At 38.7% G+C, this 57,671-nt stretch carries 60 protein-coding genes (2 of these 60 running past the window's edge); 59 read left to right on the top strand and 1 reads right to left on the bottom strand.

Annotated elements, in window-relative coordinates; translation table 11 throughout:
* The 52 genes from OC538_RS03150 to arsC all read left to right on the top strand — a co-directional run.
* Positions 1-95, top strand: partial view of a metal-dependent hydrolase gene (locus tag OC538_RS03150; protein ID WP_262173274.1) — the final stretch only. The gene continues 367 nt to the left of window position 1, outside the view; the window shows 95 of its 462 coding nt (coding positions 368-462); its start codon lies beyond the left edge, outside the window; its stop codon occupies positions 93-95.
* Positions 96-107: 12 nt separating this feature from the next.
* A complete protein-coding gene (locus OC538_RS03145) occupies positions 108-1,172 on the top strand; it encodes a ParM/StbA family protein (RefSeq protein ID WP_262173272.1) in 1,065 nt (354 codons plus the stop codon).
* Position 1,173: 1 nt separating this feature from the next.
* The gene (locus OC538_RS03140; RefSeq protein WP_262173270.1) at positions 1,174-1,542 is read left to right on the top strand and encodes a hypothetical protein; all 369 of its coding nucleotides are present in this window, start codon (positions 1,174-1,176) and stop codon (positions 1,540-1,542) included.
* A gap of 23 nt (positions 1,543-1,565) precedes the next feature.
* Positions 1,566-1,955 carry a hypothetical protein gene (locus tag OC538_RS03135; RefSeq protein ID WP_262173269.1) on the top strand — a complete coding sequence of 130 codons (390 nt, stop codon included), beginning with the start codon at positions 1,566-1,568 and terminating at the stop codon, positions 1,953-1,955.
* Positions 1,952-2,386, top strand: coding sequence for a DUF5348 domain-containing protein (locus OC538_RS03130; RefSeq protein ID WP_262173268.1), 435 nt, complete (start codon positions 1,952-1,954; stop codon positions 2,384-2,386). Before OC538_RS03135 ends, OC538_RS03130 begins: the two co-directional genes overlap by 4 nt.
* 28 nt (positions 2,387-2,414) lie before the next feature.
* Positions 2,415-3,095 (top strand): hypothetical protein, encoded by a 681-nt coding sequence (locus OC538_RS03125; protein WP_262173267.1) that lies wholly within the window; start codon positions 2,415-2,417, stop codon positions 3,093-3,095.
* A gap of 29 nt (positions 3,096-3,124) precedes the next feature.
* On the top strand, positions 3,125-3,346 hold the full coding sequence (locus OC538_RS03120; protein WP_262173266.1) for a hypothetical protein: 222 nt from the start codon (positions 3,125-3,127) through the stop codon (positions 3,344-3,346).
* A 39-nt stretch (positions 3,347-3,385) separates the two neighbouring features.
* Positions 3,386-4,531, top strand: a complete 1,146-nt coding sequence (locus OC538_RS03115) for a conjugal transfer protein (RefSeq protein WP_262173265.1) — start codon at positions 3,386-3,388, stop codon at positions 4,529-4,531.
* A 69-nt stretch (positions 4,532-4,600) separates the two neighbouring features.
* A complete protein-coding gene (locus OC538_RS03110) occupies positions 4,601-4,822 on the top strand; it encodes a hypothetical protein (RefSeq protein WP_251695176.1) in 222 nt (73 codons plus the stop codon).
* A gap of 99 nt (positions 4,823-4,921) precedes the next feature.
* Positions 4,922-5,452 carry a conjugal transfer protein gene (locus OC538_RS03105; RefSeq protein ID WP_262173264.1) on the top strand — a complete coding sequence of 177 codons (531 nt, stop codon included), beginning with the start codon at positions 4,922-4,924 and terminating at the stop codon, positions 5,450-5,452.
* 90 nt (positions 5,453-5,542) lie between these two features.
* Positions 5,543-8,131 (top strand): ATP-binding protein, encoded by a 2,589-nt coding sequence (locus OC538_RS03100; protein ID WP_262173263.1) that lies wholly within the window; start codon positions 5,543-5,545, stop codon positions 8,129-8,131.
* 32 nt (positions 8,132-8,163) lie between these two features.
* On the top strand, positions 8,164-8,697 hold the full coding sequence (locus tag OC538_RS03095; RefSeq protein ID WP_262173262.1) for a hypothetical protein: 534 nt from the start codon (positions 8,164-8,166) through the stop codon (positions 8,695-8,697).
* Between the two features lie 47 nt (positions 8,698-8,744).
* Positions 8,745-11,267, top strand: a complete 2,523-nt coding sequence (locus tag OC538_RS03090) for a glycine zipper family protein (protein ID WP_410055845.1) — start codon at positions 8,745-8,747, stop codon at positions 11,265-11,267.
* A 46-nt stretch (positions 11,268-11,313) separates the two neighbouring features.
* Complete coding sequence (locus tag OC538_RS03085) at positions 11,314-12,039, top strand: hypothetical protein (RefSeq protein WP_262173259.1); 726 nt, start codon at positions 11,314-11,316, stop codon at positions 12,037-12,039.
* Positions 12,040-12,055: 16 nt separating this feature from the next.
* Positions 12,056-13,084 carry a peptidoglycan DD-metalloendopeptidase family protein gene (locus tag OC538_RS03080; RefSeq protein ID WP_262173258.1) on the top strand — a complete coding sequence of 343 codons (1,029 nt, stop codon included), beginning with the start codon at positions 12,056-12,058 and terminating at the stop codon, positions 13,082-13,084.
* Positions 13,085-13,351: 267 nt separating this feature from the next.
* Complete coding sequence (locus tag OC538_RS03075) at positions 13,352-14,053, top strand: hypothetical protein (protein WP_262173257.1); 702 nt, start codon at positions 13,352-13,354, stop codon at positions 14,051-14,053.
* 270 nt (positions 14,054-14,323) lie between these two features.
* Positions 14,324-15,391, top strand: a complete 1,068-nt coding sequence (locus OC538_RS03070; RefSeq protein WP_262173255.1) for a replication-relaxation family protein — start codon at positions 14,324-14,326, stop codon at positions 15,389-15,391.
* A gap of 55 nt (positions 15,392-15,446) precedes the next feature.
* Entirely contained in the window at positions 15,447-15,653 is a 207-nt protein-coding gene (locus OC538_RS03065; protein ID WP_262173254.1) for a hypothetical protein, read from the top strand.
* 5 nt (positions 15,654-15,658) lie between these two features.
* The gene (locus OC538_RS03060; RefSeq protein ID WP_262173253.1) at positions 15,659-16,153 is read left to right on the top strand and encodes a hypothetical protein; all 495 of its coding nucleotides are present in this window, start codon (positions 15,659-15,661) and stop codon (positions 16,151-16,153) included.
* A gap of 175 nt (positions 16,154-16,328) precedes the next feature.
* Positions 16,329-16,952, top strand: coding sequence for a DJ-1/PfpI family protein (locus tag OC538_RS03055; RefSeq protein ID WP_262173252.1), 624 nt, complete (start codon positions 16,329-16,331; stop codon positions 16,950-16,952).
* Between the two features lie 162 nt (positions 16,953-17,114).
* The gene (gene merR, locus OC538_RS03050; RefSeq protein ID WP_262173251.1) at positions 17,115-17,513 is read left to right on the top strand and encodes an Hg(II)-responsive transcriptional regulator; all 399 of its coding nucleotides are present in this window, start codon (positions 17,115-17,117) and stop codon (positions 17,511-17,513) included.
* A gap of 40 nt (positions 17,514-17,553) precedes the next feature.
* Positions 17,554-19,200, top strand: a complete 1,647-nt coding sequence (gene merA, locus OC538_RS03045) for a mercury(II) reductase (RefSeq protein WP_262173250.1) — start codon at positions 17,554-17,556, stop codon at positions 19,198-19,200.
* A 49-nt stretch (positions 19,201-19,249) separates the two neighbouring features.
* On the top strand, positions 19,250-19,720 hold the full coding sequence (locus tag OC538_RS03040; protein ID WP_262173249.1) for an NUDIX domain-containing protein: 471 nt from the start codon (positions 19,250-19,252) through the stop codon (positions 19,718-19,720).
* 590 nt (positions 19,721-20,310) lie between these two features.
* On the top strand, positions 20,311-20,940 hold the full coding sequence (locus OC538_RS03035; RefSeq protein ID WP_262173246.1) for a GntR family transcriptional regulator: 630 nt from the start codon (positions 20,311-20,313) through the stop codon (positions 20,938-20,940).
* 331 nt (positions 20,941-21,271) lie between these two features.
* Positions 21,272-22,117 carry an SDR family NAD(P)-dependent oxidoreductase gene (locus OC538_RS03030; RefSeq protein ID WP_262173245.1) on the top strand — a complete coding sequence of 282 codons (846 nt, stop codon included), beginning with the start codon at positions 21,272-21,274 and terminating at the stop codon, positions 22,115-22,117.
* A 262-nt stretch (positions 22,118-22,379) separates the two neighbouring features.
* Entirely contained in the window at positions 22,380-22,793 is a 414-nt protein-coding gene (locus OC538_RS03025; RefSeq protein WP_262173244.1) for a hypothetical protein, read from the top strand.
* A 21-nt stretch (positions 22,794-22,814) separates the two neighbouring features.
* Complete coding sequence (locus OC538_RS03020; protein WP_262173243.1) at positions 22,815-24,485, top strand: type IV secretory system conjugative DNA transfer family protein; 1,671 nt, start codon at positions 22,815-22,817, stop codon at positions 24,483-24,485.
* Between the two features lie 56 nt (positions 24,486-24,541).
* The gene (locus OC538_RS03015) at positions 24,542-25,363 is read left to right on the top strand and encodes a S1 RNA-binding domain-containing protein (RefSeq protein ID WP_262173242.1); all 822 of its coding nucleotides are present in this window, start codon (positions 24,542-24,544) and stop codon (positions 25,361-25,363) included.
* 63 nt (positions 25,364-25,426) lie between these two features.
* Positions 25,427-26,155 carry a hypothetical protein gene (locus OC538_RS03010; protein ID WP_262173241.1) on the top strand — a complete coding sequence of 243 codons (729 nt, stop codon included), beginning with the start codon at positions 25,427-25,429 and terminating at the stop codon, positions 26,153-26,155.
* Between the two features lie 225 nt (positions 26,156-26,380).
* Complete coding sequence (locus tag OC538_RS03005; protein ID WP_262173239.1) at positions 26,381-29,626, top strand: metallophosphoesterase; 3,246 nt, start codon at positions 26,381-26,383, stop codon at positions 29,624-29,626.
* 513 nt (positions 29,627-30,139) lie between these two features.
* Positions 30,140-31,441: a RecT family recombinase gene (locus OC538_RS03000; protein ID WP_262173238.1), complete on the top strand. Its 1,302-nt coding sequence runs from the start codon at positions 30,140-30,142 to the stop codon at positions 31,439-31,441.
* Positions 31,442-31,443: 2 nt separating this feature from the next.
* Positions 31,444-32,286, top strand: coding sequence for a hypothetical protein (locus OC538_RS02995; protein WP_262173237.1), 843 nt, complete (start codon positions 31,444-31,446; stop codon positions 32,284-32,286).
* Positions 32,283-32,771 carry a single-stranded DNA-binding protein gene (locus OC538_RS02990; RefSeq protein WP_262173236.1) on the top strand — a complete coding sequence of 163 codons (489 nt, stop codon included), beginning with the start codon at positions 32,283-32,285 and terminating at the stop codon, positions 32,769-32,771. Before OC538_RS02995 ends, OC538_RS02990 begins: the two co-directional genes overlap by 4 nt.
* Before the next feature lie 73 nt (positions 32,772-32,844).
* Entirely contained in the window at positions 32,845-33,549 is a 705-nt protein-coding gene (locus OC538_RS02985) for a RecB family exonuclease (RefSeq protein ID WP_262173235.1), read from the top strand.
* Between the two features lie 319 nt (positions 33,550-33,868).
* Positions 33,869-34,192, top strand: a complete 324-nt coding sequence (locus OC538_RS02980; protein WP_262173234.1) for a hypothetical protein — start codon at positions 33,869-33,871, stop codon at positions 34,190-34,192.
* A gap of 166 nt (positions 34,193-34,358) precedes the next feature.
* The gene (locus OC538_RS02975; protein WP_262173233.1) at positions 34,359-34,742 is read left to right on the top strand and encodes a hypothetical protein; all 384 of its coding nucleotides are present in this window, start codon (positions 34,359-34,361) and stop codon (positions 34,740-34,742) included.
* Positions 34,729-35,946, top strand: a complete 1,218-nt coding sequence (locus OC538_RS02970; protein WP_262173232.1) for a hypothetical protein — start codon at positions 34,729-34,731, stop codon at positions 35,944-35,946. The genes OC538_RS02975 and OC538_RS02970 overlap by 14 nt, the downstream gene beginning before the upstream one ends.
* Before the next feature lie 294 nt (positions 35,947-36,240).
* Positions 36,241-36,585 carry a YolD-like family protein gene (locus tag OC538_RS02965; RefSeq protein WP_262173231.1) on the top strand — a complete coding sequence of 115 codons (345 nt, stop codon included), beginning with the start codon at positions 36,241-36,243 and terminating at the stop codon, positions 36,583-36,585.
* A 97-nt stretch (positions 36,586-36,682) separates the two neighbouring features.
* Positions 36,683-37,018 carry a hypothetical protein gene (locus tag OC538_RS02960; RefSeq protein ID WP_262173229.1) on the top strand — a complete coding sequence of 112 codons (336 nt, stop codon included), beginning with the start codon at positions 36,683-36,685 and terminating at the stop codon, positions 37,016-37,018.
* Between the two features lie 585 nt (positions 37,019-37,603).
* A complete protein-coding gene (locus tag OC538_RS02955; protein WP_262173228.1) occupies positions 37,604-37,852 on the top strand; it encodes a hypothetical protein in 249 nt (82 codons plus the stop codon).
* A 15-nt stretch (positions 37,853-37,867) separates the two neighbouring features.
* The gene (locus OC538_RS02950) at positions 37,868-38,230 is read left to right on the top strand and encodes a hypothetical protein (RefSeq protein ID WP_262173227.1); all 363 of its coding nucleotides are present in this window, start codon (positions 37,868-37,870) and stop codon (positions 38,228-38,230) included.
* A 116-nt stretch (positions 38,231-38,346) separates the two neighbouring features.
* Complete coding sequence (gene radC, locus OC538_RS02945; protein WP_262173226.1) at positions 38,347-39,009, top strand: RadC family protein; 663 nt, start codon at positions 38,347-38,349, stop codon at positions 39,007-39,009.
* 219 nt (positions 39,010-39,228) lie between these two features.
* Positions 39,229-41,976 (top strand): type I restriction endonuclease subunit R, encoded by a 2,748-nt coding sequence (locus OC538_RS02940; RefSeq protein ID WP_262173225.1) that lies wholly within the window; start codon positions 39,229-39,231, stop codon positions 41,974-41,976.
* A gap of 108 nt (positions 41,977-42,084) precedes the next feature.
* Entirely contained in the window at positions 42,085-42,687 is a 603-nt protein-coding gene (locus OC538_RS02935) for a restriction endonuclease subunit S (protein ID WP_262173223.1), read from the top strand.
* Positions 42,684-44,237, top strand: a complete 1,554-nt coding sequence (locus OC538_RS02930) for a type I restriction-modification system subunit M (protein ID WP_262173221.1) — start codon at positions 42,684-42,686, stop codon at positions 44,235-44,237. The genes OC538_RS02935 and OC538_RS02930 overlap by 4 nt, the downstream gene beginning before the upstream one ends.
* 8 nt (positions 44,238-44,245) lie before the next feature.
* Positions 44,246-45,436 (top strand): restriction endonuclease subunit S, encoded by a 1,191-nt coding sequence (locus tag OC538_RS02925; protein WP_262173220.1) that lies wholly within the window; start codon positions 44,246-44,248, stop codon positions 45,434-45,436.
* Positions 45,437-45,762: 326 nt separating this feature from the next.
* Positions 45,763-46,617, top strand: coding sequence for a tyrosine-type recombinase/integrase (locus tag OC538_RS02920; RefSeq protein WP_262173219.1), 855 nt, complete (start codon positions 45,763-45,765; stop codon positions 46,615-46,617).
* Between the two features lie 46 nt (positions 46,618-46,663).
* Positions 46,664-46,969 (top strand): hypothetical protein, encoded by a 306-nt coding sequence (locus OC538_RS02915; protein ID WP_262173218.1) that lies wholly within the window; start codon positions 46,664-46,666, stop codon positions 46,967-46,969.
* Between the two features lie 123 nt (positions 46,970-47,092).
* Positions 47,093-47,455 (top strand): abortive infection family protein, encoded by a 363-nt coding sequence (locus OC538_RS02910; protein WP_316044295.1) that lies wholly within the window; start codon positions 47,093-47,095, stop codon positions 47,453-47,455.
* Positions 47,456-48,213: 758 nt separating this feature from the next.
* On the top strand, positions 48,214-48,561 hold the full coding sequence (locus tag OC538_RS02905; RefSeq protein WP_262173217.1) for an ArsR/SmtB family transcription factor: 348 nt from the start codon (positions 48,214-48,216) through the stop codon (positions 48,559-48,561).
* Between the two features lie 15 nt (positions 48,562-48,576).
* Positions 48,577-49,875, top strand: coding sequence for an arsenic transporter (locus OC538_RS02900; RefSeq protein ID WP_262173215.1), 1,299 nt, complete (start codon positions 48,577-48,579; stop codon positions 49,873-49,875).
* Positions 49,876-49,900: 25 nt separating this feature from the next.
* A complete protein-coding gene (gene arsC / locus OC538_RS02895) occupies positions 49,901-50,320 on the top strand; it encodes an arsenate reductase (thioredoxin) (RefSeq protein ID WP_262173213.1) in 420 nt (139 codons plus the stop codon).
* A 214-nt stretch (positions 50,321-50,534) separates the two neighbouring features.
* Here arsC and resA read toward each other — a convergent pair whose 3' ends face one another.
* The gene (resA, locus tag OC538_RS02890; protein WP_262173212.1) at positions 50,535-51,071 is read right to left on the bottom strand and encodes a thiol-disulfide oxidoreductase ResA; all 537 of its coding nucleotides are present in this window, start codon (positions 51,069-51,071) and stop codon (positions 50,535-50,537) included.
* A 209-nt stretch (positions 51,072-51,280) separates the two neighbouring features.
* Here resA and OC538_RS02885 point away from each other — a divergent pair, with 209 nt between their 5' ends.
* The 7 genes in view from OC538_RS02885 to ccsB are tightly spaced (at most 50 nt apart) and all read left to right on the top strand, a layout consistent with a single transcriptional unit that may run on beyond the window.
* Entirely contained in the window at positions 51,281-52,642 is a 1,362-nt protein-coding gene (locus OC538_RS02885) for an ATP-binding protein (RefSeq protein WP_262173210.1), read from the top strand.
* Between the two features lie 20 nt (positions 52,643-52,662).
* Positions 52,663-53,340 carry a response regulator transcription factor gene (locus OC538_RS02880; RefSeq protein WP_262173209.1) on the top strand — a complete coding sequence of 226 codons (678 nt, stop codon included), beginning with the start codon at positions 52,663-52,665 and terminating at the stop codon, positions 53,338-53,340.
* A gap of 14 nt (positions 53,341-53,354) precedes the next feature.
* Complete coding sequence (locus tag OC538_RS02875) at positions 53,355-54,272, top strand: F510_1955 family glycosylhydrolase (protein WP_262173208.1); 918 nt, start codon at positions 53,355-53,357, stop codon at positions 54,270-54,272.
* 20 nt (positions 54,273-54,292) lie between these two features.
* The gene (locus tag OC538_RS02870) at positions 54,293-55,027 is read left to right on the top strand and encodes a sulfite exporter TauE/SafE family protein (protein WP_262173207.1); all 735 of its coding nucleotides are present in this window, start codon (positions 54,293-54,295) and stop codon (positions 55,025-55,027) included.
* A 50-nt stretch (positions 55,028-55,077) separates the two neighbouring features.
* Positions 55,078-55,788: a cytochrome c biogenesis CcdA family protein gene (locus OC538_RS02865; protein ID WP_262173206.1), complete on the top strand. Its 711-nt coding sequence runs from the start codon at positions 55,078-55,080 to the stop codon at positions 55,786-55,788.
* Between the two features lie 34 nt (positions 55,789-55,822).
* The gene (locus tag OC538_RS02860; protein ID WP_262173204.1) at positions 55,823-57,472 is read left to right on the top strand and encodes a cytochrome c biogenesis protein ResB; all 1,650 of its coding nucleotides are present in this window, start codon (positions 55,823-55,825) and stop codon (positions 57,470-57,472) included.
* Positions 57,472-57,671: the beginning of a c-type cytochrome biogenesis protein CcsB gene (ccsB, locus tag OC538_RS02855; protein WP_262173203.1), read on the top strand. The gene runs 985 nt beyond the window's last position; only the first 200 of its 1,185 coding nucleotides appear in the window; its start codon is at positions 57,472-57,474; the stop codon falls past the right edge of the window. Before OC538_RS02860 ends, ccsB begins: the two co-directional genes overlap by 1 nt.

Raw genomic sequence — 57,671 nt, 5'->3', positions numbered from 1 at the left:
CATTGAGTTTCACATTAATTGATAGAATCACAAGGCTATCACTCATTATTTATGCATGTTGGGTTATTGTAGCAAAGTTGAATATGAAATTTTAGGAGGTCATTAGGTTGGAGAACGTTGCAGTCGATTTGGGCTATGGATTTGTTAAGGCGATATCATCATCAGGGAAGCGTGTCATTTTCCCTTCGCTGGTCGGGAAAGGGTACGACAGGGGAATTACGAATATCCTCGGTGATACTCCGAATGATATGGCAAACATGCATGTAACCATCGAGAATGAAGATTATTTTGTAGGTGAACTTGCCAATGAATCACGCTCGTTATCTCGTATCTTTGAACGTGAACGGTTCAATCATATTTACACACATATCCTTTTGAATACAGCCATACAGCTTGTCACGGGTGGCAGAGGAGGCTCAGTCAATCTTTCAACTGGTCTTCCGCTTGACTTCTATCAGGCGCAAGCCAAGGACTTTCAATCATCCATCACTGGCATCCAGTCGTTTATTGAATGGAAGTCGGGTCCGTTAGTTGAAGGTGGGAAACAAGTGAACGTAGAACGCGCACTAGTATTTCCACAAGGTGCTTCAGCCATCTTTTCAGCCCTGATCAATCATGAAGGGAAGTTCACTTATCCTCAATTCATGAATCAAGGGTCTCTGATCGGTTTGATCGATATCGGTTTTAGGACGACAGATTTTGTTGTTGTAGAGATCCAGGAGAACGGATCATTTGTTCCGAAGGCGAAGTTATCCGGTACTGTGGATGACGGTGTAAATAATTTGTATAGGGATATTCGACAATCCTTCAAGACGCAAACAGGTGGCGCGGATTTGAGTGAGCTTTATATCAATCGGATCTTAAAGGATGAACAATTGAAGTATAAAGGTAACAGTATTGATTTCAGTCAAATTATCCAATCCAGTAAGAAGTCCATAGCCTCTAACATTGTAGATCGATTGAAAAACGTATGGGCTGAAGAATCGGATCTGTTTGATGCGATTTTCTTGGCCGGTGGGGGTGGCGAACTGTTCGAGTCTTTTATCCAGCCCCATTTTGATAACCGTTTGTTGAAGATAACGGAAAGCCAATTTGCCAACACAATCGGCTATTTGAGATTAGGCAAGTCCGTATTTGAGCAGCTGGATCGCCGTCATAAGTCAGTGATGTGATATGAATGCAAATTGGGAAAAGCGGTATAGCTTCCGTCTTCAAGAAGAGGATGAAGAAATCTACAACCTATTGGCACGCGTACCAGACAACAAGCGAAGCGAGACCATCAGGCAGATGCTACGTTTAGCGGTCCGGACACTGTCGGGACATCAAAAATCGAATGAGGAAAACAGGCGATTGTTAAAAGAAGTGCAGCTATTGCGAGAAGACTTGGTGAAACAGCATTTGGAGCTATTGACGAAAATTGAGAGCAGTCTGTCAGCCGGGAATGTCCGGACGGATGATACGAATGAAGTCTCGACAATAACGGAACAAGCGATAGACGATAGCGCAAGTGCGATGCTGTCGTCTTTTGGTATTGAATTCTAACCATTCATGGAGGTGCAAAAAAATTGAAGACTAAGGAAGAGCTACGTATAAGTAAGAAGAAAAAGTTCTTGAAGGTTTGTAAAACGTTGAGGGTGTGTGATTCCTGTCTCTTTAAAGAATTGGTGATGATGGGGGACCGTTCGAATGACAGGGAGATGGTCGAAGCTCTCTGCGGTGGCTGTCCCAATTATATAGAAATGCGTAAAGTAGGTGACGAACTTTGGAATACAGATACGTATCTTGAAGCTATCCTTGAGAAAAAACAGGACATAACCACCCAGGAAATATTAATGCTGCTTGACGAGGGAATTCCGAAGAAGAGAATACGAGAAGCGTTGGGAATCCGTTCGGCGATGGAGTTCAGAACATTTATATCGGGACTTGTTGAAAATGAAAGGAGACTATACCAATGAAGCTACTGGAAACAACTATCGAATCTTATGTAGAAGCTGAATATCAAATAAAACGTCTTTTAACAGATACTCGGGACCTTATGGAAAATATAAATGTGTTCAATTTGAATGCTGATGCTGTCCAAAAATATCACATATTGTACAAAGCGATGGAGGGACTTGAGGAGGCTTATTCTTCTATCGTCGATTTGAATAAGAAGGTTTTGATAGAAGGGCACTTGCTGAAGAATAACCGGGGTCGCTATGAACTATGTGGCAGAGAATTTACGAGTGGTTCCTTGATTGACGTTTGGCGCGAAGACCCGGATATGAAAGATGGGGGCTATTACATTTCCTCCCGGATTGAGCATCGTGGAGGTGACTATTACTGCGTAGATATGCCTTATATAAAATTGGATGGATTGAAAGCTCGCTACAGGGCTGCATCCTGAGGATTTCATTGTGAAAGGAGCGAGGAATATGCAGATGAGTTTGGAACGAACCTATAAGGCGGTCATACTGAAAGAAATGTTGGAACAGGAATTAAAGGAACTAGAATCCGTTCAAAAAAACAAGGGTCGTAAAAAAATGATAAGCAGGGCAACCATGCGGAAGATCGTGAAACGATTGTTCATCTGGTTGCCTGTTTTTATGATCTTCGTGAATTATGTCCGTAATGGAATTGACCCTTTTATTTTCATCTATGCACCTGTCTTTCTGTTTTACACTTCTGTCTATACGAGTGTAATAATCTTGTTCTTATGGATTTACAATTCAGCCGTCAAGTACTTCCTTAGGGAGAAGAAGGTGAACCTAAAAGAGTTGGCATTTTATGAGCAAAATAAAAAAGCCGTTCAGGTGAACATCGAAACTGTTGAGCTTGCCTTGAAAAATCAATCTTCATTAATGTCGAAATATCATACCAAAGAGGTTTTGGAGCAATTGATTGCTTATAAGAGGGAGGGGAGAGTAAAAACCGATCAGGAAGCTATCAATCTGTTTGCAAAGGAACATCCTTCCCATGCTCAGCCCGTTTATTCAAAATCAGGAGGACGATTTACAACAATGAGCTTGCTCATTCGAAACTTCATAGGAACGGTTGCAGCTGCATTCCTTTTTGCAAGCGGTATTAACCACCGAAAATATCGTAAGGGATGGTGATGTGCGATTCTGTGAAAGGGGGTGAATGAATGTTTAAGTTAATTATCGGGACTATCCTTATGGTATTCCTAATCGTTGTGATTGGAAGTCTATTGTTGGAGCAATTTCCATCATTGATTCCTTTGTGGGAAGAGCTGAAAATGCACGTTATTAATCTTTATGAGTCCTCATTAGTCAAATACGGAACGGTGACTACACTTGTATTGATTGTCGCGATTTTTATCGTAGTTGGAAGCTCGAAGAAGTTTTAACAAAAGGAGAACTAGAAAAATGGAGGGAGGTAAACGATATTGAGGAAGAGATTAAATAAGTCGGGTACTCAAAAGGACGGCCTTTTGAAAACGGCAATTGAGATTTTCAAAAGAGCGAATGAAAATGAAAAACGAAAAAAAGAAATTAGAATACGGGAAAAGAAAAGCAGACCGAAAGGATACCGGGCTAAGAAGCTTGGGGCACTCACTTTCTGGTTGCTTTTTTCATTTATGCTGTTGATTGTACTCGTCAATGTATTCTCTTCTAATGGTCTCTCAAATGCAGTGACTGAAGGAGAAGAAGAATTGAATAAAGCAACTTCCGCCGAGGGAATTGAGTTCGCAAAAAGTTTCCTTGTAACCTATTTCAATTGGAACGTAGATAACGAGAAAAGGAGTGATCGAATCGGCAGGCTAGGTCGTTATCTACCAGACACATTGAGCGAGGAGGCGGTAACAGGCGGTAGCAATTGGAACTCAACACTTACCCGTGAAAGCATTGTGCTGAAGGATATAGATAATCTTGGAGATTCCAAAGCGCTTATCACATTTCAAGTGAAGGTGTTGTTTCAACGATCGGCAGTCAATAACCAGGCAGAAGACAAAGCGAAAAGTGCTCCTGAAAGGGTGAAGGCCGATAAGTATATTTCAGTCCCTGTTTTCTATGACGAGGAAGAAAATCGTTTTATCGTTTATGACTTGCCAAGTTTCACCTTCGTGGAGCAGAAGAAGATTGTTAGAACGATTGCTCTTGAAACGGACGGTCTAAAGTCAGTTACAGATGGCAGCACTCAAAACATCAAGGCCTTCCTAGACACGTTCTTTGAAGCTTTTTCAACAGACTCCAAGGACAAGCTAACTTATATCGTGGAAGATCCGAAACACCAAAATGGACTTAACCAGACAATGAACTTTGTGAGATTAAAGAACACGGAAATATTCGAAGGGAAAAAAGCGGAAGAAAAAGTGGTCAGAACAGAGGTGATTCTTGCTGAACCGGATACGGGAATTGAATTCACTTCCTCTTATCTCTTAGTGTTGGCCGAAAAGGAAGGGCGTTACACCGTTTTACACATCAACAACAAGTCATACATCGATGAGTTGAAAAATAAGAAGCATGAAGAGGAAATCGAAGCGACTGAAGGTCGAGAGCTTCATAAGGAAGACGATCCGGAAGAAGAATAACTAGAAGAATAGGTGAGGATGACGCAGACAATAGTCTGTGTTTTTTTATTGCGGAGGGAGGTGAATTGAATGAGTTTGGAAGGATTGTTTACATGGATTTCAGAGGAAATCAAGTGGGCTTTGTTCATCGTTCTGTTTATTGCCCTCATTGTAACAGCTTTTAAGAGAGCGTGGATTGCAATGATCGGTGTTGTTATCGGTCTTGCCTTCATTGGAATTTTCATCGTGAATCCAGATGTCCTGATTGGTATTTCCGAGTTTATTGCGGAGAAATTGAGTTTAGGAAAATGAAACTCGCATTTATTTATCGGCAAGGGGGATTATCCTTCTTGCTTTTATAGATAGTGTACAGCATGGAGGTGAAAGCTCATTAAAAGGATTCCGCTGTATGTGCTGAACAATTTCATTCGTTTTGAAAGGCAGCTTTATCAAATCTTCGGTTTGGAATTGGGAAGACCGCTGCGGTTGAAAGCAGTCATGTATTTCATTTCGATTTCGCTGATAGAAGCAGCCATTTACTTCACGCCTGGAATCGGTCGCTTAATCAATTGGATACCGGTTGGAATTTTGATTCTAATTCCAATCGCACTAGCTTGGTTACTTGCTGACGTCGGGACGGAAGGGAGATCACCAATCCACTTTTTCCGCTCATTCATTTCCTATCAAATAAGGAAGTTGAAGAACAATACATTTTACAGAGGACGAGAAGTGGAGAGAGAAAGGGATTATCAATTCCATAACTACTATACCTATGCTGAATCAAACAGGACTGACGAATTGTTTGCTTTACCTAAAGAAGCTGATGAAGAGTATGCAAAAGCTATGAATTATCTGGCCCGTATTTTAAACGAAGACCCTGAGTTAAATGAGAAGCCAATCTCAAGTGCAAACGGTGAAATGGAGGGCGATAAAATTGCATGATGGAAATACCTCAATAACGTAAAACGGGAAGAAGCTGTTCTTTACGTGCAGCTTCCTTCTTCTTATTAAAAATCAAAGGAAGTGGTTAACATGAAAATCGAGTTTCCCGTAAAACACATAGAGAACAACTTAGTCTTTTCTCATGACGGTACCGTTTGGGCTTACTATAAAATAGACGGTTTCAACTATGACTTTTTGGAAGATGACGAGAAGATTCTGCCCTTCCAACAACAAATGTCGTTCCTGACGAATGTAGGACTTGACCTTCATTTTCTTGTCGTGCCTAACCCAACAAATATAAAAGGAATTTTGAACTCGACAATCGAGGAAATGAAATTGAAAGAATATCCCCTGAAAGAGAATGGGATTCAATTTATTGAGCAAGTCAAAAAAGCCCTTGAGAATGAGCGGGAATTGAATGAATCAAGTGAGTATCATCATTATATCGGTATTCAATTAGATCCTGAGAAAAACAGATACGTTTCCGGTAATGCCGGTATCAATGCATTGACCTCCATAAAGATGTTTTTTGAAGGTTTTAGTTCCCCTCTTTATCAGGCTGTAGGTTTGTATCCGGATGATATTCTTCAAAGTCAGATTAATGCTTACCAAAGCCAAGCGGTTTCTATTGAATCAACAGTTGCCAATTCGTTTGGCTCACGTATCCAAAAAGTCACAACGGAAGAACTGGTCTTCATTATCGAAAAGACTTTTAGTACACGAAACAATAACACGGATGTTCAGCCCCGTACTTCCTTTGAAATAGGGACTGCTGTTGAGGGGATTGACAAGCAAGGAAAAAAACATAAAGCGATCCGAAATAATAAAAGAGATTTCTTTGACTTGCAGAATTCAAATATTAGGGAAGTCGGACCGAAGACTTTGCAGTTAAGTCGTATCACAGACGACAATGATATTGAAAACCTGTATTGCCAATACTTGACCATAGAATATATGGATGACGTACAACATCATCCCGGCAGCGAATGGCTGTATCGCATTCAATTACGCATGCCATTCCCTTTGACAATTTCCATACGTGCAGAAAACCAACCAAATGAAATCATCAAGAAGAAATTGACGAATGCAAAATTAGAATTCAGGGACCAACGAAAAGAGGCTGAAAAAGGTGGACAAGTCGTTGATATGAGCGTGGATGTATCCCAAAGTGGAACCGTATTGATGGAGAACTATTTCAAGCAAACTGGGTTCCCCGGTTTTGCCTGTTCTTTCGTATTTAAAGTCTCTGCTGAATCCGAAGAGCAATTGAAAACTCGTGTCGGTTTATTAAGAAATGAATTGTCTAAGTTCGGCTTGAAAATCGTGGCTCCATACGGTGAACAGCTTCACTTTTTGTTGGAGTCTATTCCCGGTTCGAGAAAATACCATGATGATTATAAGATGGAAGTCGCTCCTGGGGTGCTTGCTGGCATGATGTTCGGTGCCACGACGAATATCGGGGATAATCGTGGGTTTTATATCGGTCATACTTCACAGTTCTCCAAGCCGGTCTTTATCCAGCCCGATCTAGCTGCTAAGGCGTTCGATGGATTAGGAAACGTTGTGGATTCCATATCTGTACTCGTAGCAGGGATGACCGGAAGAGGTAAATCCTTCTTCATGAATCTGTTCATTTATCTAGCCACTTTGACAGGTTCGAAAGGGTTGATAATTGATCCGAAAGGAGACAGGACTGGATGGGATAAAGGGCTGCCATTCATCCCGAAAGAATTCATTGAAGTATGGACACTCGGCTCTGACCCTGATGATGCAGGTTCGCTCGATCCATTTAGGACGAGTACGAGCATCGAGGAGGCCAAAGACATTACCATGGACATCCTATCATATCTGTCGAACATCGATCTAAATGATGATGCCTACAATATCTTGAGTGAAGCAGTGGAGGAAGTAGCTAATATGCCTGACCCGTGTATAGGTCGCGTCTTGAGTTATCTCCATGACTTGTATGAGAATCGCCCAGAAAGCATGTCAAATAGCCGTTATGAGTCATTGGAAAGGTTAAGGGGTACATTAGAAACTTTGAAACGCAATCAGTTGTCCATGTTGCTTTTTGGTGAGGTGGGACAAAATTTCAAAGTGTTAGGTCACGATAAGCCAATCCAGGTATTGATGATTCAGAATCTAAGTCTTCCTTCATCCAGCGAAAAGAAGAATGCACGGACAATCCATAAGATCTCCGAAGCCATCATGATATCCATCACCGCTTGGACAAAGCAATACATGTTCAAAGGGGATAGGGGAACCCATAAATTCATCCTTCAGGATGAAGCTAGCGCGATTGAGCGGAGTGCAATAGGCTCTGAACTGATGGATTTCATTGTTCGTATGGGCCGTTTCTATAATACTACGCTTATGAAGGGTTCTCAGAATGCTTCCGACCATGGGAACGATGTCGCAAATATGGGGATGAAATTTAGCTTCGGTTTACGTAAGACGAGTGAAGCGGAAGAGATGCTGGACTATCTTAATCTACCCAAAACAGATGCGAACATCGAAATTTTGAAGTCATTGGATCGTGGTGAAGCATTATTCCAAGACATTTATGGACGGTCAGCCGTTGTGAAAATCAATCCGGTCTTTGTTGAATTGTTGGATGCTTTCGATTCCTCAACTTCATCCGAAGCGGAAAGGGAACGTGAAAAAGTAAGAGTTGTATGATAACATAAAAACCATTGAAAGGGAGTGATGAATTGTATAAAAAAAGTATGTGGAGTTTGCTGCTGCTCTTAGCCATGACTTTTCTTATGGCAGCGTGCTCCGCTGAAAACGAAGAAGGTACAAAAACGAAGTCTGTTGATAATGCGGAGAAGTATGCGGATGTATTTGAAGTGACGGATGAGATAGCTCATGATTTTATGGTTGTAAAGACTGAACAGAATTACCCTGAGATACTGGGGTATTTGTCCTCTGATGGGGTTGAAGAATTAAAGGAAAAGAAATCGTACCTGTTGGACAGTCATGAGTATCCTAATCGTTTTGAGGAGTTAGAAGGAAATTATGAATTGAGAAGATATGATAATTTCTACAGTGAAGAAAAGAAAGAAGTTTATTATAGGTATCGTACGCCAGACGACAAAAATGTTCTAACTAACGGTTGGATTATAATTAAACCAAATGATGAAAGTGAATGGAAAGTTGAATCCTTTTATGGAGAACGGCCAGAAATTATCAATGATAGTAATGCGGAAACTGGAACGGTACTTCATGAATTACCAAAGGAATAAAGAATTAAATATGAAAGGAGGTAACAGGCTACGGTAACCCTTGCTATATGCATAGGGTTATTTTTTATTGCCTAAACCATATGCTATCTAAATCTAAAGTTATATTATGTAGCACTATGATGGTTATTCTGTTTTTCACTTTAGGTATAGCTAATACTGGAGCAACAGACGATGGAGAAGATCCTACCTCCAAAACAAATATCATGGATATTATTACGGATCAGTATGGTGTATTTAAAGATGACCAAAAATCTTATTATCATTTAGATGCCGTTTCGGATAAAGATGTGGAGTCCTCAGAGGAAGGGGAAAAGTTTTGGGCTGATACTTATGATAAACTTTTCGGCTGGGCTGATGTTAAAGAAAATGTGGGAAATAAATTAAGTGAAATGGTCAATCTAGTCAATAACATTGTTTTTGACATTAATATATTTTTGACTTACACAATGTTGGTTATGTATGACCTAGCATATACAGCAGATTTTACTGAAAAAATCATTGTAGAGCTAGAATCCCTAATGTCAAGTATCACAGGTATTTCAGGTGGGGCCTTCAATATCGGATTCGGACTCTTTGGGAATCTGGTAAAACTGATTGCTGTGTTGACAGGCATATATGCCTTGTACATTTTCATTGTAAAACGTGCGTTTTTTGAATCATTTACATCTGTCTTTCAAACAATAATTGCGCTTACCATCGCAATTTTTATGTTTGCTAACTACACCGCTCTATTAACAGGAGCAAATAAGATTACAACAGAACTAAGTGGATTTGTTGTTAGTCTTCCCAGTCATTCAGGGGGACAAGAATCGAATGTAGAAGACCCAAGAACGAAAATGAAAGACAGTATTTGGGGTATGTTTGTTGATAGACCATATTTATATATGCAATATGGAACACATGATGTCGAATCATTAGGTAGAGGAGATAGAGATAGGGGTGTACAACGCGTAAAAAACATCCTAAAAGAGCCTGTTGGTGAAGAAAGATTAACTAAAGTTATTGAAGATGAAGCATCTAAAAATGGACATAGTAATCACATGATGAAATATTCAGCTGTGAACAGCCGTTTAGCATTCTCTTATTTTTACATGGTAATTAACGGTCTTGTGTCGCTTCCTATCTACTTATTATCACTTTGTTTAATACTATTTCAGTTTTGGTTCATGGTGATTGCTGCTCTTGCACCATTTGCTTTACTGATAGCAGCCATTCCGGGTCAGTTCAATGTAATGAAACGTTATTTCATTGAGCTAGGTATACCTTTGGCCTTGAAGATATTTGTTTCATTCGTTGCGTTGATTGTTTTTGTGATTTCAGACATCATCTATGCCGCAGATTTCAAATCGCTCAGCGGTGGTTCCAATCCGTTTTATAGCTATGTTGGTGCGGCAACTTTCAATCTGTTGTTGTTTGCTACAATCTTCATACTGAGGAACAGAATCAAGGACATCTTCTCTTCCGGTTCTAATACTATTCGAGAACTCCGTGAGAGTTCGGGAACGTTCAACGCTCCATTTAAAAAGGGCATGCAGAATGTCGCAACAGTGGGTGGAGCTGTCGCAGGGGCTGTTACTGGCGGTCCTGCCGGTGCAATGACAGGAGCAGCAATCGGCGGTTCGGTTGGTAGAGTCGTAACTGGTGAAGGTGGCGTTAGTGATGTTGCAGGTTCAGCTATGAAGGCTCAGCATCTGGCCCATCTAAGCAAGATGTCACAGTCAGAAAAAGCTAATAAGCTAACCGGTTTTGATAGGAGTAAGCTTGAAAACTTCCTGAATGATAAAGACTTTACTCCTGAGATGAAGAAAGAAACGATGGAGGCATTCGAAAAGGCAGGCATTAATCAGCTTTCAGATGATGAACTTGCTGAGCAATTTGAAAAGATCAGTAGTCGAGGAGATATGGAAGGAAATTTTGCGGAAACATTCGCAAAGGGTATCTCGGATAACAGAAATAGCAAAGCGGTCGAGCTGGAGAAAAATGTACTGTTCCCCAATCGAGAACAAAGACTGGAACAAACAAAATCTGTTCTGTCCGATACAGGAATGTCTTCGAAAATGGTGGACTTAACTATGCAGTCTCTAGAAAAGCATGGTCTGCATGATGTGAGTTCTGACGAATTGCATTCGCAGTACCATAAGTTAAAAGGATTTAGTGATCTTTCTGGAGGCTTTGCAGAAACATTTGCGAAAGGTATTTCCGATGAAAGAAGATCGATCCAATTGCAAAAAGAGAAACAGGATGTATACGGTGAAGTAGAATACGAACTTCATATGAACAGAACAATGATAACCAACGAGCTTTCGAACAGGGGGCTACCGTCAGAAATGATTGACAGGACGTTGGATACTTTAAAATCACACGGAGTAGATGACCTCAGTCAAACGGAAATGAGGAGACACTTTGATTTAGTTGTAGAAAAAGCAGGGCAGGGCGAATGGAAAAATGGGTTTGCCGATACGTTTGTCGCAAATATCCAAAACGAGAGAAAGGCTGTTGAATTGGAGAAAGAACGTAAAGCTCTACTAAAGAGTAATAACCTTAAATCACTTGGTGATTTCCCAAAATAATCACGGTGTTACAAGCGAGAAATGTTATTGAAGGAGTTGGAAGCACGTGAATGAAAAAACAAAACAAATACTTATGATTAGCGTGATAGGGCTCTCTGTCACGCTTTTATTATTGGGTTTTATTGTAGGTGTTGTTGATAAGGCAAAGGAGAAGAAAGCAGAAGAAGAGGCAGATGAAGATTTGGTGTCAAAAGAGAATCAAGGGATTTGGCAATACACATCGAAGGAAGGTGTATCGGAAAATCAAAACGTCAGTAATAAAGAAATGAAGTCTGAAGAAGTGAATGAAAACACAGAAGACAATTTTACAAAAAACTATTTGAAAGCACCCGATGAAGTCACTAAAAAACCCACACAAATCGATATGTTTCCTGAAAAGTATTTAGATGAAACGAAGATGCTGGCCAAAGACTTTGTAACCAAATTCCACACATTTGATAGGAAGAAGCCAACCGAACATTTAAATTCTGTTGAGGGGGTTTTGATTAAAAGCCATATTGATTACCTGAGAGATACCAAGGCTGAAAATATTGAAGGGATGAAGGATGTTGAAGGTATCGTTTCCCGTAAAGTTCTATCCGTGGAAATAAAAGAACCTGTTGCGCCTACTTTGATTGCTATCTCATGGGATGGTGTCGTTGTAAGCGAAGTGTTGGATAGCGATGGCCATGTAAGAAAGGACACCGATATTTACAGCATGATGTTTGAAAAGGACAGCAACGGAAAATTCCAGATTACAGATTTCTATTTGAACTATGACCAAAAGAGATAGGGGGGAATCGAGTGGCATGAAAAAGTTGCTATGGCTGGTTCCCATCTTAGCCAGCCCGGGTTTGCTTCTTCTGTTATCCATTCTCGCCCTTTTCCTCTTCTTTGGCGTGTTTATAGTTTTTACTGAGGAAGATGATGAAAGATGGAACTTTGCAGGAGGTGCTGTTTGTAGACCGGACGGGGAAATCAGTGAGGAAATATTCTTCTCTCAGTTCAATAATGCCGGAAAATTTACCGACAAAGGAACGGTTTTTATTGAGGTTGCCGAAAAATATGGTATAGACCCGGTATTGATGGCTGCTATCGCTTTTCATGAGACCGGTTCAGGAACTTCTGCAGCTGTCATGTTAAAGAATAATCCGGGCGGATTGATGGACCCTGCAACAGGCAGTCGTTTTTTATTTTCCTACTCAACGATTGAAGAGGGCATAGAAGCCATGGGGAAAACATTGCACAATCGAATCATTAAGGATGGATTGATTACGATTGCCGACTTAGGAAGCGCCTATGCGCCCATTGGGGCTGAAAATGACCCCACTGGTCTTAACAACCACTGGGTGCCAGCAGTTACAAAATTCGTTGCTCAATTTGGGAGTCTGACGATGAACTGCGAGGTTCATGTTGTTGGCGACTGGATGATTCCGTTATTGTCGGGACTGAAGATTAACAGCCCATTCGGTTATCGGATACACCCCGTCTACGGTGATGAACGATTCCATACAGGTATAGACCTTGCCTGTACGAATGGCGATCCGATACATGCAGCACAAAGTGGAAATGTCATTTTTGCCTCTGAGAATGGATGGTCAAACGGTTACGGCCTTCATGTAATGATCAATCACGGGGAAGTCACTACGCTATACGCACATATGGATTCGGTGGCAGTTGGGATTAATAAGACTGTTTCCCAAGGTGATGTGATCGGCACTTGCGGTTCAACAGGAACATCCACTGGCAATCACCTCCACTTTGAAATCATTCGAGCTGGTGTGAAGGAAGATCCGATGCCTTATTTGTCGGAATACAAGCCGGTCGATGATGGATAACCATTTGTCCGACGTTAATATAGCCTTTAATCGTTGATTTCAAAGTATTTTTAACTGTTAACGTCCGACGTTGAACAAATTGAACGTCTGACGTAAAAAGACCACTTGATCCTTGATGCTATAAGGTTTCTTCTACCTAACGTCCGACGTTGGGTTATTTGTGTTTCATAAACTTCGATAACGTCCGACGTTAGGTATTCAAAATGTAGTCATAGCAAGGGTTCGCGATATGAAATAACGTCCCCGATGTAGAAAGGAGTGAAATAGATGGAGGAAGAAAAGACATTGCTGCTTGAGCAGTTGAAGAATATCGAGAGAATGAAGGTATACCTTATGTCCCGAATCAATGAGGTAGGAGGGAACAGTAATGCAATAAGACGGACAACGGCCTATCCGTTGGCGAAAGTTAAGCCTATGGAAATCGATGACTATCCGGTTTTTCAATTTTCCTATGAGGGAGCCCTTCCTTTATATAAAGAAGAAGACCGGGATTACCTTGCAATGATTAGGCATTACTATTTCAGAGCAACCCTTGACGCTTATGACTTTTCGAAAATTGATTTCCAATTTGATAAATCTGTCATCATCATTGCTCAGCACTATGAAAATAAACTCATCCGCGATTTAGATAATCGCAACAGAAAGTTAATTCAGGATGCAATCCGGCACACAGGTTTAATTGGGGATGACAGCTGGTGGCGAGTATGGAATGTTGATATCGGATTTTTAGATCCAAGAGGCAATCATGTACAGGTGTATGTGGTATCACAAGAAAATTTTGCGGAATTCATTAAGGTTCTTAAAACGAGAAATTATCACTTGGCTCATATTCCTGACTCATCAATCAAGGAAGGGATATTGGAGAAATTCGAATCTGATATCAAGGAAAAAGACGATGAAAATCAGCGGAAACCCGAGGATATTATGGAGGAATTATCGGATGCTGTAGCTCCTCATTTTTGGGGCTGACCGTTTGAATGGTTCGGTTATATTGTACCCAGCGAAATAGCAGTATTTTCGGGTGCAATATAGGGATTCATATCAAAATACAATGTTGTACCTGATTTAAGCATTATATTGTACCCGTTGCTTCCAATTTGAAATTACGGAGGGAGTGGCTTTACAGGAAATCAGTCGAATTGAACAAATTCAAGAGGTTTAGTTGAGGCAATTCGTAACCCCGTGTAGAAGTGACCGAAAATAAACAGCCCCTACGAATTAACGAAAGGAGAGGATTCAATGGCGCGAGCCAACAAAAAACAGGTGGTGAAGATACTCCAACCTTTGGATATTGCGATACTGACGGGCCTCTACGAATACCGTGCATTGAGTACGGAGCAGATCATGCGACGCTACGAACTGTCACGGTGGTACACGTACAAGAAACTGCGCATCTTGCGGAATTCCAGATTGATCAGCACGCATCCAATCAGCGGCTATCTGGTGAACCAGAACAGACAAGGCTCGTATCACCGTATCAGTGAAACGGGCATTTCCTGCTTGCGAAAGCAGGGGGTGCCTGTTGAACGGCGAGCAGACCAATTACGCATAAACGTCCGTCACTTACCGTTCCTTCTTTCCACCAATGACGTCATGATCGATTTGGAAGCGTATGGTTGGCAAATGGAGGACAGCAGGAGAGTGAAGGCGAAATTTGAACTGAACCGAGGCGCGAATGTGCAAGGTATGCTGAAGAGTCCTAGGGGAACTGAATACCTCTTCTACATGTTCCTCCATGGCGTTGGAATGAAGAATCTCATGAAGGTATCCAACGAACTGATGGACGTCAGCAATCCAAACTATATTCTGTTCGCCAAAAGCGCAGCAAGCTATAAGACAATCGTTGAACACCTTTCAACCAATACGTCTGTCATCGTCCAATGCCAAAGCCTGAAAGTTTTCCCGTACACGTTCGCCAAATACTATTTGCGCCATTTTGACGATGAACAAAACGTCATGAGGTTTCTGGAAGACTTTAAAGTGCACGACTTGTCCTTTAAAACGGATTTCAAAGATACTCGGAGGAAAATATACGATGGATTGGAGCGGATCGTCCGACACGAAGGTGAGGAAAAGTATCTTGTGAATCTTCTCGACACCGATTTGGTCAAAATCTACAATGTCCGTCAATACCGCAAAGAAATGTACGAATTGGACGGTCGTAAAGTTCTCTTGATTACTACTTCCATGACGAGGCCCATGCACGAACAATTACTAGGCGAAATCCACCATGTCGATTACCTTGAAATCGATTCAAGGAAGCTAATCGATTATCTCAAGGCAATCCAACCCGTTCCTTCTATATAAAGTGTCCTTTGAAATGCGTTCTGTAATTACACTAACTTATGAAAGGGGAAGTTACATGGAAACCAATAATCAAGTCATTCCCGAACTGCTAGAAATGACAAAGCTCACTGTACACGAAAAGTTCCTCAATAATGAAATAGCCGTACACCTCGGCAAAAAGGAGCAAAAGCGAATGTACCGAACCATGCGTGAACTGCTGACAGATGAACTCGTTTTCGTGTTGAATCTTGAAGTGACGAATGCCCGAAGCAGAAAGGGTTGATCGTATTGCAAGTATTCATTGCGGTGATTAGTTTTCTAACGGCAGCATTGGGCGTTACAGCTATGTACAATGCTGTCTACATCCCGACAGCAAAGTTGATTCTCATTTCAGGGCTGACAGTCACGGCCATCTATTTCATTGTTAGGCGACTTCAACAACAGAAATATAAAAAACTGGATAGGTTAATGTCGTTTACAATGTCCCTGTTAGCATCCATGTTTCTTTCAAGCCTTGTTCATGCAGCGTGGGATATGGAAAAGTTCCTTTCCCGGTTAACGATGATGAAAATGACTTTGGTGTTGCTCGTGATAGTTGCTGTTTACTTGAACGTTGTCATCATACGAGCTGAAATATCGTACAAGAAAAAACGTGGCAATCAACGAATCGAGGAACAACCGAACAAAAGCTACTTTGAAAAACGTAAGGTGGAAAGGGAGAGGATACAGCGAGGGGAAGTTAGAATAGTGCTTGGTGCATCCACTGATAATGAAGATAATTGATCAAAATATATTAAATTGCAGTATAAGTATTCGGAAGGGGTGTTGGAATATTTTGAAACAAGGGCTATAATTCTACTTATAGAACTAACTGGACAGTTTAGCGAAAGAAGTAGGTGCTTGATTAGGTATTTAAGGTTATGCACAAGAAAAGTGTTTTGATAGGGGAGATATACAAATGAGAAAGAGAAAAGTGGGAATTTTACTATATGATTTTGTAGATTTATTAGATTTTGCTGGTCCAGCTGAAGTGTTATCATTAACCGCTAATAATAAAGCCGAGCAAGCATTTACCCTTTACAAAAAGCAGTTGTTACCTACAAGACCGTTTGAAGTAATAACTATTACAGATACAGGAAACGAAATAAAAACTCATTCAGGGATAAAAGTACAACCTGATTTTAGCATTGATAATAGTCCAGAATTAGATATTCTAATAATTCCAGGCGGACCATTAAGGGCGGTACAATCTGTGGTTAAAAACCAAAAGGTAATAGATTGGATTATTAAACATAATAGCATTGAATATATATGCTCGGTCTGTACTGGAGCATATATTTTGGGCGAAACTGGTTTGTTAGATGGAAAGAAGGCAACGACTCATCATTTAGCAATGAAGGTATTACAAGAAAAATACCCTGATATTCGAGTAGCATCAAACAGCAAAGTTGTACACGACAGTAACCTCATAACTTCTGGTGGAGTTTCTTCAGGAATTAACATGGCACTTTATCTCGTTGAGCAAATTATGGGAAAAACTACTTCCGAAAGAACAGCTAAAACTATTGAATTTGTACAATAAATAATTTTACTAACGGGTGTTTTACTTGAAGATCATCGAGCCGCTTTAACGGTTCTTTTTTCTTGTTCTACTTAAGGAGGTTAGTTGAAGAAGATAAATTTATTATTATACTTGACCGCGTACCTTAGTACGCGGTTTATAATGTCTATAGGGGTGAGTTATATGAGTTACAGAATTAGTGTATTTGCAGAAAAATGCGATGTAAATAAAGAGACGATTAGATATTACGAACAAAGAGCATTATTAAAAGAGCCTTTACGAACGAATGAAGGTTATAGGATATATTCAGATGATGATGTTAAGCGTGTAAAATTTATCAAAAGAACACAAGACCTTGGCTTTTCATTGAATGAAATCTATAAATTGCTTGGAGTTGTTGATAATGATGAAGTTCGTTGCAAAAATATATTTGAATTTGTATCAAAAAAGGAAATAGAAATTCAGGAACAAATTGCAGATTTAAAGCGTATTGAGTCAATGTTAAGGGACTTAAAAAGTCGATGTCCAGATCAAAAAGCATTACATCAATGTCCAATTATCGAAACGATAATCTTTGATTGAATATCACCCTTGATTTTATAAATATAAGGAGGAATAAATAGTGAAAAAATATCGGGTTAAAATCATTGGAATGACTTGCACGGGCTGTGAAGAGCATGTTGCTGTTGCTCTTGAAAACATGGGTGCAAAAGAGATTGAAGTGGATTTTCGTCGCGAGGAAGCTGTATTTGAACTTCCGAATGACGTGGAGGTGGAAATAGCAAAAAAGGCAATTTCTGATGCCGAATACCAGCCTGGAGAGACAGAAGAAGTACAACACCAAGAAACGGTGCAACTTGGAGATAAAGGTGATTATGATTATGACTACATTATCATTGGTTCTGGTGGAGCATCCTTTTCATCTGCCATTGAAGCCGCGAAATACGGCGCGAACGTGGCAATCATAGAACGTGGCACAGTGGGTGGAACATGCGTGAATATCGGATGTGTTCCTTCAAAGACGCTGTTAAGAGCTGGAGAAATCAATCATATTGCAAAAAACAATCCGTTTGTGGGATTGCACACGTCAGCAGGCAATGTCGATTTGACTCCATTAATTAAGCAGAAAAACGATTTGGTGACGGATCTTCGAAACTCGAAATATATTGATTTAATTGATGACTATGGCTTTAAATTAATAAAAGGTGAAGCGAAATTCGTGGATGAAAAAACTGTCGAAGTGAATGGCATGCAGTTATCAGCCAAACGATTTTTAATCGCGACAGGTGCTTCACCAGCTGTACCAAAGATTCTTGGAATAGAAGAGGTAGATTATTTAACAAGTACATCATTACTTGAATTAAAACAGGTTCCAAAACGTCTTACAGTCATTGGTTCAGGTTATATCGGTATGGAATTGGGACAACTATTCCATCATTTGGGTTCAGAAGTAACGTTGATGCAAAGAAGTCCACGACTGTTAAAGGAATACGATCCTGAAGTTTCAGAAGCAATCACGCAAGCATTAACAGAACAAGGGATTAATTTAGTAACAGGGGCAACTTTTGATCGTGTTGAACAAGATGGCGAGATAAAAAAGGTTTATGTAACGGTAGATGGCAGGACAAAAGTCGTTGAATCAGACCAGTTACTTGTTGCGACAGGAAGAAAACCAAATACGACGACTTTGAATTTAGAGGTAGCTGGTGTTGAAGTAGGCTCGCGTGGTGAGATTATGATCGATGAGTATTCAAAAACAACGAATTCAAGCATCTATGCAGCAGGAGATGTGACGCTTGTTCCTCAATTTGTATATGTGGCAGCTTATCAAGGTGGAATTGCAGCAGGAAATGCCATCGGAGGACTGAATAAAAAGCTGAATTTAGAAGTGGTTCCAGGGGTTACGTTTACAGCTCCAGCGATTGCAACCGTTGGTTTAACGGAGCAACAAGCAAAAGAGAAAGGCTATGAAGTGAAAACATCCGTCTTGCCTTTAGATGCCGTTCCGAGAGCTTTGGTTAATCGAGAAACAACAGGTGTTTTTAAATTAGTGGCAGACGCAAAAACAATGAAGATAATAGGGGCTCATGTGGTAGCAGAAAATGCAGGAGAAGTAATTTATGCAGCGACACTGGCTGTCAAATTCGGTTTAACCGTGGAGGACCTCCGAGAAACCATGGCTCCATATTTAACAATGGCAGAAGGATTAAAATTAGCTGCCCTTACGTTTGATAAAGATGTATCAAAACTATCTTGTTGTGCAGGTTAAACCTTCATTTATGTGGTGTTATATGAATCAAATGTCTTAGGAGGATTTTATGGATTATTGTGAAAAGATGAGAGAGATGATTGGAAATTCCCCATTAATCATCGTACGACCAAGTGTAGCGATCCTCAATCAATCTGGAGATATTTTATTGTATCGATACATAGGTGGAACATGGGGTATTCCTGGTGGAATTTTGCAGTTAAATGAGTCCATTGAGGAGTGTATTAAACGAACTGTACAAGAAGATGTTGGTATCACGTTAAATACATTGCAGTTATTTGGTGTCTATTCTGGCAAAGAATTAATTAATCGTGTCGAGGAAAGCGGCGATCAGTATCAGACTGTTGCAATTGGTTATCTATGCGCAGACTTTGAAGGAGAATTAACTCCTGATGAGAATCAAGAAATTGAAGCTCAATTTTTCAACTTAGACCAATTACCTTCAGAAACCGATCCTTTTATTAAGAACAAGTTACTTCAACTAAAAGGGCAACTTGAAATAAAGAAAACTTCTTGTTGAATAGTTAAACAAGGCTAAGGTTTTAAAACAACCCTTTAGATGATAAATAAAATACATGTTGCAAACCTATACAAAACACGTTTCATTCAGCCATTGAATGAAACGTGTTATTTTTATTGTCTTTATTGGAAGGGAGAACCGCAATATGTTTTTCAAAACTAAAGTCTGTAGAAATAAGCTGCACATCTACCCAGAAGTGGAAGCCCATGTAGCAAAACAAGACCCGGTCTGATATATGAGATTTCAGTATTGAAGAAGACGGCATTAAGATTATTAGTAATATTCCGAGATCAAGAAAAATCACTCGATCTACAAGAAAAAGCGTGGCAACCAACGAATCGAGGAACAGCCGAACAAAAGCTATTTTGAAAAACGTAAGGAAAGGGAGAGAATAAAACGTGGTGATGTCATAATCGTGCTTGGTGCATCCACTGATAATGATGATAATTGATCAAAATTAAAAATCGCATTATAAGTATTTGTATAATCACTCTTTATATCTGATATGATAGAGAAAAGAATACAACGTTAATTTGTGTATATTTTACGTAGTGTTAAGCTCCTATAATAGGAGGATAGGAGGATTAAGCTTGGAAATAGAGAAAAACTCGTTACCTATCGAGATTGCAACTTATATAATGAAAAAAATATTATCAGGAGAACTACAACAAGGGACAAGATTGATTGAAGCTGACTTTGCTCAGCAGTTCAATGTTAGCAGTATTCCTGTTAGGGAAGCATTTTATATTTTACAAAGTTCTGGTCTAATTGAAAAAATCCCCAGAAAAGGTGTACGTGTAAAGCAGAATACAGATAAAGAAATAAACGATTATATAACGGCATTGATGGATTTATTCAGAATAGCTTTAAAATATTCCAAAGACAAATGGACTGATGAGTCTTTTAAAGTATTAAAGACTTATTTAGATGAAACAACAGAAAGTCTTAATCAAAAAGATGTTGTCGAATATCTTGCAAAATTAACCATACTCCTTAGCTATTTATTCAAGATTGCAGACAACAACGCTTTTACGAGATTCTTTTATGAAGTAAGCAATGTAACAACAGCATATTGTCAAAGTATCTGGAAAGACTTTGATAAAGTAGAAGACTGGCATCGAAAATATGTAGTAAATGCAATAAATAGTATTATTAAAAGAGATTTTGTAAATGCAGAAAAATATCTCGAACTAGTTAACCGAAACGCTTCAAATATATAAGACAAAAACTCCCAGCGATTTAGCTGGGAGTTTTTCATTTAATTAATCTTAAATTTATGCTAATAGATAAGCATCTTTTATATCTTAGTAAACTCCTATTCCTAAATGTGTTGTCCATATATAAAGTCGCTCTGAGGTTTAATAATCTCTGTCTAAAAATAGAGGGGTTTCAGAAAACGGTGCGTTTATCTGGTGGACATGCAGTCAAGAATTCTTGTTATGAAATTTAAATCATATATAATATATAATATATGATTTAAATTTGAAGCAGAATAGAAGACTGTTTTAAGTTTAAATTGTAGAAAATATATAGGGAGAGGACGATTATATTATGGGTTTGTTAGATGGGAAAGTTGCAATTATTACTGGAGCAACTGGCGGTATTGGTCGGAGTGTGGCGGAGAAATTCGTCTCGGAGGGTGCGAAGGTTGCCCTTGCAGACATTGCAGACAAAGCAGGAGAAGAGCTTAGCTCGGCCTTGGGTGACTATGCAATATACGTTCATACTGATGTCTCAAAAGAAGAGGACGTAGCAAATCTCGTCACCACTACTGTCGAAAAGTTCGGGAAACTTGACGTGATGTACAACAACGCGGGTATTGTTGGAGCACCCGAATCAATGCTTGAGGTCAGCCCCGACGAGTACGACAAGGTCTTAACTATAAACGCACGCTCCGTGCTTATGGGTCACAAGTACGCAGGACAACAGTTCAGAAAGCAAGGGACAAACGGCTCTATCATCACAACTGCAAGTGTGGCCGGCATTCAGGGTGGGTGGTCCACTGTTGCTTATACCGCCTCCAAACACACGGCTGCAGGTATCGTTCGCCAGTCAGCATATGAATTAGGACCATTTGGTATTCGCTCCAATGCGATTGCACCCGGAGTCGTTATGACAAACATTCAGGCTCGTGCATTCGGTGTTCCCCTTGAGTACGCCCGGGAGTTCAATGAGTACATCATCGAACATCTCGGCAAAAAGCAAGCTATGGGCCGCTTTGGACTCACCGATGACATTGCAGGTGTAGCAACATTCTTGGCAAGTGATCTGTCAAGCTATGTTAACGGCCAAGTAATTCCCGTTGATGGTGGTGCTAGTGCAATGACTCAGAATACGTTCGACAAGGACATCCTAGAGGTAACCAGTGCATTCCGTGAGAAAAAAGGGTTAAACTAAATGTTTTGAAAGCAGAAGGTTGCCTTATAATCAACCTTTTTTAACTTACCTAATAAAAATTTCATGCGCGATTGTTGAAGAAGGTCTCTTTTCTTCTTAAACGAACGGGGGCTTTAGTTGAACAAGTATAAGCTTTTTAACAACCTTAGTGCTATTTGATGGTAATTAACATGTTGCTGACCTATACAAAACACGTTTCATTCAGCCATTGAGTGAAACGTGTTATTTTTATTGTCTTATTAGAGAAGGAGGAAATTACAAAGTGTTATTCAAAACTAAAGTATGTAGAAATACGCTACACATCTATCCGGAAGTCGAAGCCCATGTAGCAAAACAAAGCCCAGCTGAATTAAACGAGCTGGGTTTTCTTGTACTTCAAACTTCCATCCAGCTATTAAGAACATTGGAAACCAAAAATTACAGCAAGAAGATGGGGTTTTGGATTCAGAGATTATCACATAACGCTTACTCATTACCTGAACTCTTATGGGAGGAGAGTGATCAATCAAATCATTTGAAGATTAAACAACAGAATAAAGAGGATTTGGAATTACTTAGACACAGGATATCTGGTACACTACACACCCTTTTCAGTTTTAGAGAGTCAAAACGCATGCCTTTCAAAATGGATTCGATTTATGAGTACTTCGGCAAATGGGATTGGAAAAAGAAATGACATCGAGAGGAGGTGAGTCAAATGGGAATGCCCATCGTATGGCAAGGAAGTGATTGCTTCACCCATATGCTTGCTGTTGGTCCAACCCGTTGTGGAAAGACAGCGACAATATTGAAACCGATGATTTATCAATTGCTGCTTCAAAAGAAAAGGGGCGTCCCTTTGGGGATATCTGTAGTTGAACCAAAAGGCGACGTGGCGGAAATGGTAAATGAAATGTGTTTAGAAATGGGCATCCCTTGTATCCATGTAGACCCGAACAAAACCGATTCTGCCAGTTTCAATCCGATGGAAGGAGAAATGGATACAGTGGCCGAGGCAACAGTCGTTGTCTTGAAAGGATTGTTCGGTAAGCAGGATGCATTCTTTGCAACTGTTCAAGAATTGTCGGCACGGAACGTCACCAAACTGCTGAAAGAACTGCACGGGGACGACATGGATATTATCGACGTGATGAATACGCTACGCGATCAGCACGTCCTACAGCAAAAAGTAGCGGAACTGAAACACAGGGACGGAATGACAGATCTTGTTCATTTCTTTGAATCCGAATTACTCGGCAGCATGCGGGAGAAGTACCACCAGTTCGTCATAGGGTTACGTGCGCAACTTGAAAACATCGTCAGTAACGAAGCCTTGCGGACCATCATGACAGGAAGGAGTGATGTGAACATTGATGAACATTTGGAAACAGGCGGTGTCCTTGCGGTCAATACTGCACTCGGAAAGCTTAGAAAAGCAGGTGATGCCTTCGGTCAATTCATGATCATGCACCTGCAAAACGGTACGTTTAGGAGGCCGGGAACGGAGGATACGCGCATCCCCCATTTTTTAATCGTGGATGAGTACAGCCGGTACATCAATCCAGACGTTGAAATTTTCTTATCACTCGCTGCCGAATATCGGGTAGCGGGTATTTTTGCGACTCAATCCCTTGGTCAACTTGAAATCGAGTCGGGAAATCTTGGTCCGAAGGCAATGAAACAAGCGATTCTTACATCATGTAGAAACAAAATCTGTTTTGGAGGCATCTCTGCACAAGATGCAAAGGAATTCGCGGAGGAGTTCGGAAAGGACAAGGTCATTATGAGGCAGAGCACATACAAGAACCGTGTATTGCTGCCTCGCCTGTTTCCGGATTCCTATCGTGATACGGAAGATGAGGAATATAGGTTCGACCCTACGGACTTAATGGACGGTATCCCAAGGTTTAACTTTGTCCATAAGCTTCTGCAGGACGGGACCCCTCAGAAACCTGCACTGGCGAAAGGTCAATTTGTGCCTCGTAATTGGAAGGAGTTGAGGGAGTGGGAAAATCAAAAGTCATTTAAGAAGATTAATCTGAATAGCTTGAGTAACATTTTCCAACGACGCAAGAAAATCAAAAAAGGACAAGCGTCTGAATCTGAACTTGTGAAACAAGTGGGGGCTGAGTCGGAAGTGGAACGAATCATCCAGCCCAAACTTGATACGCAACATTCTTATGAGGTAACTCCTGATAAAAAACTTTCCCGTACTCCTTTACCTGAGGAGAAAAGACAGGATACCAAAATAGAGAACGTTGATTTAACAGAAGAAGTATCGAACAAGAACTCCGTTCAAATATCTACAGTCGAGACGATAATTCCGCCGAAAATAAAAGAGAAAGAAGCGAGCAATGTCGTAAGATCCAATGACGGATTCTGGGATTAAATAAAACGTGTTTAATATCTAAACAAAATAAATCTATGAAATGGAGAGAATTTAAAATGGCTGAAAACAACATGCAAGTTCTAATTGAGGGTTTTGACCCATCGAAAGTGGAAGCGGTAAATAACTTTGATAAGGATTGGAAAGAGGTCTATGGTGCTCACCAGAACAATTCCATCATTCAAGCCCCTATCGTTGGTATTGAGAAACTGCTTGATAAGCCATGTGCCGTGGTGAGTGTAGGAAATATTCGCGGATACATTCCTATGGAATTTACAGGAGCTGCCAACCTTCGTCACCTACGTGCTATGACAGGTCAGTCCGTCGCATTCAAAGTCCTGAATTATGACAGAGAGGCGGAGGTTTTCACAGGCTCCAGAACTGCTGCATTAGATCACATGGCAGCAATTACATTAAAGAAAATTGATGTGGATGACGAAATCATTGCCGTGGTTCGCAGCGTCAGCCCCTCCCTTGTACGTGCAGATATCGGGGGAATCGAAGTGAAGATTCCTCTCGAAGAGATCAGATATGGTTGGATTGACGATTTAACCGAGGAGGTCAAGCAAGGTGACCATTTGAAAGTGAAAGTATTGGAAATTAACAAAGAAGAGAAGACCGTTACTGTCAGTGCAAAGGCCTTACAGGAAAATCCATGGCTCCGTTCCATTGGTCGATATACTTCCGGTAACGAATATGTTGGTACAGTCTCTGGTGTCCGCGAGTACGGTGTGTTCATTAATCTGGAAGCAGGTGTTGATTCATTGGCCCGTCACTTAAAGTTCCAAAACGTTAAAAAGGGTGATCGGGTGCTTGTCCGTGTATTGGAAACTGATGCACAGAAAGAACAGATCCGTGCTCGTATAACGCGGGTGCTATAAATAGCAATGGGGTACGTCAAATGACGTGCCCCTTATTCAATAAAATAAGAGGAGGAAATCCACATGGAAATCAGTCCATATTCTTTATCACACGAATGGTCATTGCATTGGACACGAATACCATCCAATATTAAGCGATCACCTTTGGTGAATGGGGAATCCCCTAAAGAACGCAGAGCGTTAGAAGCACTAGCAGCTGTTGGATTAATCGGTGGAACCCAACTCACTCGGATATTTTCTTTGGATAAGAAGCGCCTCAAACGGATGGTGGCGGAAAGAAAACTTGTGAGGCATGAGATTCATCGGAACAAGCAGATTGTACCTATTTACACTTTAGGAATAAACGGAGCTGTCATAGCTGGGCTAGGTGAATTTTATGAGAGTAATTACTGGTTTGAATATGAAGTAGAGGATGCTTTAAAACGTATTCTCTTCTTTCAATTATTTCAACACTTTCCAGAAGCGAAAGTTATTCCATCACAAAAACCGTTTAGTGGTGTAATTCAATTTCAAGACAAGCTATTCTATGTGTATGTGATACGAGGCGATGTAAGTGATTTACCAATGTATTTAAAATGGGACGGGAAGAATTTCAACGAACGTGTCATTATAATTACTGAATCAATAAGACACTTGCAACTAATTAATGAAACCGCTAAAAATCTACGATTAAGGGTTTCTATAGATAATGACTTACAAATTCATAATGTAAACCTTTATAAACTCTTTTATTTCTTTGATGAAGTCGGCGCATTTAAAAGAGAGTCTGAAAATAAAGAGATTGTATATTGAATTTTATGGTATAATACTCCTAATGTTTTAGGATTACAAATAATTTCGACAACGGAAGAAAAGAAGTTTTTTAACTCCCTAGAGGTTAGAAATGACTTGTTTATTTTTAATCTCTATACATAAACAAAAATAATTTAAGCAAAGAATCCTAATAACATAATACTTTTAAAATTAATTATAATTTTTCGTATCTACCAAAACAGAGCTAAGGGGGAGATGATCTAAATGCGTATTTTACATTTATCGGATGTTCATTTCACAAAAGGTCATAAAAACTTTCATAATTATGTATTAGAGCCGCTTTTTAAAGATATACATGAAATGCATAATGAAATTCCTATTGAATTGGTGTTATTTACCGGCGATTTGCTCGATAAAGGAGGATATCCAAAAGAGCCCCTTGAATCATTTGAGTCTTTCGAAAGTGAATTTATAGATAAACTATTAAAAACATTATCGTTACCTAGGGAAAGATTCATTTTTATCCCAGGGAATCATGATATAGACCGAAAGAAAATTAACCCTCTGACTGAAAGAGGCTTAAAGACCTCCCTAGTTACAGCAAACGAAATTGAACTTCATATGGAAACCCCACAAAATTTAAATCTTGAACGTATTGAAGACTACAAGCTCTTTGAAAACATATATTACTCGGACTATGAAAATTATAAAGATAATGGTTTTGGATACTCAATAATATTAGATATCAACAACCTGAAAATTGGAATAGCTGGTTTTAACACTGCATGGAGATGTTTTGATGATAAAGACAAGACTAATTTAATCATGGGGAAGAAGCAAATTACTCAAGTTGATGCTCATTTAGGAACAAAAGAATTGGATTATAAAATCGCACTAATGCATCATCCTTTCGAATTTTTATGTGAGTCTGAGTATGAACCAGTAAAAGATTATATATTGAGAGATTACGATATTCTCTTCACGGGTCATACTCACCAAAGCAATGCTCAATCGATTACAACCAGTTTAGGAAAAGGTTGTATACTATGCGCAGCACCATCAAATTGGGAGAAAAACAATTTTCAAAACCATGGTTTAAATAGAAATGGTTATAACATCATTAACATAAATAATAACGAGAAGAGTATAACAATTCACTTTAGGAGATATAATTATGACAAAAATCGTTTTGTCGACAATACTGATTTAGGAATGGAAGATACAGCATATTCAACGTTTCATTTAGGTGATGTTATTTCAAGGGAATCATGGATGAACTTTACGAATACAATCACATATATTAAAGACAACTTTTTGGAGGTGATTGAACAAAACCTGGTAAGCTATAATACAGATACTATTGCACCGAAGCAACTAAAAGATCTTTTTGTATTACCAATCATTAAAATTGGCAATTACCATACAGACGATAACACGGAGTTCTCGGACTTTAGGGACAACTCGGAAGTACTCTCTTTTAATAAACTATGTAACTACGATAGAAACCTTGTTATGTTTGGACAGAGCGAATCTGGTAAAACTACTCTTTTATATAGAATTGCACTTGAGATATTGGAAAACTCTTATGTCTCAAAAAAGATACCTGTATTTATAGATCTAAAAACTATTGCTAGCAGGAGTATTTTTAAGAAAGTATCACAGTTCTTAGGGAGAAACTTAAAGTCCACTACGGAGATATTAGAGAAAAATAACACAGTATTACTCCTAGATAACTTACGATATATAATAAGCAATGAAAAATTATATAATGAACTGAATGAGATGTTAACGAAGTATCCGAAAATGAAAATAATTGCAACATATGATTCTCTTTCACAGGAAAATTTACCGTCGGAATTTTTAGGACATCCCATTTCAAAGCAGGTTGATATTGCGAATATAGAGTATTTTAGATCAACAGAAATTCAAACATTAATGCAAAGATGGTTTAACAAAGAAAGCGAAAAAGTAGAAGATGAGAATCTAATACAAATAATTAAAAATTTTCATCTATTAAATATACCTAGCACCCCTTTAGCGGTATCCTTGTTCCTTTGGATATATGAAAAGCAAAAAGGATTTATACCTAGAAACAATGCTGCAATGGTTCAAAACTTTGTGGAAAAACTGTTTGAAAAACATTCAGAATCAGATGTTCAATCATCTAAATTCGATTTTCATAATAAAGACAATCTTCTTGGCCACATTGCAATGGAAATGTATCACCTAGGTGCAGAGAATTATGTTATAGAAGAGGAAGATTTAAGAAACTTTATTAAAAACTTAAATAATAAGAAGAAAATTGGTCTGGAAACACAAGGCACCGAAGTTTTTCATGAATGGGTAATTAAATATTTCGTTGAAAAAGGTATTTTATTAAGTGAAATAAGAGAAAATGGACGAGTCTATAAGTTTAAACTGAATTGTTTCTTTCAGTATTATCTTGCAAAAGCAATGACTTTTTCAAAAGAATTTAAAGAATTAGTATTATCCGAAGAAAGGTATTTGGAATTTCAGAATGAAATAGATTATTATTCTGGTTTGCACAGACATGATGGAGAAATATTAGATCTAGTAGTTTCTAGAATGGAAAGAGAATATATGAAGCTTTTCAAGGAGACAGAAGTATTTGAGAAGGTTCTCAATGAAGATGATTTTCTACTGCCTTTTGATGAAATGTTTGCACGTGGTATTCATCATGAAAATGAATTACTACTCGACAATATTGAAAACGATGAGATAGACGACTTTTTGGACGATCGAAAAGTAAGTGAAGAACAAGTAATGGCTCATCATGATCAATTACTTGAATCGAGTAATCATATGGAGAAACACAGTTCAGTAATTAATAAAATTCCACAGGAGCAATTGTCAAAGTTTGAAATTCTGCAGAGATCATGGGTTTTATGCGGGAAAGTCCTAAAAAATGTTGAGGATTTGGAAGATGGTGCATTAAAGGATAGAGCGTATCGAAACACAATTATATGTTCCTTGTTATTCTTGAAATTAACTACATTAACCGCAGAAGAAATTCTTAAAAATGAAATTGAATCCGAAGATGAACAGATTCAATTTTATAAGTTTTTTATTCGATTTTCGCTACTTTTGCATCAAAATATGCTGTTTTCAGTTATGGGTACTTCAAAGCTTTTACCTGTAATCGAAGATTATGTCAATAATGATGAGTCAAAATATTCTAATGTGGAATTATTTACTTCGATTTTTATGATGATTGACTCGGGAGCTGAAAACTTTAAAGATTTATTTAATCAAGCCGTTCAAAATAATATGAGTTCTGCCGTGAGGGAATTTGTTTTAGCTAAATTACAAATACTTGATTCAAATACTAAAAATGAGGAACTAGAAGTTTTTTATCGAACTAAAATTAATCAATTAGTTAAGAGGAACTTTAAGGGTAAACATGTGATAACTAAACAAAAAGCATTAAATAGGCGTAAAGATTACACTAATAAGAGAGAGTTAGTTAACAGCATTCGCGGAAGTGAATAATAAATTATATTGAGGTATATCGTAGAGAGTAAATGGGGTTTATCTGATTGTATTTTTTTCACGCTCGAATTTGATGACGCAAAAAAAATTATTCACTCCGATTTGCTATACAACTTAGAAACATTTAAGATGGATTTAAATCTTTTTTATCTAAGTCACCACTTTCTCGGTGAAAGTCGTTAAACCTTGCATTGTTTAAGGAGATCCGACATAAATTCTTTGTCTCCGAGTTTTTATATCTATTGATAACTCAGACAGACGTCTTACGTCAAAAAAAGCTATATACTATTAGATATTTACGCATTTACTGCGTGATATATATTTAAAAAGCCGATTGATTCCATTTTGGAAGAGATCGGTTTTTTGTTTAAAAAAATTGAAGGGGTGTTGCTTAAAAATCATGAAAACAAAATTGCTATCGTTTTGTTGTGTTAGTTTCTTAAAAGTCGATTGATCCTTTACGGGTGATATCGGCTTTTTTTATTTCTAAAACTATAAAAGGAGATGGTTGAAATGGAAAAAGTGTTGTCGTTTACAAATGAGCAGAAATCATTGATTTGGAGCAGGTTTGTTCAGCCGACAAATGGGACGCAAGAAGAGGCGAATCACTTCATTGAAGTGTGTGAAACCTTCGGACTGAATCCTTTGCTAGGTGATATTGTGTTCCAACGCTATGAAAGTAAAAACGGTCCCGTGACTAGCTTCATCACTACGAGGGATGGTCTACTGCGTGTTGCAACCACCCAAGATGGGTATGTTGGACCTCCTGTTGCCAATGTTGTCCGGGAAGGGGATAAATTCGAGTTCATCCCGTCTGAAGGTAGCGTGCGCCACGAGTTCGGTCAGAAACGTGGACAGATTCTTGGCGCTTATGCAGTCATGCATCACAAGCGATTCAGGCCGGTAGCTGTTTTTGTCGACTTCCAGGAATATTTTCAAGCGAACTCCGGGGAGTTGAATAATCGATACGGCAATAAAAATGTGTGGGACAAGATGCCTTCCGCGATGATACAGAAGATCGCTGAGGTCTTCGTGCTTCGACGTCAGTTCCCATTGGGTGGGTTGTACACCCGTGAGGAAATGTCTCTTGAAGAGGATGATAACGGAAATGTCGGAAACATTGATGAGCCTATGAAATCTTCTCCAGCCCCTAAAAAGCAGAACGAGAGTCAAACGGATCAACAGGCTGCCGAAACAACTGCTCAGCAATCGAAGGATCAAAATGTTGAGGGTATATTCATTCTGCAAAGTTTTGAAAAAGGAGTAAGTCCACAAAATGTTCAATTCGCAAAATTGAATGTCATGGATAAAGAGAGCAAAGAAGTGAGCTTGGTACTCGTCAAAGCCAATCAGGAAATGATCGAATCACTCAGCCAAGTACCGATGGGCGAAGAGTTATCTATGGTCATCAAGAAAGAGAGTGGATTCAATTTCCTTGTAGAGTTCACTTCTACCCAGAAGAACGAGAAGCCTGCACAGTCTGAATCTGTAATGCATTCGGGTCAAAAGGATACTGTTCAACAACCTGTTCAACAACCTGTTCTACAGGAGAAAGAAACAGCTTCTGAACCACTTGATGCGTTCATTATGGAAAAGTACGAGCAAGGTACAACGCCAGCCGGCATTTCTTTTGCAAAGATGTATGTGAAGAATGTCGCTAGTGGTACCCAAACAATGGTTTTCGCGCAAGGAGAAGAGGCTGTTCAACAAACGAAACACCTATCCGTTGGTGAGAAGTTCAAAATGCAGACCCGTACAGAAAACGGATTTACGTTCTTCGAGAAGTTGGGGGATGCAGACAAGGGGGTGGCTTAATTATGCTACCTGAAATCCTGAAAATTGCAGAGGGATATGGTGTTACATTCAATCCACGGACGTATGGAAAAAAGGAAACGCTATGCAAATGCATATTTTGCGAAGAGGATTCCAAACCGGGCAAAGGACATAAATTCTATTTGTCATTGAACACACAGGACCAACTATACAAATGTTGGTTCTGTGGTGCTTCCGGTGGTGTCTTGGACTTTGAAATGAAGCTATCCGGTCTTCCTTATGATGAAATACGAACAAAGTATTTCGGAACAAGGAAGAAACCACTTCATCCAGCTGAACGGTTGAATGCACGGCAACTCCGTACAATTGGTTGGGCTGAATATAAACGGAAGAACCGGCCTGAGTTTAAAAAGAAAAGGGAAGCGGTTTTGCGAGACTGGAAGAGATATGAACACGAACAGCTGGTGAAACACTTTGCCATGTTTATCGTTATCGCTCATATCGAAAATCAGGAGGAACGGCAGGATGAATTGCTTCGTTTTGTCATGAAGTCGTGTAGAGAAACCCAGATTCATCTACTATTCAACCGAGTATTGGCTGAATATGTGAAAGAAGAAGCTGAAAGAACAAGCTGGGCGATTGAAGGTGCTGAAATAGGAAGGGCAGCATGGAGAGCCTCACTGTCTACCTATGACTTTCAAATGGAGAAAGTCGTGCTGAACGTGTCATTTCTCTATTACATGTTGAAAATGAAAAAACTGGACTGTGAACGAAATTTGGTGAAAAACGATAAAGTGTCGCTTGCTAATTCAAATATCCGTCACCCTTTACGGAGTAGAAATAGGGGCATGGCTATACACGGTCATGAGAAAAGGAGATCAATATGAATAACGTGAGTTTAGTAGGTCGTCTGACAAAAGATCCGGAAATCAAATATACGCAGAGTGGTGTAGCCGTGTGCAACTTCACGCTTGCAGTGAACCGTCCGTTTAAAAATGCCAACGGAGAAAACGAAGCGGATTTTATTATGGTTCAGGTCTGGAGGAAGGCCGCTGAAAATGCTGCAAACTTTCTAAAGAAAGGAAGTCAAGCTGCAGTGAATGGTCGCATAAATACTCGCCATTATGAAAATGACAAAGGGGATCGAGTGTATGTTACGGAGGTGGTCGCTGACTTTGTACAATTCCTTGACCCGAAACCTCAGGGACAGGGAAATCAGCAAGGACAGCAGAATTACCAGCAACCTCAGGGGCAGGGGGGCTTCCAACAGCAACCGAATCCCTATACAGGGAATGCTTCCGGTCAACATGCCAATCAATACGGAACAGTCGGAGGTTCATTTGAAGTAAAGGATGAGGATCTACCGTTCTGATAAATAAAGATGAAAAGGGGATTGGTCAGCCAGTCCTCTTTTCCTTTTTCAAATAAAGAAAGGAGATAGCAGCATGATATTCTCTTTTTCACGATTGAGCTTGTATGAAACTTGTCCGTACCGGTTTTATAAGAAGTATATTCAGGGATATGAGGAACCGATTACTTACCCGTTAGCATTGGGTAAGGGGGTTCATAAAGCCATTGAGGATAAAATCAATGGGATTAGTCATTCAGAAGCAGTTTTAAATGGACTGATCGAAGCTGATTTTCATCCGGAAGTTACTTTGGAGGAGTTGTCCGATTTAGTCAGCCGTGCTCCAATTCAAAAAAACATGGGTGCAACAGAGGTACATTTCAAACTTCCATTATCAAAAGATGAGTCAGCCCCGATAGTTCAAGGGTATATCGATGTAGTCTCTGAAGATGGCGGTAAAATAGTAGACTGGAAAACAAACAGGAGTAGATACGATATTCTGGACAATCACCAAGTCGGTTTGTATGCCTGGGCTATCGGTCAAATGAAGAACCAATCAACGGTGGAAGGGAATTTGTACTTCCTCCGTTTTAGTAGGGGAAGCAAATTTGTTTTCAAACAAGCTGATATGGAAAAGTCTCGACAATGGGCTTTGGCAGTGGCAAACGAAATCAATTCAAAATGTGAAATTCTAGATATGTTGCCTAACAAAGCGGAGAATTTATTTCTTTCCACACCTTCTAGTTATTGCCGTCATTGCCCATTTGTTATAGAGTGTTTTCGTAAGTTTAGCGGAAAATAAATAGAACCTAAGCAAAAGGAGGCAGTTTCAGTTGAGAACGCTTTCCTGGAGCACCAAGCCATATGCATAAAGAAGCATGGAAGTGGGCCATGACAAATGTTTCGTTAATGGTGAACGGCCACGGAGAGTATTACCAGGCAACAATCAGCTTCTATTATGAAAGTTGTTTATGATGAATTGCAGAAATAAGGATATACTAAATAAAATTGATGACTGTGAAAGCGTCCTATCCGTTGTGGATATGGGCGCTTTTTTTGTTTCCACAAAGAAGGACTTTCTAATCTTCTTGTAGAACTAGGTCGATGGGAGGGGATGTTTTGTGGAAATAGAAATGAGTAATGTGCATTGCTTGGTTTGTAATCACCAATTCAGCCAGTCGGACGTTGGAGTAATCGAAGAATGGGAACTTCCGATCTGTGATCCTTGTATTGAAGAAATGTGCAGTTTCAGAGTTAAGTATGACGGCAGCCTTGATCTGTTGGATTTCTTAACCCAAGAAATTAAAGGAAGCAAATGTGCAGGTTGTTTGAAATCGGCAATTGAATTACACGGAATCACATATGGCAGCACGGTTTGGGGGCATGCGCGGTGCAGTGAGTGTAAACAAGGCTGGAGTTTGGAGATACATATTGAGTTTGTTTAATAAAGCAAACAGCCCCCTGTCCAGTTGGATGGGGTGCTGTTTTTGTCGTAGTTTGTCGAAAATATCCAAAGTAAATTTAATTCTGTTATATTAGTCTTATGTTCATTAATTAATATTACATAATTCAGAATTAAGGGTAATAGAATATTGAAGGGAGCATGAAGAAATGCCTTTTAAAGAAAAAGATTTTCCTGCACAGTGTCCTCCGATAGACGCTATAGAAATGGATATTAATCCTGTCTATAGAGTGATAGAAAACGATACAATCCAAGAAGTTGATTTTTTAAATCATAGAGAAAGGAATAAACGGTATCCCTCTCATAAAACATGTGAAGCCCTTGCAATCTCATTCTTTACTACTTATGAAGCAGCAAACGATGCAACAATAAGATTTAAAAATTTACGGAATAAAAAGTTCGTTCAAGGTATAATTACTATGGAATGCGGTATACATAAAACAGAGAACGAACATTTGAATTTATGGTTATATAAAGACGTAGACATGGTTAAAGTGTTTCTAGGAGAGGAAGATCGTGATGGACATAAGTAAATACTCCGAATTAGAAGCACTAGAGGTTGTACATATCTTCGATTATTATGACTTCCCATTGTTCTTTATTTCGCGATCAGAACAATCAGAATATTATTTTAATTATTACATTGAAGAGGTTCAGGAACATATTGATAAATGGTTTTTTAGCAGAATTTCTAATAGGGAAAGAGAAAAAATAATCAGGCAACAACTTTCTGTTGTGAAATTTCTCGATAAGCTTCTGCGACAGAAACGATTACAACATCTTTACATCGATTCTTTTACAGATCCAGGCGAGGTGAAAATTAGACTAGAGGTAGTAGATGATATTAACTTCGATAGAGAAGATTACCCTTTAAAAGACTTTCATGTCGATTATGATTATGTAAGTAAGAAAAATCTAAACAGAGTAGATGAGACTGTCTTTGACAGCTCAAAGTTTAAAGTCATCTTTAAAGATGAGGTTAATAATCATGACATAGACTTAGACTTATTTATGAGTTTAATGCAAAAGTTTACAAAGACATATAATGGGATATCACGAATGAAAAATAGACTTATTAACGAATCGGAGGAACACGCTGATTACTTTGCGAAATTGAGAATTGACTCACTTCAGCCTTCCTCGTTTGGTGTATGGTTAAAAACTGATCCTCTTGAGGCTGATTTATTTGAAGTGCCGGAAAAATCTTTAACTTCTTTTTACAATTTTCTATATGACGTTAAAAATGATAATGAAAATTCTATAGAAGAATCATTGATGATAGACAAAGAATATGACATAGAAACCATTAAGGATATGAAAAATTTCTTGAAAGAGATATCATCAAATAAATTTTCGTTTGCATTAGAAGTTAACGAAAAATCCTCTGAAAAGGAAACTCAGGAAATAGTTTTTAGTAAAAAAGATTATTCGCAAATAGAAGTATTAAACGGAATTTTAATGAAAAATAGTAGTGAAAAGTCAAAAACAATAGATATTGAAGGATTATTAACTTCAATAAACATTCCTAACAATAAATTCCTGGTAATTTCTGAAGAATTTGGAGAGATACGGGGTAGTATGTCTAAAAACCTTAGGGATTCTGTAAAGGATTCTTTTAACCAACAGTTTAAGGTTCCAGGCAAAATTAGAGCTCGGATAGAGCAAAAAATAATAAACAACCATATAGAAGAGGTTTACGTAGAGAAAAACATTATGATTTCTTTTGATCAAGACTAAAAAGCATCTTATCGAGGTGCTTTTTTCTTTTCTTTACACACGAACGTACATTCTCTATAATGAAAACAAAGAAGAGAACAAGTGTGCATGAAACATTGGACAAATCGGATATGGTGGAGTATTGGATATGGTGTAAATGGCAGCTGATGGAACAATCAGCAGGAGGCGTATCAAGATCATCTAGGTAGGTGAGCTTTACTTCCGTGCGTATTGTTTAGGAAATCCAAACGGACTTTTACCATCGACAATGTTATAGCACTTGTTCCCGTTTCTCATAGAGAGGATGATCGTGTAATGAAGGTAGATGGAGATATCAAAGACCGCGGGAGAATCAAATGGACAGCAATGATGCTGCCGGAACACCTTGCAGACCTAAGAGAGTGGCATGCAGAAGATGAACATACAGAACGTCCTGAACTGACAGAGTGGGATTTGGCAGCTCTCCAGGAAGAAATCGAAATAGCTCATAAACGGAAATGCGAAACGTTAATAAAGACTTGGCGTGATGGACGCATAATCGAAAATCAGGGCATTATCGAAGCGATCGACCTACATAACAAAGCTATCCTGCTGGCAGACCCTTTTGGAGATCTTAGATTCTCAATAGAAAATGTCATTTCTGCACAATGCATCGACTGACCACTTTTTAAAGTGGTCTTTTTGTCGGAAAAATATAAAAATAGAAGGACTTTCTAACCTTGCGACGAATATAGGTGTTTAGGAGGGTGGTGAGGAAATGAAAAGTACTGTGAATATACCAAAGGAATTGCTTGATGGTATGACATTGTTATCGGAGGTCATTAATCCTGAATTCGACAACTTCGCCATTGTAATATTAGGGGGAAATATGGATGCGGCTAATTATCGAGCAGGGTTTTCCGTCATCCGACTCTATTTGTTCATTAGAGAAGGAGATGAATATCATTACGAAAAGGAACTTGAAGCGTTCGCCTTTGAAAGTTTGGAAACTGCATATGGATTCCTATTGGCACTCCCGAATATGTCGGCATTGGATTTGCTTTTGAGAATGCACGGACCTGCAGGACTATTTGAAAACTACCAAGTGCATTGACAATCTCCAATACATATAGACAATGAAGGGGATATTCTAAAGAATGAAACGAATGAAATCGGATATCGATTCGAGGTATTAATAGAAGAGACATCTGATATGAAGGAAAAGGTAAGAAACCTTTTGGAAAAACTAAAGAACAAGAAATGATAAGGGAGGGGAAATGCCTTCCTCTTTTTCATCTTTAATCAGCGTATTACTTAACTGTTAGCCTTGTTGGGAGTAATCATGATGAAACCGATCAACCAGCCCCATCCCTTCTTCTTTTCGGAAGATTTGCGACCTCAATAATGCTTTGCTAAAATGTGTGTAACCATTAAGTTTTTAAGTCATCGTTTAGATGAACGTCGTTATACTTTTTAGATATTTTAAAAAGGAGTGCGACATAAATTATGTTGCCTTTGTATTCTCTGTTGAAGAGAAAAGACGGGCTGATGTAACAAGTACATCCAAAATTGCTTTAAAGCATAATCATATGGATATTTACGCTTAATTGCGTGATATATATTAAAAGTCGATTGATTCCTCCGGGAAACGATCGACTTTTTTTGTTTAAAAAATCTCATTAGAAAAGGAGCGATTTAAATGGTCGGAAAACAATTAGAACGTCTTGTTTCTAGCACTAGAAAGGGAGGTGCAGAAAAATCATTCGTCTGCTATGTGGATGAAAAGAAGGAGAAGAAATTTCTAGTCTTTAAATTCGGGGGCATTTATCTACTCGATAGCAGAGGGGAAATTGAAAAGCTGAAATCGTTAACCGACATTGAAGACATTTTTCTTTCCATTGAAAAAGGCGATGTGAAAGTGATTGGCAGCGGAAATATTGGAAACTAAAAGGAGGATATTAAAATGGTACTTGCAAAGCAAGAGGTCATTGAAAACATGGAAGAGGCAATTAAACTAGGGAAGGAAATTGAACGTGTTGAATCGGCGCTGAAAGCTATGAAAGCTCAGTTGAAGGCGTTCGTAGATAATAATGGTCCGGTAGATACTGGTGACGTTATTTGGGATTACACTATATCGGCATCGTGGCAATTCGATGAAAAGGGCATGAAGGAATTGGCCCAGAACATGGTGCTTGAAGGTGTGAATCCATGGAAAATGCTGAACATCACAGCATCCAATCTGAAAAAGATGGGCTGGGATGATGCAGTGATTGCAAAAATGGGCGAAAAAAAGGAGACGCGTCGTTTCGCATCTCGTAAGAAGTAAAACTTTAAAATGTAAATACATCATAACATAAAAAGCCTTCCACCGGGCAAGGAAAGAGTGGCACATGAAAGCTTGTGCCGCTCGGCACTTGCTTTGTGTGAGAAAGGATAACGAAAATGACAACGAATAAATATATTACTTCTGCTCGCGAAGCAGTATCAACATACAATGCAGTTGGTTCTGAAAGTGTTATTGAATTGCAGGATATTCTGGCTGTCTTAATTGGGCCATCTGCGAAACCGGAATTCACTGGAAGACTGGCTGCACGAGGGATTCGAGAGTTAGTGGATATGACGGTATCCGAATTGAAAGAGGAAGGAATGACACACAATGAAGCCCTAAGGGTTCATTCGGGTATGTTGATTGCGCGCAAGATGCGTTCAGCGGGAAAAGCAGACTATCGGTACGTTATCCGTTCACCAGAGGATGCAGCAGCTTATATGATGGCTGAGATGACGAATCTTAATCAAGAACATTTCGTAGTCATCTTTTTGAATGTGAAGAATGAAGTGCTTCATAAGAAGACTGTATTCATCGGGTCGTTAAATTCTTCTATTGTACATCCAAGGGAGGTGTATAAAGAAGCTGTGAAGCATAGTGCTGCCTCAATAATTTGTTTCCACAACCATCCAAGTGGTCGGCCAGATCCTTCACCTGAAGATATTCAGGTTACGAAGAGATTGGCTGAGGCTGGTAGTGTGATGGGGGTGGAACTAATTGATCATGTGATTATTGGGGATCACCGTTTTATTAGTTTAAAGGAGAAAGGTTATTTTTGAGCGAAAAGCAGGAAGCGTCTGAGTTAACACGCTTCCTGCTTTTTCTATTGAATTATTAGGGGGTGAAAAAAGTGTAAGTACTTTCGTACGTCTTACATAAAGAATCGAATTAATAAAGATTCCTATCGCTCCACACAGTTTTACCAGATTTCTAACAAAACGTCTTTCGTTTTTGGTAGAATAGTCTTAGATATATTAAATGTAAGAGGGGGCGTACATATGGGGTATCAATCTGAAGCTCAACTCGAAAGGAATATGATTGATCAACTTGTTAGGCAAGGGTATGAACAAGTAAAGCTACCAGACTATGATGCACTTCTTCAAAACTTCCGTACGCAAGTGAATCGTTTCAATGAGAAAAAGCTAGACGGCAGACCGTTGACTGATATTGAATTTAATCGTCTTCTGACTTTAATAGATGGAAAAAGTATTTTTGAATCGGCAAAAATACTGCGGGATAAGCAGATAATTGAACGTGAGGATGGAACGGAATTATACATAGAGCTTTTTAATACACGTGAATGGTGCAAGAATCTATTTCAGGTAACAGCGCAAACTACGGTGATTGGGACATATACGAACCGTTATGATGTAACAATAATAATTAACGGTCTTCCAGTTGTTCAAGTTGAATTGAAAAGAAGAGGGTTGGACTTCAAAGAGGCTTTCAATCAGATACAACGCTATCGAAAACATTCCTATAAGGGGCTATACCGTTTCCTTCAAATCTTTGTCGTCACCAATGGAGTTGATACGAAGTACTTTTCAAATTCCGATGGCGATGTACTATTTGGTTACACATTTTATTGGTCTGATGCAGAGAATAACATCATTACGAACTTAAATGATTTTACTGCTACATTTCTTGGAAAATGTCATATTGCAAAGATGATTGCGCGCTATATGGTTCTGAATGAAAATGAGAAGCTTCTAATGGTTATGCGGCCATACCAGGTCTATGCAACAGAGGCCCTTGTTGAACGAGCGCTTGAAACAAAAAATAATGGTTACATATGGCATACCACAGGATCGGGAAAGACACTTACTTCATTTAAGGCTAGTCAGATTCTAGCTAATGAACCGTACATCAAGAAAGTCTTTTTCCTAGTCGACCGTAAAGACTTGGATAGCCAGACAATCGCTGAATTTAATAAGTTCGAAAAAGGATCGGTTGATACAACGGATAAGACAGACATGCTTGTTAAGCAGATTGAGGATGTCATGAAACCATTCATTGTCACCACCATTCAGAAGATGGCCAATGCAGTGAAGAATCCTCGATACGGAAAAATTATGGATATCTATCGGGATGAACGAGTTGTGTTCATTATCGATGAATGTCATCGCAGCCAATTCGGTGAGATGCACACCAATATATCGAGACATTTTAAGAACGCTCAGTATTTCGGCTTTACTGGTACGCCTCGCTTTGAAATAAACAAAAGTCAGGATGGTCGGACTACTGCTGATATTTTTGAAAAATGTCTTCATACGTATTTGATAAAGGATGCCATCAGAGATGGGAACGTTCTTGGTTTTTCAGTGGAACATATTCGGACATTTAACGCAGCCGTTGATGAATCCGACAAAACCCGCGTCAAAGCAATTAATACGGATGAGGTATGGTTGCATAGGGATCGGTTGCAGTTGGTTGTCCAAAATATCCTTGAGAATCATGAAAGAAAATCCCGAAGCAAGGGTTATACAGCAATCTTTACTGTACAGTCCATCCCCATGTTGATTAAGTATTATGAAATTTTCCAAAAAGTTAAACATCCGTTCAAAGTAGCTGGCATCTTTACTTACGGAGCTAATGAAGAAAGCGAAGGAAAAGATGAGCATTCGCGGGATAGCATTGAGCGTATGATTGAGGACTATAACGGAATGTTTGATACGAATTTCTCTACAGATACATTCTCCGGTTATTTTTCAGATGTTTCCAAGCGTGTGAAGACAGCTCAAATCGACATACTGCTTGTCGTGAATATGTTCTTGACCGGTTTTGACAGTAAAACACTTAATACGTTGTATGTAGATAAGAACTTGAAACACCACGATCTGCTACAAGCTTTCAGCCGGACAAACCGTGTGGAGAAAGCAACGAAGCCCTATGGGAATATCGTGTGCTATCGGAATTTAAAACAAAACACAGACGAAGCGCTCAAACTGTTTTCCCAGACAGATTCGGTTGATGATATTTTAATGAAAAGCTACGTTGAGTACCTAGCCATGTTTCTGAAATCGGTAAAAAAAGTGCGTAAAATTGCGGCTACTCCTGAAGCGGTCGATCAGTTGGAACGGGAAGAAGACCAAAAAGCATTTGTTGATGTTTTCAAGGACATGACAAAGCTATTGATCCGCTTGAAAACATTTACTGAATTTGAATTTGACCCTGAGGCTCTTACAATCGATAGCCAAACGTATGAAGACTACAAGAGTAAGTACTTGAAAATTGCCGATCGTGTGAAAAATGATGTTGAAAAAGTATCTATCCTGCAAGATATTGATTTTGAATTAGAGCTTATGCACACAGACCGGATTAATGTAAGTTACATCATGAATCTTATTCGGGATCTTGATTTCAGCGATAAAGACGATTTAGAGAAGAGGCTGCGCTTCATTGAAGAAGAGGTAGATCGTGCTGATAATCCTGAACTACGTTTAAAAATAGATCTGATTAAAGGATTCTTGAAACGTGTGGTTCCTGACTTAACGAATGCAGACTCTGTTGATGATGCGTATAATCATTACGAGGAAGAGGTACGGGAAGAAGAGATACAAGCGTTTTCTGATGAAATCGGTTTTCCGGAAAAAGATTTGAAACATCATCTAGAGGAATACGAGTACAGTAATATCATCCAGCAATCTGCAATTAGTGATTCGTTAAAAGTTGGGTTATTAAAGAAAAGAAAACTATCAAAGCGGATTGTTCAATTTATTATCGAGCATACAAAACGGTTTGCATGAGAGTGAGCATATCGCTCTCTTTTTTTGTTATTTTTTAAAATTACAGCTATTTATAATTGCTATTTTTAAAAATAACAGCTATCATTAAATTGTTGATAGACTAAGGAGGTGGAGGATATACAATTACAAGAAATTGCTTCAGTCGTACAAGGAGTAAATTCTGCGCGTGTTGAAACGGCAGAAAATGCACCTAACGCTGAGCTTGTTAAGATATTGACGTTAAAAGAATTTAACGAAGCGATGGGATTACCATATCGGCTAGCACAGGATAAGAAGACAAGCATCTGGATTGACGAAGAGCGGATGGATAAACTTCGATTGACCGAGGAAAACATGATTGTCGTACATTTACTATCTCAACGAGTCGCTTCCATACCTGGAATCTATAAAGGGCTTCTGGTTCCTTCGAATTTCGTTGTTATCGATTTTTATGAACCGGTCAATGCTAAGTTTATTGAATGGTATTTCAATGAACATGCAGAAGTTCGTAGGCAATTTAAGTTGGCCACACAAGGGACAAGTGTTTCCTCCTTATCCATCAATATGTTGCGAGAAATGAATGTCTCGCTACCACCAATTCAGTTGCAAAATGAGATAGGGAAGATTATTCAAGCGATACAGCAGAAAAAGAAACTCATTGATGAGAGAATGGAACTGGAAGATCAATATATCCACGAATTACTTTCAGAGAAAATGGAGGAATATAAATGACAACATCCGAAAAACAACGGCTACAGCAGGCAGAACTACATAAAAAGCTATGGGATATGGCGAACGACCTTCGAGGCCAGATGGAAGCGAATGAATTCAAAAACTATATTCTTGGCTTAATTTTCTATCGCTACTTATCCGAAAAGACGGAGACTCGTGTAGAAAAGCTATTAGAAGAAGACGCTATTACTTATGGAAAGGCATGGGCTGATGAGGAATATCGTGCGGCATTGGCAGAGGAACTACTCCAACAAATCGGTTATGTAATCGAGCCTAAATACCTCTTTTCAAATATGTTGATTGAAATTGAAAAAGGAGACAATGGAGAGTTTGATACGGAATTGCTGCAAAAAGCAATTAATGCAGTAACTGAATCGACGCTTGGTACAGATAGTCAGGCGGATTTTGAAAACCTGTTTGATGATATGGATTTGACTTCATCAAAACTAGGCCGTGAAGTAAAATCTCGTTCTAAGTTAATTGCAAAAATCATGGCCAGTGTAAACGACATTCCGTTCTTGCATGATGACGTTGATATTGATGTGTTAGGTGACGCATACGAGTATTTGATCTCACAATTTGCGGCAAATGCTGGAAAGAAAGCGGGAGAATTCTACACACCTCAACAAGTGTCTAAAATACTAGCTAAAATCGTTACCATCGGAAAAACCGATTTAAAGAACGTTTATGATCCTACCTGTGGCTCCGGTTCCCTATTATTACGAGTAGCAAAAGAAGCAAATGTCCGTAAATTTTACGGCCAAGAATTAACTTCCACAACGTATAACTTGGCTCGCATGAACATGTTGTTGCATGATGTTTCTTACCAGAACTTTGATATTCAAAACGACGATACATTGGAAGAACCAGAACATCTGGATTTGAAATTTGAAGCGGTCGTGGCAAATCCTCCCTATAGTGCAAAATGGAGTGCTGATGAGAAATTTTTGGATGATGAGCGTTTCAGTGCATATGGTCGCCTTGCACCCAAATCGAAAGCAGACTTTGCGTTTGTCCAACACATGATCCACCAGCTTGATGACAATGGAACGATGGCAGTTGTATTGCCGCATGGTGTGCTCTTCAGAGGGGCTGCAGAGGGAATTATTCGAAAGTATTTAATTGAGGACAAGAATTATTTGGATGCAGTTATCGGTCTCCCAGCCAATATCTTTTTTGGAACGTCCATTCCAACATGTATTCTGGTTTTCAAAAAGTGCCGCGAAGCAGATGACAATGTAATGTTCATAGATGCATCTAATGAATTTGAAAAAGGGAAGAACCAGAATATCTTAACAGATGAAAACGTGGAAAAGATTGTAAAAGCATACAAGTCGCGTGAAACAATTAACAAGTACTCTTATGTAGCGTCATTAAATGAAATTAAGGAGAATGACTATAACCTCAATATTCCTCGCTATGTGGATACATATGAAGAGGAAGAACCAATTGATTTAGAAGCTGTTTCACTTCGGATGAAGGAAATTGATATAGAAATTGAACAAATTGATGCTGAACTTGAAAAGTATTTCAGGGAATTGGGGGTTTGAGACTTCTGATGGGAAATATATTAAAAAATTATAAGGTGTATAAAAATTCGGAAATTCTCACAAGGGTACAAAATCCAGTTGAGGTTGAAGAAGAAGTCGAGTATGTCCAAATCGGCATACGTTCACATGCCAAAGGGATTTTTATAAAAGAGCCTGTTTTAGGTAAAGAACTAGGTAATAAACGCGTATTTTGGATTGAGGAAGATTGCTTTATTGTAAATATTGTATTTGCTTGGGAGAGAGCAATCGCGCAGACTAATAGTGAGTTAAAAGGGTTTATCGCATCTCATAGATTTCCAATGTACAGAGTTGATAATAATAAGGTGGACTTGGATTACTTTACCAGACTCTATCAAACAAATCGCGGGAAATATCTTTTAGAACTCGCATCTCCCGGTGGAGCAGGTAGGAACAAAACACTTGGACAAAAAGAGTTTATGGAGCTAGAAATAAAATTACCCCCCCTTGAAATTCAAAAGAATATCTCTGTTTTTTTAAACGTGCTCGATCGTCTCATCGCAAAGCAACAGGAAAAGGTTGAAGTCTGGCGTGAATATAAAAAGGGCATGATACAGAAGCTATTTAGCCAAGATTTGCGGTTTAAGGATGAGGATGGGAAGGATTTTCCGGAGTGGGAAGAAGTTAAATTAAAGGATATCTCCTTATCCATCTCATATGGCATGAATGCAGCTGCCAAGGAATTTGACGGAGAAAACATCTACCTTAGAATTACAGATATTGATGATGAAAGTCGACAATTTATCGAAAAAGGCAAGGTATCACCTAATGGTTTATTAGAAGAAAAATATAAGCTTAAAAAAGGCGATATTTTATTTGCTCGTACTGGAGCCAGTACGGGAAAGAGCTTTATCTTTGATGATGAAGAACGCTCATTTTATTTTGCGGGTTTCTTAATCAGAGCGCGTTTGAAAGAAACTGTCGATGGGAATTTTGTTTACCAAAGTACCTTGACTAGCAATTATAAAGAGTGGGTTAAAATAATGTCTATGCGTTCAGGACAACCTGGTATAAACGGAGTGGAGTATGGAGAATTAAGTTTTCAATTACCTTGCCTTAAAGAGCAACAGAAAATTGCTGAGTTATTGTCAACCTTAGATGAGAAAATACAAAACGAAACCAATAAAGTTGAGCTGTTTCATCTTCAAAAACAAGCTTTTATGCAACAAATGTTTATATGAACCCGAGAGTAAGTTGAATTAATGCTAATGGGTGAAGTGTGCCAGTGAAGAATACCTTTCAATAAAACTGCTCATTACCTTACTGGTGATGGGCTTTTTATTTAAAGAAGGGGGATGCGTGTAAAATACACTTTCGAAAATCGCTGGTATATCCGAAGGGATATTCATAAACGTTCAATGAAAATAGTGCGTGTTTTCTTTTTGCGACATAATATCAATTATGTTGTATTTTTGTGTTTTATTATCTATGATTAAGTTAATAATGCAACATAGTTTATAAATTTTAATAAAAAATAAATGCAACATAATTTACAGGAGCTGATATTATGATAGAAGCTTTCCAGGAATATCTAAATTCGAATAACCTAAGTAAAAATACCATTAAAGGATACACTCAATCTGTTAATGGATATTTAAAATGGTTTGATGAATCAAAAGGTGTTTCATTCACAAAGTTGCACCGGGAAAATATGCGAGAATATATATCCTATCTTAAAACAATTGAAACAGTAGGGCCTAAAACAATTAACACAAAGTTAAGCGGTTTAGTAAAATTCAACGAGTTTTTAATTCATAGCAAAAAACAATCTGATCTAGTTATTGAAAAAAGGGATTTCGTTAAAGTTCAGCAGCAATATGCTTCACTTGCAAAAGTTGAATTTCAGGATGCGGAAATGTTTCGTCAGTTAGTGCTGGATAGCGGAAAGGCAAGGAATTATGCAATCGTAACCATTCTAGCCTATGGTGGATTACGTATTTCAGAAACACTCAATTTAAAAGTAACTGATATTAACTTGGTGTCCCGTGAAATACTTATTGTAGATGGGAAGGGAGATAAATCTAGAACAGTTTTTATGGGGGAGAAAGTGAAAATCGCCTTACAGTCTTGGCTGCGAGAAAGGAAAGAGAAAGGAATAGATTGCGAATTCCTTTTCCCAAGCAACCGGAACAAGAGGTTAGATCGTTCTGTTGTGAATCGGTTGTTTAACACTTATTCGGCTAAGATTGGAAAAGATATAACTCCACATGATCTTCGACATTTCTTTTGTTCAAATGCGATTGAGAAAGGTATGAGTATTCATGAAGTGGCCAATCAAGCGGGACATTCAAATATCCATACGACGATGTTATATACGAACCCTACCAAAAATGAAATGTTGGAGAAAATGAATCGTCTTTAATTACGATACTTGGTTTTAATTAATAGATAGGATGGGATGTACTGATATGGAAAAACTGGGTAATAAAGAGATAAATAGTGTGGTGGCTTATATTGGCGGAGATGGTGGTTATTTAGGTAACTTCTCTTATGCGACACATGCACGATTTTATCCTCAGTATTGCGGATTAGATATTGATCCTAATAAATATGATGGTACTACTAGAAATAGATTCATTACTATTTTGACTAATGCTACAAGAATTGAGCAATATAAGATTTTAGAAGGTGTTTTGGAGAAATTTCCTTTATCGAATGTTGAAGAACTATTTCAGGAAGCTATAATTAACGAAAAACAGTATAAATCAAAGTAAGAGCTTTTTGAAAAGATTTCAATATGGAGCACACTATTACAAGGGGATGGTTTAATCCTAATAGAAAATATTAAACATGATTCAGAATTTGTTAAATAGGTTTTAAAACAATGTGAGACACTAATTTCCAATCATAAATATAGTAGTGGTGTAGATAGAGCACACACGGCATTACATGCATATCTAAAAGAATTATGTGAAGAAGAAGGACTGACTTTTCAGCAAAGCAAACCTAAGCTACAAGAATATTGGAGTAAATTAAGGGCAGAACATAGTAAATTCAAAGCTAATCCTTCAAACTTTCTAACTCCGGTAAATCAAATCGTAAATGCTATTGCCAAAGTTATAGAGAACATTAATGAAATTAGAAATGATGGAACTTTTGCACATCCGAATGAAAAAATTATTGATGAAGCAGAATCTAAGTTAGTAATTAATTTATCGAGAGTGTTTCTACAATATATAGACGATATAATAAATTCGTAGTTAAACTCATAACTCGACTGAAGTCCTCCTGTAAATGAAAATTGAAAGTGTTGTAATAGAAATAATAATAGAGTTTAGTTGGCGAAAATGAAAACAGTAGAACACTTAACAAAGAGCCCACTTCTGGAAACTCTCGTTAAGTGTTTATTTGTTGTTGCATACCTTATCTGTTCGTAAAATTATGCGTGAATAAAAGAACGTTCGTAAACTAGTTATATAGTTTGACGGAAGCTCTTTTTACTGTAGTATTAATCATTTCTACCTGTTCGTAAAAGTGTACAATTACGAACTTTACTTGTAAGTCTAGAATTCATACTCAGCTGTTAAAGGTGGGAATCATTAATGGTCGTAAACAGTGGTGGCAACTTATCGGAAGAATACTTTCGGGCATATTTATCCTTGGTCATGAATGCAAGAAGGTGTTCCTTGGAAGATGCAAAGGATTTCATGATGAAAACATTTTTCGAAGGAAACCTAGCTTCATATAGACCAATAAGTTATGCAAATTATATAAATGCGGTAAAATCTTTGAGCGAAGATTGATGCTGCTATAACGATATGACTTGAACAATAGGAAACGTAACAAATGACCTTACAAGCGGATAATAAATTGACCAATAATGAAATAAGGTGCCTGGTTTAAACAATGTGGAATTGTTTAGAACTAATCACCTTATTTAAGTTTTTAAGCCAAAAACATTCACTTGCTTATATAAGCATATGATTATATAATGATTTCGGAAAGGTGGAGATCGCATATGAATACGGAAAAAACGATTGATATGCAGCGAGCATCACAGCTTTTAAAACTGCTTGGAGATCGGACACGTTTGACGATGATGAAATTACTCCAGTCACATGAATGCTGTGTATGCGAATTTGTCGAGATTTTTAAAATGAGTCAGCCGGCAATCAGCCAACACTTGCGGAAATTAAGGGATATTGAATTAGTTAAAGAAGAACGCAGAGGACAATGGATTTTCTTTTCGATAAATGAAAGTCATGAAGATTATCCGTTTATTCAAAGCATACTTGAGCATCTTCCGGAGCAGAATGAATCAATTGCTGACCTGGAGGCACAAGGGCTTCGTATTTGTTGTCAATAAGGAGGAGAAAGCGCGTTGGGTTCAGTTATTATCGCATCGTTGATTTTTATAGTTACACTTATTTTTGTTATTTGGCAGCCTAGAAACCTATCGATTGGATGGTCTGCCTGCATTGGTGCGGTTATTGCTTTGTTAGTAGGAGTAGTTGATTTCCAAGATGTTATTGATGTTACGGGAATTGTTTGGAACGCTACCCTTGCTTTTGTTGCAATTATTATTATCTCATTAATTTTAGACGAAATTGGTTTCTTCGAGTGGTCTGCGTTACATATGGCGAGATTAGCCAAAGGTAGCGGTATTCGCATGTTTGTTTATGTCAGTATTCTTGGGGCAATCGTTGCTGCCTTGTTTGCAAATGATGGGGCCGCACTTATTTTAACTCCTATCGTGCTGGCGATGGTACGGAATTTGAAATTCAGTGAAAAGATGATTTTTCCATTCATCATGGCCAGTGGTTTTATTGCAGATACGACTTCGTTGCCATTGGTCGTAAGTAACTTAGTCAATATTGTTTCGGCAGACTTTTTCGGGATCGGATTTGTCGAGTATGCATCCCGGATGATAGTTCCCAATTTATTTGCTTTAGTTGCGAGTATTTTAGTGCTGTATTTATTCTTCCGTAAGGATATCCCGAAAGACTATAAAGTATCAGATTTAAAAGAACCGAAGGATGCCGTCAAGGATGGAAAGATGTTTCGGCTTTCTTGGGTTGTATTAGGTATTTTGCTTATCGGGTATTTCACGAGTGGAATTACAGGACTTCCTGTTTCAATAGTTGCTGGAGTCATGGCTATATTCTTTATGATGATGGGACAAAGAAGCCCAGCTGTTCACACAAAACAAGTACTAAAAGGGGCACCTTGGTCCATCGTATTCTTTTCAGTTGGGATGTACGTAGTCGTTTATGGATTGCGGAATGTTGGTCTGACAAGTGTGCTCGGTGATCTCATACAAGTGGCAGCAGATCAAGGATTGTTTATAGGTACGATTTCCATGGGCTTTATTGCTGCGATTTTATCTTCAATCATGAATAATATGCCAACTGTAATGATCAATGCCCTAGCTATTGCAGATACGAATACTACAGGGACGATTCGCGAGGCTTTGATTTATGCAAATGTCATCGGTTCAGATTTAGGTCCAAAAATTACACCAATCGGTTCATTGGCGACTTTATTGTGGCTGCATGTCCTATCCCAAAAAGGTGTGAAAATATCTTGGGGTACTTATTTTAAAACCGGTATTATCTTAACAATTCCTACACTATTAATTACACTAATCGGACTGTATTTATGGCTATCGATCATACACTAAAACACTAAAAAAGGGGATTTTCATTATGTCGAGAAAAACACTCTATTTCTTATGTACAGGTAACTCATGTCGTAGCCAAATGGCTGAGGGATGGGGCAAAAAGTATCTTGGTGATGAGTGGCAAGTACTCAGTGCTGGAATTGAAGCACACGGAGTCAATCCGAATGCTATTAAAGCGATGAATGAGGCTGGCGTCGACATTTCAAATCAAACTTCGGATATTATTGATCCGCAAATCCTGAATGATGCAGATTTTGTCGTTACGCTTTGCGGAGATGCTGCTGATAAGTGTCCGATGACACCACCACATGTAAAACGTGCTCATTGGGGATTTGATGACCCTGCTAAAGCAGAAGGAACGGATGAAGAAAAATGGGCGTTCTTCCAGCGTGTACGCGATGAAATTGGTGCTAGGATTGAACGCTTCGCTAAAACTGGTGAGTAAATAAAAGGATAGCCGTGGATTACCACGGCTATCCTTTTATATTGAACAATAAAAACAAAGGAGTTCGATATATGTATGTTTGCAAGACAACGATACTTTATTGATGATGAAAATTATAGAACGAGATACAAACAAACTTATTAATACAGATTAAAGTTCATGTAAATTAAGGTGTTGCTTTCTTAGCTATTTTTTATAGCGATCAACTAGTTAATCAACTCGGCTTGATCTCTTCCATATATCCTTTGATATCACTTTCCGACATTTCCCCTGTAATAATTCTTACAATCTTACCCTCTGGATTGATAAGCAAAGTAGTAGGCAGCGGTTTAACATTATATGCCTGCATAACGCTTTTCGTCTTATCGATCAAAGTGGGGAATGTCATTCCATATTGATCAGCAAATGTACGAACTTTAAAATCCGATTCAGCGATATTGACGGCTAATATTTGTACTCCTTGGTCTTTATACACTTCATATTGTCGACCCATAGCAGGCATTTCCTTTTTACATGGAGCACACCAAGTTCCCCAAAAGTTTAAAAAGACCCCTTGGCCTCTATACTCAGATAACTTATGTTCAATTCCATCTAAATCAACAAGCGCAAAGTCCGGGGCATAATCCCCTACCTTTAACACTTCAAATTTCTCTTTTGCGAAATTTGAGTAGATAGTAAAGAAAATGGCTGCAGCCAGAAGTGTCAATGTAATTATCCTGAAAATAAATCGATTCCTTTTTTTGTTACTCAATGATGAATGCTCCTTTCAATGTCTACAAGATAGGGATTTTTTGATGGGATTTCTTTATGATGACTACTATACTAAAGAACTTTGAAGAAAGTGTGCAGACACAAAGAAGTCATGAATTCGTACAAATTCACTGATACTATCGTCTTCTGCATATCTTTTTCACAATTGTTTTCTATACTAATTTCATGAGGAGAGGAGAATTAACAAGGATGAATAAGATATCCAAAAAGCTTGCAGCTTATTTTATTATTTCTTTCCTTGTCCTTGAATCGGTGCTAATGATGTATTTGCACCAAAATATCGTTCATACAAGAGTGGATGAAGAATACTCACGCCTGTTGGCAAGTGGTGCGAACCACCGAAATGTCTTAATCGACTATTATTCGGATGAGACGATTACCCATATCGTGTTAATGGAAATAGAAGGGGATAGAGGAGTTGTCATAACCGGAAAGAGCGGTGAAATAATCCGAAGTTCGGATACAAAATTGGAAAATCTCCTGCCTTCGTCAGAATTTTTACAAGACTCTGCGAATCAGAATGATCGAATCATTAAACAGGATTGGAAAGATTCACCTTATATCATAAGCGCTCATCCCTATAAGATTGATGAGAATAATTCGGGATATGTTTTAATGTTTCAAAGTAGCGAACCAATTGAACGGTTAGTGCAAAAATTAAATTTCCATTTCGGTTTGGCAGGGGGAGCGATTATCGTCATCCTGTTTGTCATATACACAATTTTATCCAAATTTCTTACTAGGCCTTTGATTCGTATGAAAGAAGCAACTGAGAAGTTAAGCGAAGGGAAATTCGATGTAAGCCTTCCTGTAGGAGGTAATGACGAGCTTGGTGAATTATCGATTGCGATTCGGAAGCTGGCCAACGATTTGGAGAAAATGAAAAAGGAACGGAATGAATTTCTTGCATCCATCTCACACGAACTAAGTACTCCGTTAACCTATTTAATTGGCTATTTGAAAGTTGCTATGCGACATGATTTGACCGAAGAGGAAAGAAATAGCTATCTAATGATTATTGCTGAAGAATCCAATCGCATGAAGGATCTTGTGAAAAATTTAATGGATTTGGCGAAAATGGATGAAAGGGCATTCGTTGTATCTAAAGAGAATTTTTCATCCAAAAAGTTTGCAAAAGATATCTATCGACTTGTCGAACCTTCATTTGCTCTAAAGAATGTAAATCTGAATTTGATATGCAAGGATGATTTTTCAATTCATGCAGATCCTGTACGACTTGAACAGGTTGTACTGAATCTATTAGATAATGCATTAAAGTATTCAAATGAAAACACAACTGTGAGATTTGAAATTTCCAAAGAACAAAATCAAACTGTCATTTCAATCGCAGATGAAGGAATTGGAATACCGGAAGAGCAAATCGATATGATTTTTGAAAAGCTTTTTAGAGTTGAAAAATCCCGCTCTAGAACGTTTGGTGGTTCTGGTCTTGGACTTGCCATTGTGAAGGAGTTGGTAGAAGCGCATGAAGGCTCGATAGAAGTGAAAAGTGAGTTTGGAAAAGGGAGTAGATTTACAATAAAGATTTAAACCGGTAAGGAGTTGATAAGATGCAGACGATCTTACTTATAGACGACGAGCATAGAATGCTCGATTTACTTGAATTGTTTTTGGAACCCTATGGTTTCGACTGTATAAAAGCGGATACCGGGAAAAAAGGGTTGGAAATAGTAAGGGATGAAAAGGTCGATATCGTTCTATTGGATGTGATGATGCCCGATTTGGATGGTTGGGAAGTGTGCAAGAATATACGGGAACTATCAACCATTCCGGTGATTATGCTTACAGCGAGGACAGACAAAGCAGATATTGTAAAAGGCCTTGAATTCGGGGCTGATGATTATATCACGAAGCCGTTTGATGAGCGGGAACTTGTGGCAAGAGTGAATGCATTATTACGCCGCACTGCAAGCGAAACTGACGATAGAAGCAATACTGTGTATGGGGATTTCACGTTGAATCGGGATTCTTATTCATTACATTATAATAACTTGGAAGTGCAACTGACCTTAAAGGAATTTTATATAATTGAGGCGTTAATCACTCATCCGAAAAGGACTTTTACCAGGGAACAGCTTTTACGTACCGCTTGGGACTATAACACATTCACAGATATCCGGACAGTGGACTCGCATATCCGTAATTTAAGGGAGAAATTAAAAGCTGCAGGATTCCCTATCAATGACTTCTTATTAACGGTGTGGGGAATTGGATATAAGTGGAACTAAAGGAGATTGAAATGATGAAAAAAATAGCGAAATATATTGGCATTGCGGGCATCATCACGCTTTTGTCTGCATGTAATGCGACTAAGGATGATACCTTCGCGTTTGAGGAATTGGAAAACAGTAAAATTGATCATCTACATGGTCTAGGTTATATAAATGGAGGTCCTGAAGTGGTCATTTCAACACATGAAGGGCTCTATGCTTATGGTGAAGATGGTTGGAAAGAAGCGAATAGTGAAAAGCACGATTATATGGGTTTCCAAGCAGTACGTGAAGGTTTCTTTTCAAGTGGACATCCGGAACCAAATTCAAAACTTATAAATCCACTTGGACTTGTGAAAAGTACAGATCGTGGTGCGAGCTTTGAAAAATTGGCATTTTACGGTGAAATTGATTTTCACTATATGGCAGTAGGGTATGAGTCAAATGCCATCTATGCATTGAATGAAATGCCGACAAAAGATATGCCGGCGGGTCTTCATTATTCACTCGATGAGGGAGGTTCATGGAAGCAAGCTTCAATGAATGGTTTCGATTCCGAGTATATCTCGAATTTAGCAGCACATCCTTCCCGCGAAGAAATAATTACAATCGGGAGTAAAGATGGATTGTTTTTCTCACAGGACTTTGGTGAAAGCTTTGCACCTCTAAATGAGGCGGGAATGGTTACATTTGTGATGTTGACTGAAACAGGAGGATTGTATGCCAGCTACGAGAATGACATTGTGAAGCTCAGCTCGTTTGTATCAGATGGAAAAGAGGAAGTGGAAATTTCGCTTCCAAACGAAATTGCTCCAATCGTATATATAGCGGTTAATCCAGATGATCAAGAGGAGATTGTAATTGCCACTTTTACTAATGATATTTATAGGACAACAGACGGAGGAGTAAATTGGGATACCCTTGCTAAAAATGGAGAGCTACTAAATTAAAGTAGGGTTGGTGATTTTCAATGTATGGATTTTTGTCGAAAATCAGTCAAATAATCACGGAGCCTGTCACTGGCCTTATTAATGCGTATGCAGATTTCCCACTCATGTTTGCATTACTGTTAGGAGTGGTTGGCGCTGTTGCCCCATGTCAATTGACAGGGAATATGAGCGCCATCACTCTTTACGGTAATCGGACCATTCAATTCAAGACGGATTGGCTAGAAATATTTTCTTTTATTGCGGGAAAGGTTGTCGTATTCAGTGCATTTGGTCTTTTGGCATGGATGTTCGGTCAAACATTCGAATCGAAGATGACGGAGTACTTTCCACTTTTCCGAAAGGCGATCGGTCCTCTCATTGTTGTTACTGGGCTTGTACTATTGGGAGTATTGAAACTGAGAGTATTTCAACGCATGACTATACATATACCGGTACGAATGCGAGAAGGGAAGATTGGCTCTTTCCTTCTCGGTGCAAGTTTTTCACTTGCATTCTGCCCGACAATGTTCGTTCTGTTTTTCGTTTGGCTCATGCCAGTCGTTTCGTCAACCTCGTATGGGTTTGTACTTCCCGCCGTATTTGGAATCGCAACATCGTTCCCCCTCATCATTCTATTCTTGATAATATGGGTTTTCGAAACAGATCGCCGAATCATGAGGAAAAGTGTAAAAATCGGCCGTGTCATTCAACGGTTAGCGGGATTACTACTTGTGTTGATAGGACTATTTGATACGTTGACTTATTGGGGGATTTAACTATTTTTCTAGTAAATTGCTGTTTGTGTTCAATTTAAGGAGTGTCATATATGTTAACTGATCTAAATTTATTTCTAGCATTCGGTGCAGGGCTACTTAACTTCATATCACCCTGCACATTACCTCTCTACCCGGCGTTCCTTTCTTATATTACGGGCATGTCACTGGATGAATTGAAATCCGATAAAAGGAAGATCCGAAAAAGCGGAATAGTGCACACACTGTTGTTTCTATTAGGGTTTTCAATCATTTTCATATTTCTCGGATTTAGCTCTTCATTCGTAGGGACTTTCTTTATTCAATACCAAGATCTCCTTCGACAAATTGGTTCCATTTTCATCATTGTATTTGGATTGATGATCATTGGCCTTTTTAAACCTGAATTCCTTATGAAGGAGAAAAAACTGCAATTTAAGAACCGACCTGCTGGTTATTTTGGCACTTTTCTTATCGGCCTCGCATTTGCAGCGGGATGGACGCCTTGTACGGGTCCAATCACAGGGGCAGTCTTTATGCTAGCTTCTCAAAATCCGGGATCTGGCATCTGGTATATGCTTGCCTATGTTCTTGGATTCGCGATTCCGTTTTTCCTACTCTCCATTTTCATTACCCGTGTTAAATGGATTCAAAAATATAGCCGAACAATTACCAAAGTCGGTGGTTATATCATGATTGCACTCGGTATCCTGCTTTTCTTTGATGGATTGACGTTCATTATTGCTTGGCTAAGTCCATTTTTCGGGGATTTCATGGGGTTTTAACAGCAAATAAAAATCTTTAAGGAGTAATTGATAAATGAGTAAAATTAAATGCCAATGTGGTCATGAAAACCCTTTTGGCACGGTTCTTTGTGAGCAATGTGGACGACCTCTTACGGAAGAAGCGAAGAATAGTAAACTTATCGACATGCGGTATGAAGGATCGGCAAGAAGATCACAGACATATAAACGATCGATTGTTGATAAAATATGGAACTTCTTTTCTAGTGTTAAGGTAGGAATAAATATCATTATTGCCGTACTTGTTACGTCGGCGATAGGCACAATTTTCCCGCAGAAGCTTTTTGTTCCGGCAACGACCGAGGCTGACATCTTTGCATATTACGAAAAGCATTATGGATTTGCTGGAACCTTGTATTATAAGCTTGGATTTTATGATATGTACAATAGCTGGTGGTTCATAATACTAATTGGGATGCTTGGTACTTCCATCATCATCGCTAGTGTGGATAGGGTTATTCCGCTCTACAAATCATTGAAAAAGCAACGTACGAAACGACATACATCTTTTTTAAAGAAGCAAAGGATTTATGCCGAAGGGGTAGTTGCTGATTCAAATAGCTCATTTGATAAAGCCGTGGAGAAGCTTAAAGAGCTCCGTTACAACGTAAAGACAGAAGAAGGAGCGCTACTTGCGGAGAAAGGCCGTTTTTCCAGATGGGGTCCTTACGTCAATCATACGGGACTGATCATCTTCCTGTTTGCGGTTCTTTTACGAACCCTTCCTGGTTTTTATGTCGATGAACAGGTTTGGCTCCGGGAAGGAGAGACACGTGCCATCCCGGGTGCTCCCGGCTATTATTTAAAGAACAATGATTTCATTATAGAGACTTATTCGAAGGAAGAAGATGCAACTTTCGGTCAGGCTATAGATCGAGTTGGGACCATCGTGAAAAATTACCAATCCGATGTCACCTTATTTAAAGATCCGGAGGACGGTCTTCCAGGTCAATCAGAGAAGATGGAATTTGTAAAAGACTATTCAATCACCGTTAATAAACCATTAAACTTTGACGGGTTCAACGTGTACCAGATGGATTACCGTCTCAACGAATTAAAATCGATGACATTCCAATTGAAGGATAAGGCAACGGACAAGTCATTTGGCGAATTTACGGTTGACCTTCTCAATCCTGAGCGTTTGTATGAATTAAACGAAGGCGCGATTGTCGAGCTGTTAGAATTCTATCCAGATTTTGATGGGGTAGAAGACGGAGAACCCGTTACTAAATCACCGATTCCGAACAATCCAGCATTCATATTTAATATGGTGACGCCAGCCAAGCCGGAAGGTGAAAAAAGTTTTGTTGCTATCAGACAGACGCTTGAAACAAATGTGAATGATTATGAAGTGAAGTTTGTCAGCGCAGAAACACGAGACATTACAGGCCTAGTGGTTCGGAAGGATAAAACGCTCTATCTATTGCTCCTAGGGGGTATTATTTTCATGATTGGAGTTGCACAAGGATCCTACTGGAACCATCGGAGAATATGGATACAAAAAGGGGAAGGAAATGAACTTGTTCTTGCAGGTCATACGAATAAAAACTGGTTCGGCTTAAAAAAAGAGCTTGATAAAGTGAAAATTTACGCTGACTTGCCACAATATGAAGATAGGCAAGAGACTAAGTTTAATGATGATGGTAAGAAAGGGGACAAGTCATAATGCAATTAGCATCATTAAGTGGAAATTTATTGTACTTTTCATTTGTTGCATATCTTGTTGCAACGCTATTCTTCGGCGGAGCGGTAAAAGGTGCTAAAACACAAGAGTCATATGAAAATAATCGATGGGGAAAAATCGCCATCGGTATTACGATAATTGGATTTATCACTCATCTAGGATATTTTATTACACGATGGAT

It is taken from the genome of Saccharococcus sp. Marseille-Q5394, from assembly GCF_946901335.1.
Classification (GTDB): domain Bacteria; phylum Bacillota; class Bacilli; order Bacillales_A; family Planococcaceae; genus Sporosarcina; species Sporosarcina luteola_C.
The sequence above is the reverse complement of the archived record's forward strand: the minus strand, read 5'-3'. Positions and strand labels throughout refer to the sequence as shown.

Excerpts from the sequence above, each read along its gene's own strand:
- OC538_RS03020 (WP_262173243.1), top strand. The coding sequence starts at position 22,815 with ATGGGAATGCCCATCGTATGGCAAGGAAGTGATTGCTTCACCCATATG.
- OC538_RS03090 (WP_410055845.1), top strand. The coding sequence starts at position 8,745 with ATGCATAGGGTTATTTTTTATTGCCTAAACCATATGCTATCTAAATCT.
- OC538_RS02920 (WP_262173219.1), top strand. The coding sequence starts at position 45,763 with ATGATAGAAGCTTTCCAGGAATATCTAAATTCGAATAACCTAAGTAAA.
- OC538_RS02995 (WP_262173237.1), top strand. The coding sequence starts at position 31,444 with ATGCTACCTGAAATCCTGAAAATTGCAGAGGGATATGGTGTTACATTC.
- OC538_RS03070 (WP_262173255.1), top strand. The coding sequence starts at position 14,324 with ATGGCGCGAGCCAACAAAAAACAGGTGGTGAAGATACTCCAACCTTTG.
- OC538_RS02965 (WP_262173231.1), top strand. The coding sequence starts at position 36,241 with ATGAAGGTAGATGGAGATATCAAAGACCGCGGGAGAATCAAATGGACA.
- OC538_RS03010 (WP_262173241.1), top strand. The coding sequence starts at position 25,427 with ATGGAAATCAGTCCATATTCTTTATCACACGAATGGTCATTGCATTGG.
- OC538_RS03055 (WP_262173252.1), top strand. The coding sequence starts at position 16,329 with ATGAGAAAGAGAAAAGTGGGAATTTTACTATATGATTTTGTAGATTTA.
- OC538_RS02985 (WP_262173235.1), top strand. The coding sequence starts at position 32,845 with ATGATATTCTCTTTTTCACGATTGAGCTTGTATGAAACTTGTCCGTAC.
- OC538_RS03100 (WP_262173263.1), top strand. The coding sequence starts at position 5,543 with ATGAAAATCGAGTTTCCCGTAAAACACATAGAGAACAACTTAGTCTTT.
- OC538_RS02915 (WP_262173218.1), top strand. The coding sequence starts at position 46,664 with ATGGAAAAACTGGGTAATAAAGAGATAAATAGTGTGGTGGCTTATATT.
- OC538_RS02960 (WP_262173229.1), top strand. The coding sequence starts at position 36,683 with ATGAAAAGTACTGTGAATATACCAAAGGAATTGCTTGATGGTATGACA.
- OC538_RS03000 (WP_262173238.1), top strand. The coding sequence starts at position 30,140 with ATGGAAAAAGTGTTGTCGTTTACAAATGAGCAGAAATCATTGATTTGG.
- OC538_RS03015 (WP_262173242.1), top strand. The coding sequence starts at position 24,542 with ATGGCTGAAAACAACATGCAAGTTCTAATTGAGGGTTTTGACCCATCG.
- OC538_RS03140 (WP_262173270.1), top strand. The coding sequence starts at position 1,174 with ATGAATGCAAATTGGGAAAAGCGGTATAGCTTCCGTCTTCAAGAAGAG.
- OC538_RS02930 (WP_262173221.1), top strand. The coding sequence starts at position 42,684 with ATGACAACATCCGAAAAACAACGGCTACAGCAGGCAGAACTACATAAA.
- OC538_RS02880 (WP_262173209.1), top strand. The coding sequence starts at position 52,663 with ATGCAGACGATCTTACTTATAGACGACGAGCATAGAATGCTCGATTTA.
- OC538_RS03040 (WP_262173249.1), top strand. The coding sequence starts at position 19,250 with ATGGATTATTGTGAAAAGATGAGAGAGATGATTGGAAATTCCCCATTA.
- OC538_RS02975 (WP_262173233.1), top strand. The coding sequence starts at position 34,359 with ATGCCTTTTAAAGAAAAAGATTTTCCTGCACAGTGTCCTCCGATAGAC.
- OC538_RS03075 (WP_262173257.1), top strand. The coding sequence starts at position 13,352 with ATGGAGGAAGAAAAGACATTGCTGCTTGAGCAGTTGAAGAATATCGAG.
- OC538_RS03030 (WP_262173245.1), top strand. The coding sequence starts at position 21,272 with ATGGGTTTGTTAGATGGGAAAGTTGCAATTATTACTGGAGCAACTGGC.
- OC538_RS03005 (WP_262173239.1), top strand. The coding sequence starts at position 26,381 with ATGCGTATTTTACATTTATCGGATGTTCATTTCACAAAAGGTCATAAA.
- OC538_RS02970 (WP_262173232.1), top strand. The coding sequence starts at position 34,729 with ATGGACATAAGTAAATACTCCGAATTAGAAGCACTAGAGGTTGTACAT.
- OC538_RS03120 (WP_262173266.1), top strand. The coding sequence starts at position 3,125 with ATGTTTAAGTTAATTATCGGGACTATCCTTATGGTATTCCTAATCGTT.
- OC538_RS02905 (WP_262173217.1), top strand. The coding sequence starts at position 48,214 with ATGAATACGGAAAAAACGATTGATATGCAGCGAGCATCACAGCTTTTA.
- OC538_RS02925 (WP_262173220.1), top strand. The coding sequence starts at position 44,246 with ATGGGAAATATATTAAAAAATTATAAGGTGTATAAAAATTCGGAAATT.
- OC538_RS03130 (WP_262173268.1), top strand. The coding sequence starts at position 1,952 with ATGAAGCTACTGGAAACAACTATCGAATCTTATGTAGAAGCTGAATAT.
- OC538_RS02860 (WP_262173204.1), top strand. The coding sequence starts at position 55,823 with ATGAGTAAAATTAAATGCCAATGTGGTCATGAAAACCCTTTTGGCACG.
- OC538_RS02950 (WP_262173227.1), top strand. The coding sequence starts at position 37,868 with ATGGTACTTGCAAAGCAAGAGGTCATTGAAAACATGGAAGAGGCAATT.
- OC538_RS02865 (WP_262173206.1), top strand. The coding sequence starts at position 55,078 with ATGTTAACTGATCTAAATTTATTTCTAGCATTCGGTGCAGGGCTACTT.
- OC538_RS03065 (WP_262173254.1), top strand. The coding sequence starts at position 15,447 with ATGGAAACCAATAATCAAGTCATTCCCGAACTGCTAGAAATGACAAAG.
- OC538_RS02870 (WP_262173207.1), top strand. The coding sequence starts at position 54,293 with ATGTATGGATTTTTGTCGAAAATCAGTCAAATAATCACGGAGCCTGTC.
- radC (WP_262173226.1), top strand. The coding sequence starts at position 38,347 with ATGACAACGAATAAATATATTACTTCTGCTCGCGAAGCAGTATCAACA.
- OC538_RS03125 (WP_262173267.1), top strand. The coding sequence starts at position 2,415 with ATGCAGATGAGTTTGGAACGAACCTATAAGGCGGTCATACTGAAAGAA.
- OC538_RS02875 (WP_262173208.1), top strand. The coding sequence starts at position 53,355 with ATGAAAAAAATAGCGAAATATATTGGCATTGCGGGCATCATCACGCTT.
- OC538_RS03080 (WP_262173258.1), top strand. The coding sequence starts at position 12,056 with ATGAAAAAGTTGCTATGGCTGGTTCCCATCTTAGCCAGCCCGGGTTTG.
- OC538_RS02940 (WP_262173225.1), top strand. The coding sequence starts at position 39,229 with ATGGGGTATCAATCTGAAGCTCAACTCGAAAGGAATATGATTGATCAA.
- OC538_RS02990 (WP_262173236.1), top strand. The coding sequence starts at position 32,283 with ATGAATAACGTGAGTTTAGTAGGTCGTCTGACAAAAGATCCGGAAATC.
- OC538_RS02955 (WP_262173228.1), top strand. The coding sequence starts at position 37,604 with ATGGTCGGAAAACAATTAGAACGTCTTGTTTCTAGCACTAGAAAGGGA.
- OC538_RS02885 (WP_262173210.1), top strand. The coding sequence starts at position 51,281 with ATGAATAAGATATCCAAAAAGCTTGCAGCTTATTTTATTATTTCTTTC.
- arsC (WP_262173213.1), top strand. The coding sequence starts at position 49,901 with ATGTCGAGAAAAACACTCTATTTCTTATGTACAGGTAACTCATGTCGT.
- OC538_RS03110 (WP_251695176.1), top strand. The coding sequence starts at position 4,601 with ATGAGTTTGGAAGGATTGTTTACATGGATTTCAGAGGAAATCAAGTGG.
- merR (WP_262173251.1), top strand. The coding sequence starts at position 17,115 with ATGAGTTACAGAATTAGTGTATTTGCAGAAAAATGCGATGTAAATAAA.